50 protein-coding genes and 4 pseudogenes are annotated in these 52,279 nt (G+C 61.8%); 26 read left to right on the plus strand and 28 right to left on the minus strand.

What is annotated here, in order from left to right; all coding sequences use genetic code 11:
- The first annotated feature begins 338 nt into the window (after window positions 1–338).
- Complete coding sequence (locus GIW57_RS14665) at window positions 339–1,340, plus strand: helix-turn-helix domain-containing protein (RefSeq protein WP_236511737.1); 1,002 nt, start codon at window positions 339–341, stop codon at window positions 1,338–1,340.
- Between the two features lie 75 nt (window positions 1,341–1,415).
- Window positions 1,416–2,657 carry a hypothetical protein gene (locus tag GIW57_RS14670; RefSeq protein WP_236511739.1) on the plus strand — a complete coding sequence of 414 codons (1,242 nt, stop codon included), beginning with the start codon at window positions 1,416–1,418 and terminating at the stop codon, window positions 2,655–2,657.
- Between the two features lie 24 nt (window positions 2,658–2,681).
- Here the strand turns inward: GIW57_RS14670 and GIW57_RS14675 are convergent, their stop codons facing one another.
- The 3 genes from GIW57_RS14675 to GIW57_RS14685 all read right to left on the minus strand — a co-directional run bounded on the left by GIW57_RS14675 (window position 2,682) and on the right by GIW57_RS14685 (window position 4,934).
- Window positions 2,682–3,182, minus strand: coding sequence for a hypothetical protein (locus tag GIW57_RS14675; RefSeq protein ID WP_236511741.1), 501 nt, complete (start codon window positions 3,180–3,182; stop codon window positions 2,682–2,684).
- A gap of 90 nt (window positions 3,183–3,272) precedes the next feature.
- Window positions 3,273–3,860 (minus strand): TetR/AcrR family transcriptional regulator, encoded by a 588-nt coding sequence (locus GIW57_RS14680; protein ID WP_236511742.1) that lies wholly within the window; start codon window positions 3,858–3,860, stop codon window positions 3,273–3,275.
- Between the two features lie 120 nt (window positions 3,861–3,980).
- A complete protein-coding gene (locus GIW57_RS14685; RefSeq protein WP_236511744.1) occupies window positions 3,981–4,934 on the minus strand; it encodes an AraC family transcriptional regulator in 954 nt (317 codons plus the stop codon).
- Between the two features lie 101 nt (window positions 4,935–5,035).
- Here GIW57_RS14685 and GIW57_RS14690 point away from each other — a divergent pair, with 101 nt between their 5' ends.
- A complete protein-coding gene (locus tag GIW57_RS14690; RefSeq protein ID WP_236511746.1) occupies window positions 5,036–5,881 on the plus strand; it encodes an oxidoreductase in 846 nt (281 codons plus the stop codon).
- An 80-nt stretch (window positions 5,882–5,961) separates the two neighbouring features.
- Here the strand turns inward: GIW57_RS14690 and GIW57_RS14695 are convergent, their stop codons facing one another.
- Window positions 5,962–7,731, minus strand: a complete 1,770-nt coding sequence (locus GIW57_RS14695; RefSeq protein ID WP_236511748.1) for an oleate hydratase — start codon at window positions 7,729–7,731, stop codon at window positions 5,962–5,964.
- Between the two features lie 94 nt (window positions 7,732–7,825).
- A complete protein-coding gene (locus GIW57_RS14700) occupies window positions 7,826–8,350 on the minus strand; it encodes a GNAT family N-acetyltransferase (protein WP_236511749.1) in 525 nt (174 codons plus the stop codon).
- Between the two features lie 318 nt (window positions 8,351–8,668).
- On the opposite strand from GIW57_RS14700, the gene GIW57_RS14705 reads away from it, so the two are divergent.
- From GIW57_RS14705 to GIW57_RS14720, 4 genes are all read left to right on the plus strand, one after another.
- Window positions 8,669–9,124 carry an SRPBCC domain-containing protein gene (locus GIW57_RS14705; RefSeq protein ID WP_236511751.1) on the plus strand — a complete coding sequence of 152 codons (456 nt, stop codon included), beginning with the start codon at window positions 8,669–8,671 and terminating at the stop codon, window positions 9,122–9,124.
- 8 nt (window positions 9,125–9,132) lie between these two features.
- On the plus strand, window positions 9,133–9,447 hold the full coding sequence (locus GIW57_RS14710; RefSeq protein ID WP_236511753.1) for a metalloregulator ArsR/SmtB family transcription factor: 315 nt from the start codon (window positions 9,133–9,135) through the stop codon (window positions 9,445–9,447).
- A gap of 2 nt (window positions 9,448–9,449) precedes the next feature.
- Window positions 9,450–9,908: an SRPBCC family protein gene (locus tag GIW57_RS14715; RefSeq protein ID WP_127564747.1), complete on the plus strand. Its 459-nt coding sequence runs from the start codon at window positions 9,450–9,452 to the stop codon at window positions 9,906–9,908.
- A 174-nt stretch (window positions 9,909–10,082) separates the two neighbouring features.
- Complete coding sequence (locus GIW57_RS14720) at window positions 10,083–10,523, plus strand: chemotaxis protein CheW (RefSeq protein WP_236511755.1); 441 nt, start codon at window positions 10,083–10,085, stop codon at window positions 10,521–10,523.
- A gap of 62 nt (window positions 10,524–10,585) precedes the next feature.
- Here the strand turns inward: GIW57_RS14720 and GIW57_RS14725 are convergent, their stop codons facing one another.
- The 4 genes from GIW57_RS14725 to GIW57_RS14740 all read right to left on the minus strand — a co-directional run bounded on the left by GIW57_RS14725 (window position 10,586) and on the right by GIW57_RS14740 (window position 13,691).
- Window positions 10,586–11,368, minus strand: a complete 783-nt coding sequence (locus GIW57_RS14725) for a 3-hydroxybutyrate dehydrogenase (RefSeq protein ID WP_236511757.1) — start codon at window positions 11,366–11,368, stop codon at window positions 10,586–10,588.
- An 86-nt stretch (window positions 11,369–11,454) separates the two neighbouring features.
- Window positions 11,455–11,934, minus strand: a complete 480-nt coding sequence (locus GIW57_RS14730) for a hypothetical protein (RefSeq protein ID WP_236511759.1) — start codon at window positions 11,932–11,934, stop codon at window positions 11,455–11,457.
- Window positions 11,935–12,015: 81 nt separating this feature from the next.
- On the minus strand, window positions 12,016–12,753 hold the full coding sequence (locus tag GIW57_RS14735) for a hypothetical protein (RefSeq protein WP_236511781.1): 738 nt from the start codon (window positions 12,751–12,753) through the stop codon (window positions 12,016–12,018).
- Between the two features lie 98 nt (window positions 12,754–12,851).
- A complete protein-coding gene (locus tag GIW57_RS14740) occupies window positions 12,852–13,691 on the minus strand; it encodes a type 1 glutamine amidotransferase domain-containing protein (protein WP_236511761.1) in 840 nt (279 codons plus the stop codon).
- A 96-nt stretch (window positions 13,692–13,787) separates the two neighbouring features.
- Between GIW57_RS14740 and GIW57_RS14745 the strand changes: the two genes are divergently transcribed.
- Window positions 13,788–14,711, plus strand: coding sequence for a LysR family transcriptional regulator (locus tag GIW57_RS14745; RefSeq protein WP_236511763.1), 924 nt, complete (start codon window positions 13,788–13,790; stop codon window positions 14,709–14,711).
- A gap of 556 nt (window positions 14,712–15,267) precedes the next feature.
- The gene (locus GIW57_RS14750) at window positions 15,268–15,624 is read left to right on the plus strand and encodes a hypothetical protein (protein ID WP_236511765.1); all 357 of its coding nucleotides are present in this window, start codon (window positions 15,268–15,270) and stop codon (window positions 15,622–15,624) included.
- 141 nt (window positions 15,625–15,765) lie between these two features.
- On the opposite strand, the gene GIW57_RS14755 is transcribed toward GIW57_RS14750, so the two are convergent.
- The 17 genes and pseudogenes from GIW57_RS14755 to GIW57_RS14830 all read right to left on the minus strand — a co-directional run bounded on the left by GIW57_RS14755 (window position 15,766) and on the right by GIW57_RS14830 (window position 29,521).
- Window positions 15,766–16,434 (minus strand): 5'-nucleotidase, encoded by a 669-nt coding sequence (locus GIW57_RS14755; RefSeq protein ID WP_236511767.1) that lies wholly within the window; start codon window positions 16,432–16,434, stop codon window positions 15,766–15,768.
- Between the two features lie 25 nt (window positions 16,435–16,459).
- Window positions 16,460–16,651, minus strand: coding sequence for a 5'-nucleotidase (locus tag GIW57_RS23785; RefSeq protein WP_329605767.1), 192 nt, complete (start codon window positions 16,649–16,651; stop codon window positions 16,460–16,462).
- Window positions 16,652–16,990: 339 nt separating this feature from the next.
- Window positions 16,991–18,145, minus strand: coding sequence for a Shedu immune nuclease family protein (locus GIW57_RS14760; RefSeq protein WP_236511769.1), 1,155 nt, complete (start codon window positions 18,143–18,145; stop codon window positions 16,991–16,993).
- Between the two features lie 77 nt (window positions 18,146–18,222).
- Window positions 18,223–18,546, minus strand: a complete 324-nt coding sequence (locus GIW57_RS14765; RefSeq protein ID WP_236511770.1) for a hypothetical protein — start codon at window positions 18,544–18,546, stop codon at window positions 18,223–18,225.
- A 105-nt stretch (window positions 18,547–18,651) separates the two neighbouring features.
- Window positions 18,652–19,203 carry a hypothetical protein gene (locus tag GIW57_RS14770; RefSeq protein ID WP_236511772.1) on the minus strand — a complete coding sequence of 184 codons (552 nt, stop codon included), beginning with the start codon at window positions 19,201–19,203 and terminating at the stop codon, window positions 18,652–18,654.
- Window positions 19,204–20,449: 1,246 nt separating this feature from the next.
- The gene (locus GIW57_RS14775) at window positions 20,450–21,370 is read right to left on the minus strand and encodes a nucleotidyl transferase AbiEii/AbiGii toxin family protein (RefSeq protein ID WP_154352421.1); all 921 of its coding nucleotides are present in this window, start codon (window positions 21,368–21,370) and stop codon (window positions 20,450–20,452) included.
- Window positions 21,367–22,179, minus strand: coding sequence for a type IV toxin-antitoxin system AbiEi family antitoxin (locus GIW57_RS14780; RefSeq protein WP_229301213.1), 813 nt, complete (start codon window positions 22,177–22,179; stop codon window positions 21,367–21,369). Before GIW57_RS14780 ends, GIW57_RS14775 begins: the two co-directional genes overlap by 4 nt.
- A gap of 19 nt (window positions 22,180–22,198) precedes the next feature.
- Window positions 22,199–22,459, minus strand: a complete 261-nt coding sequence (locus tag GIW57_RS14785) for a DUF2274 domain-containing protein (RefSeq protein ID WP_154352420.1) — start codon at window positions 22,457–22,459, stop codon at window positions 22,199–22,201.
- The gene (locus tag GIW57_RS14790) at window positions 22,456–23,721 is read right to left on the minus strand and encodes a TrbI/VirB10 family protein (protein ID WP_154352419.1); all 1,266 of its coding nucleotides are present in this window, start codon (window positions 23,719–23,721) and stop codon (window positions 22,456–22,458) included. Before GIW57_RS14790 ends, GIW57_RS14785 begins: the two co-directional genes overlap by 4 nt.
- A gap of 2 nt (window positions 23,722–23,723) precedes the next feature.
- Window positions 23,724–24,386, minus strand: a pseudogene (gene trbG / locus GIW57_RS14795) (P-type conjugative transfer protein TrbG); the annotation flags it as partial.
- A pseudogene (locus GIW57_RS14800) lies at window positions 24,383–24,985 on the minus strand (conjugal transfer protein TrbE); the annotation flags it as partial. The pseudogenes trbG and GIW57_RS14800, both read right to left, overlap by 4 nt.
- A gap of 9 nt (window positions 24,986–24,994) precedes the next feature.
- A complete protein-coding gene (locus tag GIW57_RS14805; protein ID WP_154352416.1) occupies window positions 24,995–25,267 on the minus strand; it encodes a VirB3 family type IV secretion system protein in 273 nt (90 codons plus the stop codon).
- Window positions 25,264–25,647, minus strand: coding sequence for a TrbC/VirB2 family protein (locus GIW57_RS14810; protein ID WP_099605290.1), 384 nt, complete (start codon window positions 25,645–25,647; stop codon window positions 25,264–25,266). The genes GIW57_RS14805 and GIW57_RS14810 overlap by 4 nt, the downstream gene beginning before the upstream one ends.
- A pseudogene (trbB, locus tag GIW57_RS14815) lies at window positions 25,644–26,531 on the minus strand (P-type conjugative transfer ATPase TrbB); the annotation flags it as partial. The gene GIW57_RS14810 and the pseudogene trbB, both read right to left, overlap by 4 nt.
- Before the next feature lie 890 nt (window positions 26,532–27,421).
- Entirely contained in the window at window positions 27,422–28,054 is a 633-nt protein-coding gene (locus tag GIW57_RS14820) for a hypothetical protein (protein ID WP_236511773.1), read from the minus strand.
- Window positions 28,029–29,111, minus strand: a complete 1,083-nt coding sequence (locus tag GIW57_RS14825) for a site-specific integrase (RefSeq protein WP_236511776.1) — start codon at window positions 29,109–29,111, stop codon at window positions 28,029–28,031. Before GIW57_RS14825 ends, GIW57_RS14820 begins: the two co-directional genes overlap by 26 nt.
- A complete protein-coding gene (locus tag GIW57_RS14830) occupies window positions 29,108–29,521 on the minus strand; it encodes a helix-turn-helix domain-containing protein (protein ID WP_236511777.1) in 414 nt (137 codons plus the stop codon). Before GIW57_RS14830 ends, GIW57_RS14825 begins: the two co-directional genes overlap by 4 nt.
- Window positions 29,522–29,626: 105 nt before the next feature.
- On the opposite strand from GIW57_RS14830, the gene GIW57_RS14835 reads away from it, so the two are divergent.
- The 12 genes from GIW57_RS14835 to GIW57_RS14890 all read left to right on the plus strand — a co-directional run bounded on the left by GIW57_RS14835 (window position 29,627) and on the right by GIW57_RS14890 (window position 44,576).
- A complete protein-coding gene (locus GIW57_RS14835) occupies window positions 29,627–30,244 on the plus strand; it encodes a cation transporter (RefSeq protein ID WP_014159605.1) in 618 nt (205 codons plus the stop codon).
- 308 nt (window positions 30,245–30,552) lie between these two features.
- On the plus strand, window positions 30,553–30,873 hold the full coding sequence (locus GIW57_RS14840) for a hypothetical protein (RefSeq protein WP_062167471.1): 321 nt from the start codon (window positions 30,553–30,555) through the stop codon (window positions 30,871–30,873).
- Window positions 30,874–31,429: 556 nt separating this feature from the next.
- Window positions 31,430–33,145, plus strand: coding sequence for a phosphoethanolamine--lipid A transferase (locus GIW57_RS14845; RefSeq protein WP_055765228.1), 1,716 nt, complete (start codon window positions 31,430–31,432; stop codon window positions 33,143–33,145).
- A 71-nt stretch (window positions 33,146–33,216) separates the two neighbouring features.
- Entirely contained in the window at window positions 33,217–33,588 is a 372-nt protein-coding gene (locus GIW57_RS14850; RefSeq protein ID WP_027080084.1) for a diacylglycerol kinase, read from the plus strand.
- A 141-nt stretch (window positions 33,589–33,729) separates the two neighbouring features.
- Entirely contained in the window at window positions 33,730–34,041 is a 312-nt protein-coding gene (locus GIW57_RS14855; RefSeq protein ID WP_126941536.1) for a hypothetical protein, read from the plus strand.
- 56 nt (window positions 34,042–34,097) lie between these two features.
- Window positions 34,098–35,351 (plus strand): TolC family protein, encoded by a 1,254-nt coding sequence (locus GIW57_RS14860; RefSeq protein ID WP_062167469.1) that lies wholly within the window; start codon window positions 34,098–34,100, stop codon window positions 35,349–35,351.
- Complete coding sequence (locus GIW57_RS14865) at window positions 35,348–36,601, plus strand: efflux RND transporter periplasmic adaptor subunit (protein ID WP_062171269.1); 1,254 nt, start codon at window positions 35,348–35,350, stop codon at window positions 36,599–36,601. The genes GIW57_RS14860 and GIW57_RS14865 overlap by 4 nt, the downstream gene beginning before the upstream one ends.
- A 15-nt stretch (window positions 36,602–36,616) precedes the next feature.
- The gene (locus GIW57_RS14870) at window positions 36,617–39,853 is read left to right on the plus strand and encodes a CusA/CzcA family heavy metal efflux RND transporter (protein WP_027080081.1); all 3,237 of its coding nucleotides are present in this window, start codon (window positions 36,617–36,619) and stop codon (window positions 39,851–39,853) included.
- A 78-nt stretch (window positions 39,854–39,931) separates the two neighbouring features.
- A complete protein-coding gene (locus GIW57_RS14875) occupies window positions 39,932–42,391 on the plus strand; it encodes a heavy metal translocating P-type ATPase (protein ID WP_027080080.1) in 2,460 nt (819 codons plus the stop codon).
- A gap of 1 nt (window position 42,392) precedes the next feature.
- On the plus strand, window positions 42,393–43,118 hold the full coding sequence (locus tag GIW57_RS14880) for a response regulator transcription factor (protein WP_051176182.1): 726 nt from the start codon (window positions 42,393–42,395) through the stop codon (window positions 43,116–43,118).
- Window positions 43,119–43,187: 69 nt separating this feature from the next.
- Window positions 43,188–43,910, plus strand: coding sequence for a hypothetical protein (locus GIW57_RS14885; protein WP_017354992.1), 723 nt, complete (start codon window positions 43,188–43,190; stop codon window positions 43,908–43,910).
- A gap of 387 nt (window positions 43,911–44,297) precedes the next feature.
- Window positions 44,298–44,576: a hypothetical protein gene (locus tag GIW57_RS14890; protein WP_027080079.1), complete on the plus strand. Its 279-nt coding sequence runs from the start codon at window positions 44,298–44,300 to the stop codon at window positions 44,574–44,576.
- A 12-nt stretch (window positions 44,577–44,588) separates the two neighbouring features.
- Here the strand turns inward: GIW57_RS14890 and GIW57_RS14895 are convergent, their stop codons facing one another.
- Both GIW57_RS14895 and GIW57_RS14900 read right to left on the minus strand, forming a co-directional pair.
- A complete protein-coding gene (locus GIW57_RS14895) occupies window positions 44,589–45,686 on the minus strand; it encodes a UvrD-helicase domain-containing protein (protein WP_017354990.1) in 1,098 nt (365 codons plus the stop codon).
- Entirely contained in the window at window positions 45,664–47,244 is a 1,581-nt protein-coding gene (locus tag GIW57_RS14900; protein WP_236511779.1) for an AAA family ATPase, read from the minus strand. Before GIW57_RS14900 ends, GIW57_RS14895 begins: the two co-directional genes overlap by 23 nt.
- 272 nt (window positions 47,245–47,516) lie before the next feature.
- On the opposite strand from GIW57_RS14900, the gene GIW57_RS14905 reads away from it, so the two are divergent.
- The 5 genes and pseudogenes from GIW57_RS14905 to GIW57_RS14925 all read left to right on the plus strand — a co-directional run.
- Window positions 47,517–48,557 carry a DNA-binding protein gene (locus GIW57_RS14905; RefSeq protein ID WP_017354988.1) on the plus strand — a complete coding sequence of 347 codons (1,041 nt, stop codon included), beginning with the start codon at window positions 47,517–47,519 and terminating at the stop codon, window positions 48,555–48,557.
- 74 nt (window positions 48,558–48,631) lie between these two features.
- Window positions 48,632–48,982 (plus strand): helix-turn-helix transcriptional regulator, encoded by a 351-nt coding sequence (locus GIW57_RS14910; RefSeq protein WP_049404629.1) that lies wholly within the window; start codon window positions 48,632–48,634, stop codon window positions 48,980–48,982.
- A 174-nt stretch (window positions 48,983–49,156) separates the two neighbouring features.
- Window positions 49,157–49,576 (plus strand): CopL family metal-binding regulatory protein, encoded by a 420-nt coding sequence (locus GIW57_RS14915; protein ID WP_080354476.1) that lies wholly within the window; start codon window positions 49,157–49,159, stop codon window positions 49,574–49,576.
- Window positions 49,577–49,691: 115 nt separating this feature from the next.
- Complete coding sequence (locus GIW57_RS14920; protein ID WP_017354985.1) at window positions 49,692–51,563, plus strand: copper resistance system multicopper oxidase; 1,872 nt, start codon at window positions 49,692–49,694, stop codon at window positions 51,561–51,563.
- Window positions 51,560–52,279: pseudogene (locus GIW57_RS14925) on the plus strand (copper resistance protein B); the annotation flags it as partial. The gene GIW57_RS14920 and the pseudogene GIW57_RS14925, both read left to right, overlap by 4 nt.

The raw sequence follows: 52,279 nt of genomic DNA on the forward strand, positions 1-52,279 counted from the left end.
GGCTCGTGGGGGTGGGCCGGAGACACACCTCCATTCAAGGGCCCACGCCCAACGCGCAACAGCGGATATCGCGTCATGTGACCGTCACATCGCGCCAGCCACATGACTGCTGGTAATGAGGTTAGGCGGCCGCGCCGGTGCACTACTGTCTGTAGAGCCGAGCCCACGCTCGGCTGCTCTTCGCGACCGCGTCAGAATGCATCCCCCCCCTTCCGGTTTTGAGCCGAGCGTGGGCTCGGCTCTACAAGAAGGGAGCGACCGCTCCATATACCCCGCGGGCATCACCTCATGCCCGCGCGCCACTCAGCGGCACGCGGCTGCGTCGGTAGCATCAAGCCATGCCCACCCTGCCTGCCGAACCGAACGCGCCCACCGTCGCCATCGTGGCCTGCCACGGCCAGGGCCTGTTCGAATTCGGCTGCGCGGTCGGTCTGTTCGCGCCCATCCGCTCCGAACTGGGCGTGGCCTGGTACCGCACCCAGCTCTGCGCTGGCGAGCCCGGTGCGCTGCGCATGCTCGGCAGTGCACAGGTGCAGCTGCCCTACGATCTGAGTGCGGTCGACGACGCCGACATCATCGTCATTCCCGGCTGGCGCGAACCCAGCGAGCGCCCACCGCAGGCGCTGCTCGATGCCCTCACCCGTGCCCACGCGCGCGGCGCACGCATCACCTCCATCTGCTCCGGTGCATTCGTGCTTGCGTGGGCCGGCCTGCTCGATGGCTGCCAGGCCACCACCCACTGGCGGCTCACCGAAACGCTGGCCCGCGAATTCCCACGCATCCACGTACGCGACGACGTGCTGTATGTGGACGCCGGCAGCATCATCACCTCGGCCGGGTCGGCCACCGGCATGGACATGATGCTGCACATGGTGCGCAAGGATTACGGCGCGCGCGTAGCCAACCTGGTCGCCGAACGACTGGTGCTGGCGCCGTGGCGCGATGCCGAACGCAGCCAGCGCGTCAGCCGCGCGATCCCGCTGGGCGAGCCCACGCGGCTGGCCAAACTGATGGAATGGATGCGGCGCAATCTGCGCGAACCGCATTCGCTGGGCAGCCTCGCCGAACAGGCCGCGCTGAGCCAGCGCACCCTGCAGCGCCAGTTCCTCGAAGCCACCGGCCTGTCGCCCATCGACTGGCTGATCCGCGAGCGCGTGGCCTACGCACGCGAACTGCTGGAAACCACCGACCGCCCACTGCAATGGGTGGCCGAACAGGCGGGCTTTGGTTCGCAGGAATCGTTCCGTCGGCACTTCCGCAGCATGGTCGACGCCAGCCCCATCGAATACCGCAACCAGCATCGCAGTGGCATCAGCGCCGACCGGCTGGTGGGCTGCTGACAGCAGCCCGGTCTTTCCACGCAGCCATCCACCCGGCAAGATGCAGGCACGCCCCGGCCTGCCGATGGAACGGTGATGACTGCTACCCCGTACAGGAACTACCGCTTCGGTATCGGCGTTTCGCTGGTACTGGCCAGTTTCCTCGCAGCGCTCGGCCTGATCGCAGTCTGCACCCCGAATCTCGGCTGGGGCGTAGTGGCGTTGGTCACCCTCGCGCTGTGGGTTGGCGTGCCGCTGCTGCTGGTGCTCCTGCTGGCCTGGATCCGTTACATGGTGCGCGAGCGCGGACACGTGCCGGGCGGCGTGCATGCCCTGATGTTCCTGCCCACTGTCCTCGCCCTGCTCATCGTTCCGCTGGGGCACGCGCTGCACAGTACCGTGGACACCACCACCGGCGGCTCACGCGCAGCCATCGCCGAAACGCACATCAACCTCAGTGGCAATGCACTGTGGCTGGACACCTCACCCTATGCCTCCACCTACTCCGGTGCCGGGCCCGACCTGCCGATGCAAGGCGATAGTCCCGAGCGCTTCGTTGCCTTCCACCGCTACCCGAACGCACAGTCCGATGCAGACAGCGCCTTCCCCTACGACAACGCACGACTGAAACCAGGCATCGAGCACTACCATTACGGCGCCCCGCCCGGGGGCACCGGCACCCGCCTGCCCCTGCGTCGCCAGTCCTATCCGGATACCAAAGCGCTCACCCCCGTGTGGGGCACATCGGGGGGGCCGGACATCGTGCACATCTACTACCACTATGCCGACCACGTCGAGGTTGCCCCCGCGCTGGCGCGTCTGGCCGGCGCTACCGAATACGAGCTCGAGCGCAGCCGCGTGGAAGGGCTGGTGCAGTTCAGGACGCACAACTACGGCGCCGCGCCGATCGTGCGCCTGGAAATCAACGGCGCGACGCTGGACATCGGCGACGACGCCATCGCGCCCATTGCTGCGCCCCCCGCTGCGTGCACGGCGTCCAACCACGCCACCGGTGTCGCGCTGTTGAATCTCGACCAGCCGCTGCAGGTTCGCTGGCAGACTGCCGCCGCACCGCAGGAATGGCACAGCGCGCGCGTGCAGGTTCCCGCATTCCGCCAGCCGCAGCCATTGGACGGCCAATCCACCCTGCAGCGCGTGCTGCTTTACGTTCTGCCCGACGACACGCTGGCAGCAGAGCGCTACGTGGAAGTGTCCAACGGCGATTCGCGGCGTGCCATCAAGGCGACCGGCCTGCCTGCCAACGCAGCGGCGTACGCGACCTGCGGCAGCGCCAACGCCACTTACGGCGAAGATGCACCAGCACCGCTGGCAGACTGATCACCTGGACTGTCCCGCGCAGCGTCAGCCGCGTGCGCGTGCGTTGCGCGCATGTATCCGCCAGCACTGCGCCACGAAGCCGATCGCAAACAGCGCCGCACACCCCAGCAACGTCTGCAGGATCACCGGCGCCAGCGGCGCAGCCGCAATCGGATGCGCCACCGGCAACCGCGTCAGCGTTTCATTCACGCCCGGCACCAACGACAGCAGGAAGCTGAAAGACAGCGCGAACGTGGACAGATAGGGCGCCAACCGGCCAAGGAACCGCAGCCGCGCCGCCAGCACCCCACCGAATGCAATCAGCAGGATCACCACGCCAAACGCATGGCCTGGATTGAGGCCCCCGGTGCTGGAGACGGTGAACGACGTCACCACCGACAGCACCAATCCCAGCAAATAAAGCTTGCCCGCGCGCGTAGCCGGATCAATGGCGCGGTAGCGGATGAATCCGTAAACGCCGGCGACGATGGGAATCAGGCTGATCGCGGTGTGTACGACGCCCAAGGGAGAAAGCGGATGACTCATGGCAACCTCTGCTGGAGTTATGAACCTACTAGTAGGTAGGTGCAATGGACAAAAAGAAGACCCGCTTCGCGCAGGCCTTCCCGGAATCACTCAGACCGCCGCGCTCACCCGGGCAATCGACAACCGTGCCAGCGCCGCGAACGTCGCTGCATCACCAAAACCGCGCGCCGCCAGCATCGCGCCATGCACCGACGCCATGAAGGCCTTCGCCTCGTCGGCAGGCGTGCCCTGCAGGCGCAGCTGGCCGCAGGCCACGCCCTTCTCCAGCGTCACGGTCAGCCAGCTGGTCAGATCCTCGAAGTGCCCGCGCACTTCGTCGGCAACTTCCACCGGAATCATCGGCATCTCGGCAGCCAGCATCGCGCAGATGCAGAACGACGCCGTGCCACCGGCAATGCAGGTCGACCAGTAGTCCACGTAGGCATTGAGCTCCTGCAAAGGGTCGCCCAATTGCCGATCCAGCAGTGCCAGGCCCTCGCGTGCCTCCGCCCGGTACAGCTCCATCACGGTGCGCACCAGGTCGGCCTTGCTGGGGAAATGGTGGTGGATGCTGGCCTTGCTGATGTTCACCCGCGCGGACACATCGGCATAGCTGAAACCGTTGTAGCCACCAGCCTCAAGCAGCGAACGGGCCTGGGCCAGGATCTCGTGGGCCTTGGGGGAGAGTGACTCTTTCATGGATGCAAACCTACTAGTAGGTAGACTCCCTGTCAACCGCCTCGTTCGCCGGGCATGGCCCGGCGCTACCTGACACGGGCTTCCCTGGTAGCGCCGGGCCATGCCCGGCGAGCGTAGCGGTCAATGCGAAGACACATACACCGCATCGGCCGGCGCCGGCGGCAACGCAAAACTTCGCCGCATGCGCGCCACCTCGGCCGCCGGCGGCAACCCGAACAGGCGCTTGAACTCCCGATTGAACTGCGACGGGCTGGCGTACCCCACCGCCAACGATGCCGCCTCAGCCGTCATGCCCTGCCGCAGCATCAGCAGCCGCGCCTGGTGCAGCCGCGTGGACTTCACGTACTGCATCGGCGAGGTGCCGGTAATGCTGCGGAAGTGATCATGGAACGTGGCCACGCTCATCTCCGCCTGCGCGGCCAGTGCATCAACATCCAGCGCCGTCGAATAGGCCGCATGGATATGCCGCAGCACTTTGCCGATGCGGCCGAAGCGCCCGCGCATGGCCAGCGCCTCGCGCATCGCCCCACCCTGTGCGCCGGTCAGCACCCGGAAATACAGCTCGCGCACCAGCGAGGGGCCCAACACGTCTGCCTCCAACGGATCGGCCAGCGCTTCCAGCAAGCGCAGCACGGTGGCCTGCATCGCGCCCTGCATCGGGCTGGACATCATGCTCTGTGCGGGCACTTCAGTGCTGGCGGCGCGCTCGCCCAGTTCAATCAGCAGATCCGCCGCCAGTTGCAGGTCCAGATGCAGGTAGATCGCCAGCAGCGGTGCCTCCGCCGTGGCCTCGGTTTCCATGGTGAACGGCACCGGCACCGACACCGCCAAGTAGTGCTGCGCGTCGTACTGGTAGACCTGCCCGCCCAGATACCCGCGCTTCACGCCCTGGCAGACGATCACGATGCCCGGGTCGTACAGCACCGGCGTGCGCGCCAGTGGCCGGTTCGAGCGCAGCAGCCGCACACCGGGCACTGCCGTCAGCGTGTAGCCCTCGTCCACGGCCAGCGCCTGCAACAGGCCGACCATGCGCGCCTGTGCGGGATGCTGCAGCGGATCATCGGTCAATCGCATCGGGCGCCCCATAGAAATAGGCAAGAACGACCGAATCTTAGGCCTGGGCTGCCCCGCACTCAACCACTAACGTGCAAGACCCCAGCCACGAGCCCTCAGCCATGACCGTATCCCGCCTCCTCCTCGTCACCGGCGTCAGCAGCGGCTTCGGCCGCGCCCTGGCCCAGCAGGCCCTGCTGGCCGGCCATCGTGTGGTCGGCACCGTGCGCAGCGAAACCGCCCGTCAGGATTTCGAAGCCCTCGCGCCGGGTCACGCCTTCGGCCGCCTGTTGGACGTCACCGACGCCGCCGCCATCGATGCATTGGTGGCCAGCGTCGAAGCCGACATCGGCGCCATCGACGTGCTGGTCAACAACGCCGGCTACGGCCACGAAGGCATCCTCGAAGAATCAACGCTGGACGAACTGCGCCATCAGTTCGAAGTGAACGTGTTCGGTCCTGCCGCGCTGATCAAGGCCGTGCTGCCGCACATGCGCGCGCGCCGTCGCGGCCACATCCTCAACATCACCTCCATGGGCGGCTTCATCACCCTGCCCGGCATCGCCTGGTACTGCGGCAGCAAGTTCGCGCTGGAAGGCATCAGCGAGGTGCTGGGCAAGGAAGTCGCGCCGTTCGGCATCCACGTGACCGCTGTCGCGCCGGGTTCGTTCCGCACCGATTGGGCCGGTCGTTCGATGGTGCGGGCCTCGCGCAGCATCGGCGACTACGACGCGCTGTTCGACCCGATCCGCCGCGCACGCGAGGAAAAGAGTGGCCATCAGCTGGGCGACCCGATCAAGGCCGCGCAGGCCATGCTGCAGGTGATCGACAACCCCAACCCACCGACGCACCTGCTGTTGGGCAGCGATGCCCTGCAACTGGTACGCGGCAAGCTGGCATCGATGGCTGACAGCATCGATACCTGGGAATACCTCAGCCGCTCAACCGATGGCGCAGCGTTGCGGTAGCGCCGGGCCATGCCCGGCGAGCGAAGCGGTGCCGAAAGAAGCCGCCGGGCATGGCCCGGCGCCACCTACGGCCCGCTCGCTCAGTCGTCCTGCACCAGCTTGAACTCACGCAGCAGCCCACCGATCTGGGTCTTGTCCAGCTTGTTCATCAGCAGGTTGCGCAGGAACGCCGGCCCTGGAATGTCCAGCTCCTTGCCATCGCGCAGGCGGCCGGTCGCCGCCAGCAGCGTGCGCACGTCGTAGGTGGAATTGAACACCTCCGGCACGCCGCGCTCGATGCCCAGCAGCGTGTACACCGCTTCCATCGGCGTACGCACCGAATACTCGGTGGTGAAGATGCAGTCGCGCTGCTTCGATTCGGCAAACTGGCCGATGAAGGCGAAATTCACCGCGCCCTCCGGCACCACGTCCGGGCGGTCACCGGCCTGGCGCGGCATGAAGAACGCGGTGATGTACGGCATCATCACCGGCACCGTCTTCGCCCCGGTCGCCGCCAGCTCGTCGATCTCTTCCACCGGCACACCCAGGTGGTACAGCCACTCGCGGGTGATCTCCTCGCCCGTGCAGTCCTGCATCGGCTTGTTCACGTAATCGCCCGGCGTATCCACGAACAGCGAGTACACCCAGACCACGATCTGGTCCTTCGGCTGGTTCTTGAAGTGCGGCTGGCGGTTCACCGTCCAGCTCATCAGCCAGCGCGAATCGCGCACGCTCACGATGCCGCCGGTCACCACCCTGCCACTGAACGGATCGCGCTTGGCGATCTTTTCGATGTACGCTGGAATGCGCGCGTCCAGCGTGGTCACCGTTGCCGATTCCCACTTGGTTTCCGGTATATGCGCGCCGAATACATCCGGACGTCCGAACGCCGCATCCTTGGCCGCGATGCGTCGCCACAGGTCCCACGCCGGTGCCGGGCCTTCATTCAAGCGCGCAGCAGTGTGGTGGTCGCCGTTGTCGGAATTCTCGGTGAGCGAGCCGATCGTCATGAACAGCAGATCGTCCGCGCCCAGGTCCATGCCGCCGGCCTGGCCATCCCGCGTCCAGTGGATGCGCGTGGCCTGCTTGCGCCCTTCCTGCCGCACGAAGTCCACATCGGTCACTTCAGTGCCGTACTGGAACCGCACGCCGTGCTCCTGCAGCCACTTCACCAGCGGCAGCACCAGCGATTCGTACTGGTTGTACTTGGTGAACTTCAGCGCAGAGAAGTCCGGCAGCCCACCGATATGGTGGATGAAGCGATGCAGGTAGAGCTTCATCTCCAGCGCCGAGTGCCATTCCTCGAACGCGAACATCGTGCGCCAGTACAGCCAGAAATTGCTGTCCAGGAAATCGCGGCCCAGCACCTCGTTGATGCGCTTGTTCTCCATCTCCTGCCGGGTAGCCAGGAACAGCGCGATGATGTCCTTCTGCGCCTGCTCGCTCAGGGTGAACAGGCCATCGGTATGCGCATCCTCGCCCCGGTTGACGGTGGCACGCTGCAGCGAATAGTTCGGGTCGTCCTTGTTCAGCCAATAGAACTCGTCCAGCACGCTGGCATCGTCTATTTCCAGCGACGGAATCGAGCGGAACAGATCCCACAGGCACTCGAAATGGTCTTCCATCTCGCGGCCGCCGCGGATCACGAAACCCTTCTCCGGCACCTTCAGGCCATCCAGCGCGCCACCGGCAATCTGCTGCTGCTCCAGAATGGTGATGCGCTCGCCTGGCATGCGCCCATCGCGCACCAGGAACGCCGCACCGGCCAGCGAAGCCAGGCCCGAGCCGACGAACCACGCCGTCTTGTTGTCCACGCCGGCCGGCTTGCGCGGGCGTGCGAAGGCCTCGTAATTGCCACTGCTGTAATACATGCGCGTCTCCTTCCTGGATGGGGTATGCCCACTCTAGCGCTGAACCGATGTACCGCATCCTGCAGAGAGACTGCGACGCAGTGACGCAGCTACCTCACAGGCGGCGACCCAACACCTGTCCCGGCCAGCCATCCACGTTGAAGGTCGACAAACGTTCGTAGCCGCACGATTCGTAGAAGCGCACCAGCTCACCACTGCCGCCGCCATAGCAATCCACCCGCAGGTAATCCAAGCCCGCCGCGCGTGCCTGCTCGTCGGCGAACGCCATCAAGCGACGGCCGATACCACGCACCCGCGCATCGCGCGAAGCAATCAGCACGCGCACGTACAACTCGGGTTCGGTCGCCGCAGGCACATACGGCATGGCCTCGCCCAACGCCAGGAACGCACGCACCTCGCCCTGCGCGGTTTCCGCCACCCACGCACCGGGCAGCGCGCAGGCATCGGTCACCTGGGTGATACGGCGCGGAATGGACGACCAGGCCTCGGTGCCCCACTGCTGCGGATTGCCGATGGCGACGAACCACGCAATCACCTCATCGAACAAGCCCAGCACCGCAGCCGCATCGGCCACACTGGCGCGACGGATCGTCAGCGCATCTCTTCCTGTATCAGTCACGCGTAGTGCTCCTTTCATTCAACGAATCCGAACGACTGCAATCACCCAGCTCCGCCCAGAATGCCGCCGCGCAGCCGTCGCCACCACGGCCAAAAGTCCATTGCGCGCCGCTAACCGGTAGTGCCGGCCGCTGGCCGGCAACTGAAATCACCCACCTTCCCCTGGTTGCCGGCCAGCGGCCGGCACTACCACAGCGAATATCCATGGCGCCGCATCCACCGGCCCAGACTCCACGGCGGTGGAGTTGACATGCAGGCATCTACCTGCCTATTGTGATCCCACGGACGGCATCCTGCCGCCCACCGTGGAGCCGCAGTCATGGTGGATATCGCGCACAGAGTCGGCATCAACGCCCCATCGGCCCAGGTCTACCAGGCCCTGGCCAGCCCCGAAGGCATCGCCGCCTGGTGGGCCGAAGACACCACCGGCGACCGCCACGTCGGCGGCACCGTCACCGCCCGCTTCACCGCCAACGGCGTGCAGATCGGCGCCATGAAGATGGAGCTTCTGCAACTGCAGCCAAGCGAGCTGGTGCTGTGGGAATTCATCGACGGCCCACCGGAATGGATCGGCACCACCGCGCGTTTTGCCCTGCACCAGGACGGCGACTACAGCATCGTGCTGTTCACTCACGAAGGCTGGCAGGAACCTGTGGAGTTCATGCACCACTGCAGCACCAAATGGGCCATCTTCCTGATGAGCCTGAAATCCCTCCTGGAAACCGGCCACGGCCAGCCCAGCCCGCACGACATCAAGATCGACAACTGGAACTGAAGGCGCCCATGGATGCAGACAAGGTGTTCAAGGCACTGGCCGACCCCACGCGCCGCACGCTGCTGGACCTGCTGTGCGAGTGCAACGGACAGTCGCTGGGGCAGCTGTGCGAGCACCTGCAGATGGCCCGGCAATCGGTTACCCAGCACCTGGGCCTGCTGGAAGACGCCAACCTGATCAGCACCGTCAGGCGCGGCCGCGAGAAGCTGCACTTCATCAACCCCGTGCCACTGCACGACGTCTATACGCGCTGGGTACGCAAGTTCGAGCAGCAGCGCCTGAGCCTGCTGCATGACCTCAAACAGGAACTGGAAGGAGAATGACGATGAGCGCTGAATCCACCCGTTTCATCCACGTGATCTATATCGCCTCCACGCCGCAGAAGGTGTTCGAGGCCATCACCCGGCCGGAGATTGCCCGCACCTACTGGGGCCATGAAAACGTCTCGGACTGGACACCCGGTTCGCGCTGGCAGCACGTGCGCGCCAACGACGAACGCAAGGTCGAGCTGGTCGGCGAAGTGGTGGAAAACACCCCACCCTCGCGGCTGGTGATCACCTGGGCGGCCGCTTCGCAGGCGGACAACCCGAAGGCCTACAGCCGCGTGACGTTCGAGATCGTGCCCTATGAGGACATGGTCAAGCTGACGGTGACCCATGACGAGCTGGAACCGGGCAGCGGCATGGATACCGGCATCCGCCAGGGCTGGCCGATCGTGTTGTCGAGCCTGAAGTCGTTGCTGGAAACCGGCAAAGGCCTGGACGTCTTCGCCAAACCCCAGTAGTGCCAGCCCATGTCTGGCAATCCGCCCACGGCCCAAGCCAACCCGTGAAGGCGCCTTGATTCCGCTGAACGACGCATGCAACGCGTGTTGGCCGCTCACCCGTCAAGCACGCGTTACACCACGTCAACACGGCATCATTGCGACGCAGTCTAAATACCCTTCCACAGGTCCCTCTTGCAGCCCTCCTCCCCTTCGGCCGGTGAACCGGCCCCGTCGTCGCCGGCCTTCATTGAAGTTGTTGTTGTGCGGGCCGGTACCCACCTGTTTGCCATCGATGTCGACGCCGCGATTGAAATCCGTGGCCCGGAAGCCTTTGATCGCCCCGGCAGTGGCACGCGCCCGCACCTCACCGTGCGCGGCCACGCCCTGCCGGTGGTCGACCTGCGCCAGGCCATCGGCTTGACCGCGTTCGGCCACGGTTGCCCAGCCATGCTGCTGGTGCAGGCCGGCGCGGAGACCTTCGCTCTGGCCGTCGACGAGGTGCGGGAAATCGAAAGCGTGCCACGCCACAAGGTGCGGCCCGCCTCGGATATCCCGTTCGGGTTCTGCAGCCATCACATCACGCTAGGCGCGCTCGGCGAGATTCCCCTGATCGATCCAACGCGGCTTCGATAACACCGAACCACCGCGCCAACCTCACGGTAGCGCCGGGCCATGCCCGGCGAGCGGCCAGCCAGCTACCGCGCCGTCCAGCCACCATCCACCGGCAGCGCCGTGCCCGTAATCTGAGCCGCAGCATCCGAGGCCAGGAACACCACCATCTCCCCCAGCTGCTCAGGCGTCACGAACTGCAACGAAGGCTGCTTCTCGGCCAGCAGCGCGCGCGCCGCGGATTCCTGATCCTTGCCGTCCTTCTCGGCCAATGCCGTGATCTGCTGCTCGACCAGCGCCGTTCGCACCCACCCCGGGCAGATGGCATTGGCAGTGATGCCAGTGCCCGCATTCTCCAGCGCGGTCACCTTGGTGAGCCCCACAACGCCATGCTTGGCCGCCACATAGGCCGACTTGTTCACCGAGCCCACCAGCCCGTGCACCGACGCGATGTTGATGATGCGGCCGGCACCCTGCTGCTTCATGTAAGGCAAGGCCGCCGCCGTTGAGTGGAACACCGCCGACAGATTCAGCGCGAGGATCGCATCCCACTTCGCTACGGGAAATTCCTCGATCGACGCGGTGTGCTGGATGCCCGCGTTGTTCACCAGAATGTCGATGCGCCCCATCTTCGCAACAGCGTGGGTGATCATGCCCCGCACCGCCTCACCACGGGAAAGGTCGGCGCCATCATGCGCTACCCGCACACCGAACTCGGCTTCCAGGCTGGACCGTATGCGTTCGATCTCCGCCGCATCGCCAAATCCATTCAACACGATGTCGGCGCCCTGTCGCGCCAGTGCGGTGGCAATGCCAAGACCGATACCGCTGGTGGAGCCGGTGACTACCGCAACCTTTCCGTTGAACATGGGCGAGCTTCCATCGGGCGTATGTGGCCAGTGTAGCCTCACGGGCCCGCCCCCTTGAATGGCGCTACCCATGTCGCGGACCACGGTTAGAAGAGGACGCCCGCTCGCTCAACGGTCGCCAGGGGATTGGCTTTCCGCACCGCCTCCAGGAAGAGCAGAAAATCGCGGTTGAACAGCGTCAGGTTGTTGGTGAACGTTACGCTCTTTCTTCCCGATGCTTTACTGAAGCACACCTGCCAGACATAGCGCCCGTAGATGACATCGGAGGTTCGGGTGACGGAGGTGATCTGCGACAGCGGAACAACCGTGGGCATCGGCCCCCGCCGCATGTAAAAAGATTCCGCATCAAAGAAGTAGTGCTCCCGATCCTCCTTTCCATCCACCATCACCAAGGTCATGGACGTGCCGGAAATCCGGCGAGGGGGATTCAAACGCAACCCTGATCCCAACGCGGAACGCGCGGTCGCTGACATTCGCCGAAGGATGAACCAAAGGCTCACCAACGGAAGCGCCGCAAGGACAATGAAGCCCACGGTCTTCAAAACACCTTCCAATGTGCTTGCCACACAGATCTCCACGATAAACTTTCAGGCATTGGCGACGCCCAGTAGATCCACGCCATGCGTGGATGCTTTGGCTTCAACCCATCACTTCCAATGATCCGGCCCCAAAAACGGCAGGCTCAACACAAACACCGGCACTGCCACAGGCACCAACGCCGCGCCCAGCACCTTCCCGGCCGTCGTCCCAACCCCCGGCTTGTCCGTATCGTCTGGCCGAATCCGCTCAGCCCGCGCGGTAATCGACGGCGTCAGCTTCGCCTTCGCTGCCAGCGCAGCAGCGTCCGGCAAGTTCACCCGCTCGCCATCACTCTCGAACAGCGCGCTGTAGTAGCTGCCGCCCTGCTTGGAAAGATTGCAGTCCGGGTTGGCCGCCAGCTCGTAACGGGTCCGGGCTTCGAGGATGTACGGCCGGCGCGTCAACCCATCGATGGCCTTGGCCACCCGCGGGCTGATCTCCAATCGCTCCAGCTTGAACTGCGCGGCCTGTTCCGGCGTCACCTGCTCCGGCCGCAGCAGCAGCGCGTAGCTGCCATGCACCTTGGTCCTGTCGGCCGGCACGCGCCAGTCCTCACGGAAATACAGCTGCGCGCAGACCACGGCCTCGCGCAGCGGGCTGTCCATCAGCGCACGGTAATCACGGAACGGCGCCGCGTCGAAGCGCATCGGCTCGTCATAGACCGGCAGCAGGTACAGCTTGCCGTCGTCGGCCACGAACGCGCCGGTAATCTCGCGATTGGAATGGTGGTAGTCCGGCCCACTGGCACAACCAGATAGCAGGGTCAGGCACAGCGCGGAGAGAATGAAGCGGATGGACGTTTGCATGTCGTAGTGATTGGCTTCCCTGGAAAACCGACCTCGCCCCAAAGGACGAAGCCGGTCCGCCATGGTGCCACGGCGCAGCATGCGATGAAGAAACCGACTTACTTCAACCGCTCCACCAACCGCTGCCCCACCTCCAGCGCCGAAGCCGGGTTCTGCCCGGTAATCAGCTCGCGGTCCACCACCACATGCCCGGTCCACGGCGTGGCATTGCTGCTGAACCGCGCACCCGCCCGCTGCAACGCGGTCTGCGGGTAGAACTTCATCTCACCGCCGCCCAGCAGCGGCTTGGCCTGCTCTTCTTCCTGGTTGCTGATCACCGTCATCTGGTAGCCGCTGTAAATCCACTTCGGCGTAGCCGGCGTCGCACCCGCTTCCAGCTTCGCCACGAAGCCCTCAGCATCCGGCAGCGTGGACAGCAGCGCGATCGGCCCATGGCAGACCAGGGCGGTGGTCTTGCTGCGCTGGTGGAAGTCGGCCAGCAACCGGCCCAGCGCCGGGTTCTTCAGCAGGTCCTGCATCGGTGCGTGGCCACCGGGAATGTAGACCGCATCGAAACGCGCGTAGCCCTGCTGCTCGACGCGCGCCAGGCTGACCACCGGCGAGGCGGTCGGCGAGGTCAGCGCCAGTTTCTCCAGCAGGTCCTTGTGCAGCGTCAGCTGCGCGGTGTCGTTGCCGAAGTACGCCGCCGTCACCGAGGACACATCCACCGTCGGCGCCCGCCCCTGCGGCGTGGCGAAGGTCACCTCATGGCCGGCGTCCAGCAGCAGCTTGACCGGCTGCATCAACTCGTTGAGATAGAAGCCGGTGGACAGCACCTTGCCGTCCTTCAGGTCCAGGTGGTTTTCGTCGGACAGCACCACCAGCACGTTGGCGGCATGCGCGCCGGTCGTGGCAAGGGTCAGGGCCAGCGCGGCGGCCAGCCGGGTCATCAGGTTCATGGGGAGCTCCTATCGGGGAATGGTCGCTACTTTATTCATCGCCCCAGCGGCGATAAATTGGCCCCATCGCAAAACATCTGTTCCCCGGAGAGCCAAATGAGCCGCAAGTTCGACTACCTGGGCGATGTGGAGGTGTTCCTAGCGGTGGTCGAGCACGGCTCGTTCACCGCCGGCGCGGTGGCGCTCTCCACCACGCCCTCGGTGCTGAGCCGCGCGGTCACCCGCCTGGAAGCGCGGCTGGGCCGGCAGCTGCTGCAGCGGACCACCCGCCGCGTGGGCCTGACCGACGCCGGGCGGCTCTACCAGGAACAGGTGCGCACCGCCTTCGGCCTGCTGGACGACGCCGAGCGCGACGTACTGGCCCAGGACGGTGCGCTGGCCGGCCGCGTGCGCCTGAGCGTGCCCACCACCTATGGCCACTACCGGCTGCCGCCCGTGCTGGCGCGCTTTGCGCAGCAGTACCCGCAGGTGCAGGTGGAACTGAACATCACCAACCGCAACGTGGACCTGGTGGCCGAAGGCTTCGACCTGGCCATCCGCTTGGGCCAGCTGCCGGACAGCGGGCTGGTGGGGCGCAAGCTGGAAGACGCCCCACTGCTGCTGGTGGCCGCGCCGGACTACCTTCAGCGCCACGGCACGCCGCAGACGCTGGACGACCTGCAGCAGCACCTGTGCCTGCCCTTCGTGATGCCGCGCACCGGACGGCTGGCGCCGTGGATATTCCGCGACGACGGGCGCGACGTGGACTGGTTGCCGCGTTCGTCCATCGAGACCTCCGACGATGTGCTGGGCGTGGTGTCGCTGGCCGAACAGAGCATCGGCATCTGCCAGAGCTATGCGTTCATCGTTCGCGAGCGGTTGCAGCGTGGGCAGCTGGTGGAGGTGTTGCCGCAGCTGCGGGGTAGATCGCGGCCGTTCTCGGTGATCTATGCGCCGCATCGGCGGCAGTCGGCGGCGGCGCGGGCGATGATTGAGCTGTTGGTAGGGAATGCGTCAGCCGTTGAGGAAGGCGTCGGCTAAGGAAGCGATGCCTACTTGCGGTGTCGGGTTTGAACCGATTTTCGGACCACGCGGCAGATCAGGCGGGGTGGCCACCCAGTGCGGACTAAGAACTGTTGCAAAGAAAGCCATCGCACTATTCGTTTGCGGCACGGGCGATTGCGCCACTTTGATTCGCAATAAGCAGAGCATCTGCACGAATGCGTCTTGTGGCGTCGCGTGCTGCACGAATGGCGCGTGCAACAATAGTTCTTCGCTCTCGAATCACGCGATTTCTTCGCGAATTTCCATTTGCATTCGATGCGACCGCGTAAACACCATGGCGCGCCACCGACAACGGGTGGCAACGGGTCTGCAAACCCGCGATGAGAAAAGCACCAGTTGTTTGCGCTTGCCCGTCGGCACCGTCCTTAACCGGTGCCGGCGGGCAATCCGTCGGCCTTTATGGCGGGCGGTGCGTGGGGGTCTTCGGGCCCACCGGTCTATGGTGCTATCTCATCCCGGTTTGCAGCCACGCATCGTCCGCCACCCCGCCTACGCGGTGGCGCTGTTAAGCACAGCCAAGGAAACCGACGCCATGAGCGAATCCGAGACCTTCTCTTCGTACGCCGCAGTTGAGCCCATCAACGACGACACCCCACTGCCGAACCTGAGCACCTTCTTGGGCATTCTCAAGCGCATGCGCGGATGCGAGGGGGCTGATGGGCTGCCTTGGCCGGAGAACGATGTGTCACCCGGCCGTCGTGTGAGCCTGGCGAGGACCGAGCGCACACTCGTGGGGCTGCTGACGGTGCTGGAAGTGTTGCATTCGGCGGACCGCTGCCGGGTGGCAGCGGACCCGGAGCGGCATCTCGATGAGGGAACTGTTGATGGGCTGTTTCTGGCTTGCCGGGGGTTGGCTGAGTGGGCTTGTCGGGAGGTTAGGCCTGAGTGACCTGCTCGATCGGAGCACACGTACGGTAGGGTTGGTCGAGCGTCACTTCGACCAGCGCCCGCTCCGCGCCAGTAGCTAACCTTCAACGCCTGAACTAATTCGCGCCGTGATGCGGCGTCGGCCTGAAACATCCGCTAGCAATCACTCATCTCGTTTATTGGTGATGCCGAACGGAATATGTACCGATGGAGCCACCTCGCTGGCCGTTACAAGGTGCCCCGATTGATCATCAAAGAAGATGTGTGGCTGCAGAACGTTCAAGACAAGCTTTTTTTCAACCCCGCCAAGAAAGAATGCATCGTTCGCCATCACTCCCCAACTCTTCAACGTGTTGATAGCCCTCTCATGGGAGGGCGCGTTCCTTGCCGTGACAATAGATACTCGAAGCCGATTTCTATAGGCTGAATCCTCTTTTCGCCTCTCTTCCTCTACCTTTTGAATCTTTGAAATCTTTAGCAAGAAGGTCTTGAGCGGACCACCACCGAGCGGCTCCATAACGTTGGCAGTCTCATGATCGTGGAATTTTAAAACATCCTTGGTGTTCTGCATAACTGTCTCAGCAGTGTCATCAGCAAGTACACCATCAAAGTCAAAGGCGATCCGCAAGGTTTTATCCTGAGGATCATCTATTTTTTTTGAATCCATTACGTAGCCAGCCGGAAATCCCTTGGCAATGGCCTCAACAACATCGCTCTGGTTGGATGAAAGAAATAATGAAATATTCAAAGCTGGAATGTAATCGTATGGAGACAAACCTTGCTGGAAGATCGCACGAGTGATCCCCAAGGCGTGATGCTCGATAGACTTCATCACGCGAAGTCCTGTATCCGGATCATTACGAGACAGCAGAACGACCTCTATCAATGGCCCCCGCGGGACTCAGATCATTCAGTGACAGCAGACGTTTGATGAATGAAAAAGCAACCCCCTCACTCAACGGATCATTCTTATGAGCTTCCTGGTACTGCCGATAATTTTCCTCGCCCTGAGTCCTGAAAATTCGGTCTGATTCGGTCAAATCAAACATGGCACTCGATGCGACACCAACCACCAGCCTGTCTTTCAACTCATATGCCACGATATTCCCCTGTGCGCGCGAAATAACCAATAGACGAACTCACCAATCCGGTTACAAGACTCATCCACAAAGCATCGCACGCCCTCCGCTTTACAATTCAAATTCAGAGGGGGCAAGTCCGGCAAACAGGCCTACGAACAGCCACTCCCCTAAACAATCTAAATACAAGGCCTCAGACCGAATTCACATGAAAGCTCGCGTTGGATCTGGCGCCCTATGATCAGGGGTAGCCGCGTGTAACGACTGAGTAAGGCCGAGTCTCAAAGCGGCGTCAACTTAGACGAACTGCTAGCTTTCACTGGTACCTACAATGTGGCGGGCGCGCTCATAGAGCTCATCAAAAGTAATCACCTCTGGCTGATGCAGGTTGCGACGATAAAGCTCGAAGGACCTTAGCTGCCCCTCATTCACACCGTGCTCTCCGGAAAACTGCCCAAGCGTGCCAACAACAACAAAGGATCTCGGTGAGAAATTAAAAGCCTCTTCTGCCGTGGGAAAGCCCTTCTTGTCCGCGAGGCAGAGTCTTCCAAAAATAGTTTCCCCCGCGTATGACACGGTGCCTTGCACCTGCGCCACTGCGCCAGATAGATGCTCTGATGGTGCCCAGCAGCCCCTGCGATAATCCGAGGAGGCAAGTAGAGGTGTCCTATGGGTCTTGATTTCCACGAAGCACAGGGTTGAGGCTAGCGCCCGTGTCTTTAGAAGCGCATCTACACGCTTCCCAGGCTGATCGATCTGGTAACCTCGAACCACTTGCTCAAGATTTTTGTCATCAAGCCCCGACGAATAAATGTAACTGAGCCCATATCCAAATATCCACTGGTTGGCCTCGAAAAACTGCTGCCACAGCGCCTCATCCTTGCATTTCTTTCTTTTCTTTAGGTCATTGAAGTAGCTTTCGCTCTCTAGAAGTTTGCCAAAGACCTCAAGTTGTCTCTTACGGTATCCAAGCGCCACTAAGTCTCTCTTTGTAACGGAGTGCCGCAGAACTTCCGCGATGAGCTCCTCGTTATCCACCACCAGCTCTTTCGCTTGACGTGACGTAAGTGCGATTTTGCGCAACTCAGCATCTGAGATGTTAACCGAGCTTCCATTTTCCAAGCTAACAGCATGAATATTGGCGAGAAATTCACAAAAGCGCCCGATCTCCTCGCCCACGAATGAGAAGCCAGCACCATAGGGCATGCCAGTGTCCGCAGAGAACTTCTGAATAGTGAGAACGAAGACACCCTTAGTGTCTTCGAGAAATTTCGCCCTGATGTAGGTGGCCGCATCGGGCTTCTGCCGCACGACAACTTCATCCCGCTCTTTGACGTACTCGTATCCATCCTTAGATGCCAGAACTTTCGACGCTATGCGGACTCGACGAGTCTTGTCCCCAAAAGCCGGAAGCGCTGGACTTATGTATGTCTTCCCGGGCTTAGGATGCTGATAGTTGTCCATGATCACCAGAAGATGGGGCGTGAAAGCCGACTCTGAATTCGACCCCACTGCCAAGCGGGCCAGACTCGAATGGATTACTACGCGGTGGTCGAGAAGAACTCACTTATGCGCACCAGGTCGCTTCGATCTGAAGCATGATTCTGAAGAATCTGCTGCAGCATTTTTGACCCTGATGCCAGCCACTCCTCTACAAGCCGGTCAAATGCCGGCGTGCGCTCAATGTCCGGAGCCAACCGACGGATATAAGCGTCTGAAATGGTCTGACACTCAACTCCTCGTTGTTTAGCGATTTGATGCACCACCTGAATCCTCACCCTTCGAATTGCGCCTGGCTTATCGGGCTGGTAGCCACCGCGGATTCCTGCGAGAACCCGAAGAACGTCCTCGATTTTCTGACTCATTACCACACCCCTAGCAAACCACCTAATGTTGGATTTGACTGGAACGCAGAGCCATTGCGCACGGCGAATAATACCAACTCGCACACACGCCGAACGACATATTAGTTATAGCACATTGTGCATCTCCACTCGCTGAGCCCCCCAATCTGCGCAGACTCGCTTTAAGAGTGACACGTATTCCTCCACATCCTGGCGATCGACCGCCACAGGATGAAAGTGCTCCGGGGGCGAATGCGACAAAAGGTTCCGAAGGTTCGCCCACGCCAGCAGCTCGGCAACATCGGCTTCGGGAGTCCGATATTCTTCAGCTGCCATGGCCTCCAGCTTGGCCTTCAATCCGAAGAGCCGCTTTCCCGGCTTTTTGGAAAGGTAGCGCACAACCAAGACTGCCTCGAACATCCCCTGCAGCCGCCACAACGCGAACGACCAGAGAAGATCTTTCTCGAGATGGTTGTAGTAGCGAAGATCAGATGACACCTCTACGTGCGCATCGGCGAACTCAGGAGGGACATCAGCGCCTGAGATCATTTGCTCTACACAGGCATCAGCATAGTCCGAGTATTTCTGAATGAGCCCTATAACTTCATCGAACTCATGGACATTCGGTCCATATAGCCAGTAGTCGTCCTCGGTCAGAACACGAAGGGCATCTCTCATACGCTCTATCCACCTAATAGACGGACCTGTTGACCCGGTTACACGACTCACCTACAAATCACCGCATAGCGGGTTTTCCCCTTGATACCTCTCGTTTTTGGGCCGACCAAGTCAAGCTAACCGGCCAGCAGTGTAGACCGTCACAGCCGCAAGCTCAGCGATCACTGCAAGCAGGTCAGCCCCCACAAAAAAGCTATCTAGCCTGCGGAGCACCCGCAAGAGCCAGCAACATCTTCCGCGTTTCCTTATCAGGGCGGAGCGTCGTTGTCCCGCCATTGGACGTGTAGACATGCACACGCCATGTGAATACCGCCCACCGCGTAATTTGGAATTTGGATGCCAAATCTCTCAACCAGCGATTGTCTGGCCCGAGCGGGACGCTCCAACTCCCAGTCTCTCCATCAGCCAATGGCTTCGGAATGCCGTGACCGAACTGATCTTGCACAAGCGCAATGATGCCGTGCCTCTTCCAACGCCAAGCTCCAAAGGTAAATCCAATATTAGTTACCACTGTTGGACGCTGCGAAATATTAGTGACTGAAACTGAAAAGACTTCTACCCGCGGCTGGCCTGGACCGATGATCAAGCGATGTCCAGCGTAGCCGCGAAGCTTTATCTTCTGGGAAGAATGAGCTACGTGCAAGGCAACTACTGCTGCCGCCAACGAGCCGATGCCTGATACCCAATCAGCGATAGATCCCCATTCGACTGCCACCATCATCTCCTCCGAGATTTAAAGCCAAGTCACACCGGCTGGGCGACTAGTTGGGCTTGCATGCTCAGCGCGGGCTCTAGCCTCCCACGCCATCAATGATTCATCCTGATCGGGAGCCCTTCGACGCTCGCTTCCAACCGTACATGGGCAACCAACAATGAATGGTCAGGGGACTCAAAGAGAAGGCTCGCCCTGAATCATCCCCGCCAGACAGCTGACCTGTCTACAACCCCCTCAATGCCTGCCCCTCTTGGGGGCCACGGATTCTGGACATGGTGCCAGTCCAGCACGACGCGCCAGATGACTCGCAACGGGGCCCCATAAGCAAACCCCTCAAACAACAAGGGCGCCTCTCGGCGCCCTCGTTCTTTCAACTCACTCCCACTCGATCATCAACAGCTCACGCAAGTCCGCGTGGTTAAAGGGATTTGCTTTGATCGACATAGGCCGTTACCGTCGCTTTTACCGTCAGAAAAACAGGTCCTTTGCTGGTGCGGGTTTACGCGGCATCGGCTCATCATCAATCAGCGCTTAGGATACCGCAGCAAGTCGCGTGGCGAGCAAGTCGGCCTGCTCGGCAAACTTCTTCGCATCGGTCTTCTGCAACTGCGCCAGGTTGTGCAGCTTCCAGCGGATGCCCGGCAGTTGTTCGAGGTGTGCGATGTCCAGCAATGACCACTCCGGCGTGCCAGCGGCCAGCGACATCAGAAAGCGCCGCTCATCGCTATCCAAACCCTGCTGGATTTCGCGCACCATGCGCTCGCGCACGGCGAGCAGCGCATCGAGCGACACCGGCTCGGTCGTCATGCCCTGGAAGTTGTGCTCGTAGTCGTGCCGGATGTCCCGCAGCGGCGTGAACAACACTTCATGGATCGGCCGATTGCTGCTGGCCAGATAGACCACGAAGGCGCGCCGGATACCGGGCGTGATGCCCTCGTGCGCAAAGAGCTGCATCACGTCGAACAGGTCACGCGGGTGCTGCCGATCGAGCGCCGCCACCAGCTTGCCGCCGTACACATCTTCCAGCGACACCACCGGAATCTCCAGATCAGCCATCAACACGTCACGGGCCATCGGCGTCAGCGAAGCGCGGTGCACCTGATGCACCGTGCCGCGCATGACGAAGTTGACTTCGACCTTGACCTGAGTCGAGCCGCGACGCACCAGCAGCTTGGTCTCCCCTGCCGCCGCCGCTGGCGCGTGTGTCTGGAATCCCCGCTTCTTCAACCGCTCGGCAGCTCGCCGGATCGCCTCGTTGATGCGCGCCAGTGCCTCGTCGCGCGGCAAGGTGTGGTCGGGAAAGACCAAATCCAAATCCACCGACAAGCGCGGCATCTCACGCACGAACAGATTGATCGCCGTACCGCCCTTCAATGCAAAGGTGTCGTCCGCGAACACCAATGGCGCCACCTGCGTCAGTAGCCGCGCGGTATCGAGATAGGTCTGGTTCATGGCTTGAGCACCAGCAGGCCATCGGCCGAGCGGGACACCCAGGGCCGGTCGCTGCCGGTCGGCAGTGTGGCCGGGTCGAGCTTGGCCGCCCAAGGCAGCGACGCCTCGCGGCCGAGTTGCAGGCACAGCCGCACGGTCTTGACGTTCGTGCAGCGTTGCAACAGCTCGCGCAGCACATCCGCGCGCAGGCTATAGGCGCTCTCCACCAGTTCACGGGCTTCCTGCAAAGGCTGGCGCACGCCGACCTCACTCAACAGTTCCAGCAAGGCGCGCTCCGGTGCCGACACCTGCGGTGCCCCGCTGCGCTGCTCGAACTGGCCGACGTGCAGCAAGGCGGCCGGCTGCTCGTCGAACAGCCGTTTGCGGTGGTATTCGGCCGGGAAGCGTTCGGTGAACCATTCCGGCAGACGTGCGGCCTTCCAACCATACAGATGCAGCACCGGCTGCTGCGACACGTACTGGCGCACGCCATACCAGTCCAGCGCCGACTTGCCGCCGACGTGCAGCCCCTCGAATTGGCGCTGCAACAGCAGCAGACTGGGATGGAGCGCCGGGGGATCGTTCGGACGGCAGAACACCCCACGCGCCAAGCGCGTAAGCCACCCTGCCCGGACGTAGTGAACAGCCAAGTCGGCAGAGATGCCCAGCGTCGCCAAATCCTCCGAGGTCAGCGGCGTTCCCGGCGCCAACCGGGTGTAGAGCACATTTAGCTTGCTTGAATTAGTCGTAGCCATGCTACGATATATACATCTTTTCCAATCGATCGTCAATTTGATATGGAGGAACCAATCGTAGACTGGATACGACAATGTAATCTTATCCAAATAATCACCCTTTCGGCATAGCCGTGCGGGAAGAAGGTCGGGTGTCATCTCCCCTGCCCCGCCGGAATCCTCGATCCCCAGCGATAAACGCCTCCAGCATGTGCGGGATCAGCGTCATGGCATCGACCGTCTCGCCATACGCCTGCGCGTGCAGCGAGGCGTAGCGGTCGAGGTCGGCTTTCAGGCTAGCCGGGCAGGCGAAGGTCAGCTTGATGCTCTCGGTCTTGGGCAGCGGCCCGAGCCGCAGCTTCTTGGTTGTGCTCATTGCATCGCCCCCCGTTGGAAGAACATCGGCTGATAAGGTCGGAACACCAAATCGCGGTTGACGATGATGCGCACCGGCAAGCCCGGCCGGGCGGTCAGCGTCGGCTGGATATTCATGTTGCGCCGGGTGATTTCCTGCCCAACTTGATTGATGCTGTCCTGGGCGCTGTCGCGCCCCGCGATGACGATGCGGTTGCCGTCCTGCCGGTTCTCCGGCGCGGCCAGCTCGGCGCCCACACCCAGCAGCGTCGTCAGCACCGCGCCCGCGACGATGCGATTCCAGTGCCAGTTCACGTCATCCTCCAGGCCGGCGTAGCCGGCCGGATCGGTGCCCACTAGGTTGTCGAGCGTCAGCGAAGACGTGTCGGGCAAGATGATCCGGTTCCACACTACTTGCACGCGGCTCTGCCCGTAGCTGACCTGGCTGTTGTAGCGCCCAAGGATGCGCGCCCCCTGCGGAATCAGCAGGAACTTGCCCGTGGCTGTGTCAAAGACCGGCTCTGTCACCGTGGCGATCACGTCGCCCGGCAAGTCCGACTTGATGCCTGTCACCAGCGCGCCCGCGATCACGGTTCCAGCCATCACCTGATAGGGCGACGCCGGCAGCGCCAGATTGCCGGAATTGCGGGTTTCCGTAGAACCGGCTTTCAGGAACGCCTCTTTCTGGTCTTGCCGGTTCTGCACGGCGGTCGGGTCGGCGGGCTGGGCCGCCGTCGAGGCAGGCCCGGCAGCGAGAGGATCGAAGGCCGCGAGCGTGCTTGCAGCACCCGGCGCTGCCTGCGCGACCGTGGCGGCGGTCTGACCTTGGCCGCCCGAGCGGAAGAACACCGACGAGGCCGCCGCCGCGTCCGCCTCCTTGCGCAAGGCATCCTCGGGATCATGGCCTGGCGGCGCATAGGCCGGCGTCACCGGCTGCTGCGAAGCGACGATGGCAGGGCCAAGGTCGCCTGGTAACGGCGGCCCTAATTCCGGCACTTTTGGCGGTAGCTTCGAGTAGTCCGAAGGCAGGCCATCCAACCCTTCGGACTTCGACACACGATCGACGTTGTAAAGCTCGGTCTGTTCATTGGCCCCGCGCCGCTGCGGTTGCAATGACCAGATCGTGGCCCCGAGCACGGCGACCGACAGGCCGCCAACGAGGACGGCCAGCACGCGCCGGTTCAGGCGCATGACGGGGCGTGGCTGGGCGCGCAGCGGCACCGCCTCGGGCGCAACCTTGCCCGCCTGCGGCGTGGCGAGGTCGGTAGTGTCGTCTTGGCTCATGGTCAATTCCTCCGCGCAACGCCGTCCGTGCGCTCGATCCGTACCACGTCGCCCTTGTCACCACCCAGGCGCAGTTCGGCCGCGCCGAACAGCCGATCCACGATGTAGTACGGCGAGCGGAAGCGGTAGTTCACCAGTTGCCCATCACCTTGTGGCCCAATGACGAACAGCGGCGGCAGCTCGCCTTGCGCGATATCAGGCGGGAACTGGATATAGACCTTCTCGCCGTCATCGAAAGCGCGCAGTGGCTTCCACGGCGGATTGCTACCCGAGACGGTGTAGCGGAAACGGATCTTCTCCAGCGACAGCCCGCTATCGACCGGCGCGGCGGCACTGGCCGCCTGCGCCTGGCGCTGCAAGGCCAGCATCTTGTCCTTCGGGTACTCCCAGGACACCGACGCCATCCACGTCTTCTCGGTCGAGGTCAACTCGATCAGGTAGGTGCGTCGGCTGGTCGTGATGACCAGATTGGTCTTCAACCCCGAGCGAATCGGCTTGACCATTACGTTCACGCGCAACGCATCACCGCTGCCGCTCGATGTGTCGCCCACGATCCAACGCACGGTATCGCCGGCGGCGACCGTCACCAGCTCCTCACCCGGCTGGAGCGCGATTACGGTCACGCGACCCACGGCCGCATAGACCTGATACAGCGCACCATCGGTACCGCCAGCGAATAGCGCCGCGTCGAGACGGTCGAATGGAGGTAGGTCAGCGTCTGGCTGTCATCGAGCCAGGTGATTTCCGGCATCACGCCATCGAGCAGGTCGAAGACGCGATCCGTCTCCGCGCTGAAGGCTTGCAGCCGCTCGCGCCAGTCCACGCCATTCGTCGGCGTGTTCTCGTAGAGCATCTTGGCTGCGCGGGCGCGCGACTCCTCCGGCGGCAGATACACCAGCGTCAGGTGGTAACCGCTCTCGAAGTGGTGGCCCGATTCCTCAAAGGCGGCCCGGCGCTCTTCCTCCACCATCCACGAAAGCGGCTCGGGGAACTCCGAGCGCGGGTAATCGGCGGCGGGACGGCGCTCGGCTTCGATGAAAAGTGCCCAGCCCGATCCCATGCGGCGCAGCGCGTTGTTCAACCGCGCCGACGTGGCGACCAGCTCGCCTTGTGTCGCGCTGTCCAGATCAGGCCCGCGAAAGCATGCCGTGCGCTGGAATGAGCCATCCTTGTTCAGCACGACGCCCGGCGCGACCAGTCCGGCCCACGGAAGCCAGTCGGCGAGCAGCGCGGGCCGCTGGCGGTATTCGACGAGGTTCAGCATGGCATCACCTCACACGTCCAGCAGCGATCGGTGCTTGATGTGCCGCGCGAACACGGCTATGAACTGCGGATCGACGCGCGCGCCCCACACCGCCAGCGAATGGCCAACGATCCAGAGCACCACGCCGGGAATCCACAGTTGCAGGCCCAGCCCGACAGCAGCGGCCAGCGTGCCGTTGGCGATCGCCACGGTGCGCGGCGCGCCGCCCAGCAGAAGCGGCTCGGTCAGCGAGCGATGCAGCGGCACCTCGAAGCCGTCTGCGAAGGTGTCTGGGGCGCTCATACGACAGCCCCGCCAGAGAAGCTGAAGAAACTCAGGAAGAAGCTCGAAGCCGCGAACGCGATGGACAGGCCGAACACGATCTGGATCAGCTTGCGGAAGCCGCCCGACGTGTCACCGAAGGCAAGCGCGAGGCCGGTGGCGATGATGATGATGACCGCAACGATGCGCGCCACCGGCCCTTGAATCGACTCCAGGATCGACTGCAAGGGGCCTTCCCACGGCATCGAGGAACCGGCGGCCTGTGCGGTTCCAGCCAGGAGCAGCAGCAGCGCGGCCAGCAGCAGCCCTTGCCCCGCAGGGCGAGCAAGGCTGCGCAGTCGCGCAAGGCGCAAAGCCGGATTCGGAAAAAAACGGAAAGCAGGAACGATCATCTGCGTCATGGCAGTTCTCCAAGTGAGTCAGGGGATGGGGAGGTCGCCGCAGCGGGTGCGGCATCGGAAAGTGGCGACAGCTCGGAAAGCGGCGTTTTCAGCGCGTCCGCCCCCCAATCCACCAGCCGGTAGCCCATACCGTCAAAGCCGACGACACGGGCGATGCTCTCGATGCGGCGCTTGCGCCCGCGTCCGGCGATATGGATCACCACGTTGACCGCCTCGGCGATCAACGCACGGGGCGGGTTCACCGCCACTTCGAGGATCAGTTGCTCCAGGCGCAGCAGTGCCCCGAGCGCGGAGCCCGCGTGGATCGTGGCGATACCACCGGGGTGGCCCGTGCCCCACACCTTGATGAGATCCAGCGCCTCGGGGCCACGCACCTCGCCAACGACGACACGATCCGGGCGCAGGCGCATTGACGAACGCACCAGCTCGGTCATCGACACGACGCCATGCCGCGTGCGTAGCGGAACTTGGTCGCGCGCCGCGCATTGCAGCTCCACCGTGTCTTCGAGCACCAGCACACGGTCGCCGGTGGCGGCGACCTCGGCGAGCAAAGCATTGGCGAGCGTGGTCTTGCCGCTGCTGGTGGCGCCGGCGATCAGCACGTTCTGCCGCTCGCGCACGGCGCGAAAGAGAAAGCCCGCCTGTGCGCTGGTCATCATCCCGTCGATGACGTACCGCTCCAGCGGGATCACGCCGATGGCGCGCTTGCGCAGCGCGAAGGCCGGCCCCGGCGCGGCCGGTGGCAGTATGCCCTCGAAGCGTTCGCCCGTTTCGGGCAGCTCGGCGGACAGTAGCGGCTGGCCGCGATGGACTTCCGCGCCGACGTGGGCGGCCACCAGGCGGATGATTCGCTCACCGTCCGCCTCGGACATCTCCACGCCCATACGCTCCCCTGCGTGATGAAGCGGGCAAGCCTTACAGCGGTCGTTTCTTCGCAGCCTTCGATGTAGGGCATGCGAAGCAATACGATGCGAGCCTTTCTGAATGGGAAGCGCGCAAGAATGACGATCTAAAGGCCTATTGGCCACAATCCGATATACCACCAAGCCTGCGTGCCATGGTCAAAGATTTGATCGCCAACGGGCACGGATACAAGCAGTGGGCAGACATGTTCAACCCCCGCCAGCTTTTGGTGCACGCACAGCTGTTGAAGGCAATTGTCAATGTTGGGAACTATGACTGGTCGGTGCGCGAGTATGTGTTGGGGGCTTTCCAGCAATATTTGCGTAATCAATGTTTGTTTAGTTTTTGGAATCCACAGCGAGACACCCCAGAGCCGATGTTCTCGAACAGCAACTATCATCCGAAATTAACGGTAGTTGAAAACTGCGTATTTCCTGCCTTGGGTCGTGGTAATTGGGCATCCAGCACAGAGGGCATTCTCGAAGGTCGAGAATGGGCTATCCACCCTTGGGAAGTTGTCAGTATCGAAAGTCTGAGTCGTCGTGATCTTGTTCTAGCCGAAAAACTGAGTGGAAAAAGTGAAAAGGTCCAACCGGGCGACCCGGTGTTGGATGTGGCAGTGCATCAGGGCTCTTCCACCGATTTGATCCAGCTTGAAACTGGCAGCCTAGATTTAGTCATCACTGATCCGCCATTCGGCGACCTTTTGCAGTATTCCGAACTGGCTGACTTTTTCTATGTCTGGCTGCGACTGGCGCTTAAGAGTAAGTACCCGGAGATTTTTAGTGCGGAATACACGCCTAAGTCGTTGGAGGCCGTTGCCAATAGCTTTCGCGAGCCAGAAGACTCCAATGGCTTCTATCAAAGGCTGCTAACGCAGTGCTGGCGCGAGGCGCATCGCCTTTTGAAGCCGAGTGGCATCCTGGCTTTCACCTTCCACCACAGCGAGGACGAACCGTGGGTAGCGGTGCTTGAGTCGTTGTTCGACGCAGGCTACTACCTCGAAGCGACCTACCCAATTCGCTCCGATGAAACCAAGGGCGATAACGCTGAGTTCGGTGCACAAAAAATCGAATACGACATCATCCACGTCTGCCGCAAGCGCACCGAGGAACCCAAGCCGGTGAGCTGGGGCCGGATGCGTCGGGAAGTGATGGCCGATGTGCGCCAGTTGCAGGCCATGCTGGAGAACCACGCCAAGGAAGGTCTGCCCGCCGCCGACATCCAGGTGATCCGGCGCGGCAAGGCGCTGGAATACTTTTCGCGCCACTACGGCAAGGTGTATGTGGATGAAGGCCGCACCATCTCCGTGCGCGATGCGCTGGTGGGTATCAACCAGCTCATCGACGAAGACGCCGACAAGGGCAAGGAAGCGCCGCCGGTCAACGCCGAGCCGATGACGCGCCAATTTTTGCGCACCTTCGGCACAGCCACCGAGATGAAGCGTGACCAGCTGCAGAAGTTTCTGCGCGGCACCATCACCACGCCGGATGACTTTGAGCAACGTGGTTGGCCGCGCCGCGGCCCGTGCGGGCAAACGGGGTCAGCACCATGCGCAGGCGCAGCTGCAAGGCCGGTTTGCCCTCGGGCGCCGGCAGTGCCATCGCCGGTACCGGCGCGGTTGGACTGGGCAGGCTTGCTTCAATGCGGTCACGGGCAAAGGGGTCACGCCCGTCCAGATAGCGCATGGCCGACTGCACATCGCGCCAGCCCACGTACTCCATCAGCGCCTTCATGTCCCAGCCTTGGTCGTTGGCCCAGCTGGCAAAGCCGCGGCGCAACGAATGGCTGCTGTGGAGCCCCGCATCGGCAAAGCCGGCACTGGTCAGCAACTCGCGTAGCAGGCGCACCAAGCTGTTGGGATGCAGGCCCTCGGCGCTCACCTGGCCCCATTGGTTAACCGCCCGAAACACCGGCCCTTCGTGCAGGTCGGCCGCCTGCAGCCACACCTGGGTCGCCTCCACCGGGCACAACCGCGACAACGCCGGTACCTTGTAGGTGACGCCGGCGGCCTGGCGGTCGCCCTTGCTGCGCGGCAGGAAACAGGTCATCCCCTGTCCCGGCACCAGCGTGAGATGGGCCACGTCCAGACGCAGCAGTTCATCGCCACGGAAGCCCCGCCAGAATCCGAGCAGCACCAACGCTCGGTCGCGTTGATGGCGCAGCGCCGCCGCTCCGTCGCCCCGGGCATGCGCCGCCGCGATCGCGGCAGCCAACCAGTCATCGAGCTCGACCAGCCGCCGAATCTGCAGCGGCGCGGCTTGCTTGACCTGGCCCGGGTGCAGGGTCTGGATGCCTTTGAGCACCTTGCGCACCAGCGGCGACCGGGTCGGGTCGACAAAGCCGTGGTCGCGGTGCCAAGAGGCAATGGCGGCCAGCCGGTGGCGAAGCGTGCTGGCGGCTAGGGTCTGCGCATACGCGGCCAGGTACCGCGCCACGCTGTCCGGTGTCGCTGGGAGGTGGCCTTGCCATTCAACCTCGAAGTGCCGCAGCGCCGACGCATAGCTGCGCACCGTGTTCTGGCGCGTGGCTGCATCGAGGTAGCGGTCCAGTTCGGTCACTGACGCGTGGCCTCCACAGCGACCGGCTGCCGCAGGGTCGACAGGATGGTGCATTCAGCCCGCTGCCCACCGTGGCAACTGGCAATCACCCGTTCCAACTCGGTGGCCATGCGCTCCAGGTCGGCCATGCGCGCCCGCACGTCGGTCAGATGGCTGCGTGCCAGCCGGTCCACGTCCCCGCACGAAGGCTCCTCATCGCCGGCCAGCTGCAGCAGGCTGCGGACCTCCTCCAGGCTGAAGCCTAGGTCCCGGCCGCGCGCAATGAAGCGCAGCCGCTCGATGTCGGCCGGGCCATAGACCCGGTAGCCATTGCCCGAGCGCCCCGGGCGCGGCAACAGGCCGATCCGCTCGTAATAGCGGATCGTCTCCAGGTGGCATCCACTGGCGTCGGCAGCCTCACTGATTTTCATTCGTAGTACGCTTGACTCCGTAGTAGCTACGGACTTTACACTCACCTGCTGTGTCATGCCAGCGACCCGCCCGGGCCCGGCTTCCCTGCGACTGGAGATGTTCCGATGAGTGATTGCGGCTGCCACCACGAGGCCAAGAATGCGCAGGAGCGGCGCGTCCTCTGGATCGCCCTAGCGTTGAACGCGGCGATGGCCGTGATCGGCGGCATCGCCGGCTGGATTGCCCATTCCACTGGCCTGCTGGCCGACGCTCTGGACATGCTGTCCGATGCCACCGCCTATGCCATTGGCCTGGTCGCTATCGGGCGCACGGCGCGCTTCAAGGCCAATGCCGCTTGGGTCAGCGGCAGCGTGCTGCTTGTGCTGGGTGTGGGCGTGTTGGTTGAGGTGGGCCGCCGGGTGATGTACGGCGCCGAGCCGGTCAGCGGCTGGATGATTGGCACCGCCCTGCTGTCGCTGGCGGTCAATATGGCGGTGCTGCGCATGCTGGCACCGCTAAAGTCCGGCGAAGTGCATCTGCGAGCGACGTGGCTGTTCACGCGGGCCGATGTGGTCGCCAATGTTGGGGTGATCCTGGCCGGTCTGTTGGTGTGGTGGCTGGCCAGCCCGTACCCGGATTTCGTGATCGGCGCCCTGATCGGCCTGTATGTGATCAAGGAAGCCTTCGAGATTTTAGGTGATGCCCGCCGGGCAGGTGCCGACGCGCGCAAGACGGCTGCATGACCAGGCTTGGCCGACTGAGCTCGGACTCTGGCGGCTGCGCTTGAACCCGGCACTGTCACGTGGCGCAGCTGGCCCCCGACCTAATCCGTCGCAGCTCAATCTGCGTGACCGTGCGGAAGCTCAGGCAAAACGTTAACTTTCTGTTCTTCGGATGCCGGATTCCGTCAATTTCCCGCGCCAGCTTTTGCCTGGCCACCTGACTCGCAGAGGCCACTCGAGCCCGCGAGATTGATGAATAAGCGTCAGCTTGCTGATGAGCGGGACCCAAGGTATCTTTCCGGCCTCAAATGTATCAGTCCTAGCCACACGTGCCTTCCATTGTCATCCATGCCAAGCGCTACGCTCTGGCACTGCTGCTCGCAGTGATGATCATCGTGCCTGTCGTTGATGCTTCGGTCTGCTTCTCTGAGGAGCAGTCACACCAGGAAGTGGCAGGGCCAGGCGATGGCCACCCCGATAAGGCGCATGCCGCTTGTGGTCACGGTCACTGCCACCACAGCAGCACTTTTGTGGCGTCCAACGGTTTCACCAGTGCCGAAGCCGCAAGAAATGAAGGCGGGCACACGTTCTACGAACAGCCCATGACGTCCCACATCCCGGACACGCTGATTAGACCTCCCAGGCTTTGATCGCATAACAGGCGCAACGCGCCTGTCAGTCCTTCTGCGATCACCTTTGTGTAGGTCTTTCCATGAACACATCTTGTTGCTGGGCGCTCCGTGCGCTCGGCCGACGCGTGGCTGCACGTGCAGTCGCCGGCCAGTACTGCGCCGCCTTGAAGAAGGCGACCTGAATGCCCTTCTCAACATCTACCAATCTCCGAACTGCACGCGATCGAGCGGCACTACTGATGGCAACCTCCGTGCTTGCCATCGGCGCATCTCTTGGTGTGCGCGATTTTGGGCCTGTCGACGAACCGAGATTTGCCTTGGTTGCCACCCAAATGGTGGCAACCGGAAGCTCGCTGTTCCCGCGTCGGGGAGCGGAGCTGCACCCAGACAAGCGTCTCTTCATGTGGATCTCGGCTGCACTGCTGTCACTGACCCAAAACCTGCGGACCGCGGTCCTGGCCCCTTCGCTGGTGTCAGGCGTTGCATATGTGTGGATGGCTTTCCATCTAGGAACGCGCAATGGCGGCCGTGTGCGCTAGGGGCGCGCGCGGTGGTCAATAAAAAGGAATCACCAATGCATTACGTGAAAACAGAATTCAACCGAGGCAGTTCGCGCGGGGGCCTAGGCTCAGATCCACTGGGCCGTCTTGGCAAGCCCATCTGCGGCCCGCAGCTGGGCGTCAACACGTTGATTATCATCGTGGCGATGTACTTCACGTTCTTTCTCAACAGCGCGTTCTTCGCAGAAGTAATTGCGAAGAGTGGTGCGGACGGAGCAGCTCGTGCGCTACTTGTTATCTCTACGGGAGCGATCCTCACTGCCTTGAATGTGCTCATTCTCGGATTGCTATGCGTTCGATGGACGGTGAAGCCGGTTCTTGCATTGCTTCTCGTCGTGTCCGCTACTGCTGCCTACTATTCAGACAATTACAGCGTCTACTTCGACGCCAGCATGGTACGAAATGTGCTGAAGACCGACGGCGCTGAAGCCGGAGAGTTGCTGACCTGGGGCTTCTTTCTTGCGGTACTAATTAAAGGCGTCGTGCCAGCTATCGCGGTATGCATGGTAAGGCTCCAACGTTCTTCCAATGTGACGCGGGCGATACTTGCAAGAGTGCTTCTACTTGGCATGGCGGTTGTTGTAATCGTTGGCGCGGCAATTGCGTCATTCGACGACCTCTCATCACTCATACGCAATCACAAGCAAGTCAGATACCTTGCAAACCCTGGAAACTACATCGCTTCCATTGCGAAGGTTGTGCGAGAAGACACCCGTGCGGAGCGCGGTCCGATCCAAGTGGTTGGCCCCGATGCCATGATGACGCCTCATCCGCCAGGCGCGAAGCCCCACTTCTTGGTCATCGTTGTAGGTGAGACGGTTCGTGCGCAGAACTGGGGTTTGAATGGATACGGCAGACAGACAACGCCACAGTTGGCAGCGTTGGACGTCGTCAATTTCTCAGACGTGACCGCCTGCGGGTCAAACACCGAAGTGTCGGTGCCCTGTATGTTCTCTGCGTACGGGAGGCGAGACTACGATCGAGACAAGATCAAAGGTTCGGAGTCGCTTCTGCATGTTTTGGAGCGTGCCGGGGTCAGGACCCTATGGCGTGACAACCAGACTGGATGCAAGGGCGTCTGCTCTGATCTGGCATTTGAATCCTATCGCGTGCCGGTCAAGGATGTTCTGTGCGACGACCAAGCATGCCGTGACGAGATTATGCTGCAAGGTCTGCATGACTCGATCGAGGACAACCCTGGTGATGTCGTTGTCGTTCTACATCAGCTGGGGAACCACGGACCCAGCTACTTCAAGCGATACCCGGAAGATCTGACGAAATTTACTCCCGACTGCCGAAACGCAGACTTGGGCAAGTGCACACGCGGTGAAATCGTCAATGCGTATGACAACGCGGTCCTTGCGACAGATGACTTCCTTGCAAAGACAATTCGCATGCTTGAACAGGACAAGAGTCACGATACCGGGCTGATCTATGTCTCCGACCACGGCGAGTCATTAGGGGAGGCGAACGTCTATCTTCACGGGCTCCCCTACGCTATCGCCCCTGATACTCAGATCAAGGTGCCGATGGTGATGTGGATGTCTGATGGTATGAAGAGCAGCAACAACCTGGACCTTCAATGTGTCCGGGACCGATCAAAGCAGCCGTCCAGCCACGACAACCTCTTCCATTCTGTGCTTGGCCTGATGCAGGTTAGGACGACGGTGCTAGACGAGAGCCTAAATCTGTTCTCAGGCTGTACCAGCAACGCCGGTCACAGCCTATAGCCGACCACGGCGAGTATCGCTGTTGGAAGACCCGTGAGCGTCTCTTGGGCCCAAAAGAAGGAAACATCGAAGTGGCAGATATGTACGGTCATCGTCCGCGGAGCATTGCGCGCGTCTTTGAGGCGCTTCGCTGGTCTCTCCAGGGGCTGAGATCAGCTTGGCTGCATGAATCGTCGTTTCGGTTGGAAGTTGTTATGGCCGCGGTGGCATTACCTACAGCTATCTTTTTCGGCAACTCAGGGGTAGAGCGAGTGCTTCTCATGGGGAGCGTACTGTTCGTTTTGGCATTCGAGCTGCTGAACTCCGCTATCGAGGCAGTGATCGAACGGTATGGCCCAGAAATCCATGAGCTGGCTGGTCGTGCGAAGGACATGGGGTCGGCTGCGGTGTTCGTGGCTCTTTGCAATGTCGCCCTCACATGGGCCGTTATCCTTGTGGGTTGATTCCCTGGGTCCCGACCTGAACGGGGCTAGGGTGCGTTCAAGCACAGCCACCGTAGTGTTTTTATGTAATTGTATCCGTCCAAAAGAGGTTGCTAACCTTTCCCAATGCGTCGCTCTCTGCCTGCTATTCGTATATACCTGATGCTGCTGCTTTTGGCGGCGTTCGTGGTCGTGCCTGTGGCCGAGGCATTGGCGTGCGCGCAAGAAGCGACGGTCAGCGTGGGCGATGTGCACGCCTTGCAAAGTGATTCAGACTCCGAGTCGAGCAAGAGCAAGGATTCGTCCAGTGCCGATGCCTGTGGCCATGGGCATTGCCACCATTCAACGGCAAGCCTCCCAGCTGCCGGTCACGACGATCTGTTCGCCGATGGCCGGATTTCGCTGCACAGTACCGAGCACGGGGACGTCTACGCCCTCCGACTCGACGGACCCATGCGCCCCCCCCGTATCTGATCTGGCTCTGCCCCGCATTTGCGGGTAGTTCGCTCAGATAATTTACGGGAGTTTTTATGTCGATTTTGACGGGTCGGTCGCTTTCAGCGACCGGGTTGGCTGTCGCTGTTCTGCTGGCGTTGGTGCCAACCGGGCATGTAGCTGCTCAAACTGCACCATCTTACGAATCGTTGCTTTCTCGCTTGAACCAGATGCCTGCGACGGTCCAAGGCGTCGCGCTGGCTGAGGCAGCCGAGGCGCGGGTACAACAGGCTCGGGCACTGCCCAATCCGACGGTCTCCATCGAAGCGGAGAACGCCTACGGCACTGGTCCCTACAAAGGTTTCTCAAACGCTGACAGCATTGTCACCCTCTCCCAGCCGCTGGAGATTTGGGGTCAACGAGGGGCCCGAGTGCGCGCCGCGCGTGCGGAGGCTGGGGCTGCAGGCTTGCGGGGTGATCTGATGCGCAGTGACGCAGCGGGTCGCCTGGCTGCGACATACGCCGAAGCAGAGGCTGCGCTGCGCCGATATGAGTTGGCCAGCGAGGCATTGGCCTTGATTGAACAGGACGCCAAGGCGGTAGCTGCGATGGTCAGCGAGGGACGTGAGCCCAACCTGCGCGGTGTGCAGGCACGGAGCGAGGTCGCCAATGCAAAGGCCAGCCTAGATGAGGCCGAGGCCTACCGGGATGCGGCGCTTGCTCGCCTAGCCGGGGTGTCCTTAGTGGACAGCCCGCTGACCGACATCGGCGAAAGCCTGCTTGACCGAGTGCCCTCTCACCCAATTGACAATGAGGCCGCCCCGCTTGCCGTTCGTATCGCCCAAGCCGAAGCGGACGCCTCCGGCCGCCTTATCGATGTTGAGCGCAAGCGTGCGTTGCCACAACTGAGTGCATCCGTGGCTCAGACGCGCTTCCGCCAAGCGGGCGACCAAGCTTACAACGTGGGCATCAGCCTTTCGATCCCCCTATTCGATCGTAACCGCGGTGCGATCCAGGCGGCCTATGCGGAACAACGTGCTGCCGAAGCGGTTCTGGAGGCTCAGAGGCGTGACAGTGAGGCGGCCCGTTTGGGAGCGGTAGCGAGTCTCAAGGCATCCAACAGCCGCGCACGAGCAGCGGATGAAAGCGTACAGGCCGCAGATGAAGCCTATCGGCTGGCCCGCATCGGATTTGAGGCAGGTCGTATATCGCAATTGGAGCTGCGCAGCACGCGATCAACCCTGATCGCTGCGCGTGGCAGTGCTGTGGATGCCCGTCTTAGCCGGGTGGCAGCAGAAATCGACCTCGCCCGCCTTGAAGGGCGCGCACCGTTTGTGGAGGCAAAATGAACAAGTACGGAAACAAGACGCTCATCGGAGCGACGCTGCTGGCTACCTTGATGATGACCGGCGCGCTGACCTCATGCAGTGGCGGGGCGCAGGAGGATGCCAAATCCACCGGTACGGAGGCAGAAAAGCCGGCTGGAAAGGATGATGGTCACGACGATCACGCAGCTGACGCAAAGCCGGGCTCCGCCGAGGCGCACAGTGAAGGTGATGGTGATGGCGAACATGGCGAAGAGGAGTCCGAGGAAGGTGTAGTCAAGCTGACGCCTGACCAGATCAAGGCATCTGGCATCGGCGTGGTGGCTGTCGGCCGCGGCGGTGGCGCATCGACCCGCCTTGCAGGTCGCGTCGAGCCGGCCATCGGGGGGCGTGCTGCCATCGCCTCAACGGTCACCGGCCGCGTTGAGCGCGTGCTTGTTGCGCCGGGTACAGCCGTCAAGAGCAACCAGCCCCTGGTGATCATTGTCAGTGGAGAAGCTGCGACCTTCAAAGCCGCCGCCACTGCCGCTGCGGCGGAGGCCGAAGCCATTCGCCTGGCCTACGGCCGCGACAAGTCTCTTGTCGAGCAGGGCGTAGTGGCTCGCCAGGAGCTGGAGGCCTCGCGCGCGCGCTCTTTGGCCGCTGATGCCGCCGCTAGTGCTGCACGTGCACAGGTAGCGGCCAGTGGATCTCCGGACAGTTCCGGCCGGGTGACAATCTCCAGTCCTGTCGCTGGCGTGGTTGGCAACGTCCAAGTGACGCCCGGTGGTGTCGTCTCAGCTGGAACGCTTGTTGCGGAGGTTTCCAATCCGGACATGAATGAACTCGTATTCACTGCACCGCCAGCACTGGCCACTCTCGCGGTGCCCGGAATGAAGCTGGAAGTGACTGGCCCGGGCGGAAGCTTCGAAGCTGAGGTGATTGCCGCCGCTGCGAATGTGATGCAGCAGGGAGGCACCGCGACCATTCGCGCCAAACCAATTTCGGAGAAGTTGCCACCGGCCGGCTCCCCCGTTTCGGCCGTCATCATCGCCGATAGTGCCGCTGAAGGTATGAGTGTGCCGGCGGATGCGGTCCAAAGCGTTGATGGCAGAAGTGTTGTCTTCGTTGCCGTCCAGGGTGGTTTCCAGGCTACGCCGGTACTCGCTGGTCGTCGTGCAGGTAATCGAATCGAAATCCTTAACGGCCTGACAGGTAGTGAGCGCCTCGTAGGCGCCAATGCCTTCCTGCTCAAAGCCGAACTGGCCAAGGGCGAAGCCGAGCACGGCCACTAAGGGAACTCATACACCATGTTCAAGATCATCATTGAAGCAGCGGTCAAGTTCCGTTGGCTCGTGGTGTTTCTGGCTGCTTCGATTGCCTGCTTTGGCTTGTTCCAACTGAGCAAGCTGCCAGTCGATGCTGTACCAGATATCACCAACCGCCAGGTTCAGATCAATACCATCGCACCTGCCCTTACTCCGGAGCAGATTGAACGCCAGGTCACCTATCCTCTGGAGACGGCCTTGGCCGGCATCCCAGGTCTGAACACCACTCGCTCCCTATCACGCAATGGCTTCTCTCAGGTCACCGCGATCTTCACTGATCAGACCGACATCTATTTCGCCCGCCAGCAGGTGGCAGAGCGGATGCGGGAGGCTGCCGGAGATCTGCCCGAGGGCGTGTCCCCCATGCTCTCCCCGGTTACAACCGGGCTGGGCGAGGTTCTCATGTGGACGGTGGACTTCAAGCCATTCGACCCCAAGAAGCTGGCCAAGCCCGGCCAGGCTGGCTGGCAAGAGGGTGAGGTCTACCTGACACCAGAGGGCGATCGTCTTGGAACCGCCCAGGAGCGCGCAACGTACCTGCGTACTGTCCAGGACTGGATCATCGCACCACAGATGCGCTCCAGCCCCGGCCTGGCCGGTGTTGATACGGTGGGTGGGTACGTCAAGGAATACGGCATCTACCCCGACAGCGCTCGACTGGCGGCATACAACTTGGGTCTGGCCGATCTGGTCCAAGCACTGGAACGCTCCAACGTCCAGGCTGGCGCGGGTTTCGTCCAGCGTGCGGGCGAAGGCCTGGTCGTTAGGGCAGACGGCCTTGCCCTGACGACCGACGACTTGGCTCAGTCGCCGGTGGCCACCAAGGACGGTGTGGTCATCCGGGTGGCCGATGTTGCCGAGGTCGGTATGGGGCGCGCCCCACGGCTTGGTGCAGCTAGCCGAAATGGTCATGAGGCGGTACTGGGCACGGCACTGATGATCGCCGGCGGCAACAGCCGCACCGTCGCTCAAGCTGCAGCTGAGCGCCTGGCACAGGTCAATGAATCTCTGCCCGCCGATATCTTCGCAGAGCCAGTGCTGGACCGTAGTGTGCTGGTTAACTCCACTGTCAAGACTGTCGCCAAGAACCTGACCGAAGGTGCCCTGCTGGTCGTAGTTGTGCTGTTCCTGCTCCTGGGCAACCTGCGTGCGGCAGCCATCACCGCATTGGTCATTCCGCTGTCGTTCCTGTTCGCTGTTATCGGCATGAACAAGTTCGGCATCAGCGGCAACCTCATGAGTTTGGGTGCGCTGGACTTCGGCATCCTTGTGGATGGCGCGGTAATTGTGATCGAGTCCACCCTGCTGATGCTTGGCAAGCGGCGTGCGGAACTCGGCCGACCCCTCAATGCCATGGAGCGACTGCGTGTGGCCGCCGACTCGGCGAGGAAAATGGCGCGCCCTGCAGCCTTCGGCCAGGTGATCATCCTGTTGGTGTTCGCACCGATCCTTACGCTGGAAGGTGTGGAGGGCAAGACGTTCCAACCGATGGCCGCCACCTTCATGCTCGCCCTCGTTGGCGCGTTTATCTTCTCGTTCACCTTTGTACCGGCGATGGCTGCCCTGTTGGTCAGGGAGCCCAAGCTCCACGCGAACAAGGAGGGGCACGAGAGCGACCAAGACGAAGAACATGAGACTGCCATCATCCGCGTCCTGCGCGGCCGTATTGAACCGGCGATCCAAGCGGCGATTCGTAGGCCCAAGGCAGTGTTCGCTGGCGCCATTTTGATGCTCGCGATGGGCGTGGTCGGCTTTACGATGCTGGGTCGAGAGTTCATGCCAACGCTTGATGAGGGAAATCTCGCTATGCAAGCGTTGCGTGTGCCATCGACGTCGCTTGAGCAATCGTTGGCTATGCAATTGGCGCTGGAGAAGGCCATTGCTGCTGAACCAGAGGTTGTGACGGTCTTCTCGCGGACCGGTACTGCAGAAGCAGCTATCGACCCCATGCCGACCAACATCTCCGACAGTGTGATCGTACTTAAACCGAGAAAGGAGTGGCCAGACTCTTCCCTGAGCAAGGAGGATCTGATTGCAAGGTTTGAGAAGATCGCCGCCTCGCAGATAGGCAACAGCTTTGAATTCAGCCAGCCCATCGAGCTGCGCTTCAATGAGCTGATCTCAGGCGTGCGTACGGACCTGGCCGTCATGATCTACGGCGACAACTTCGAGCAACTGCAAGCTGTTGCCGATCAGGTCGCGCTGAAGCTGAGGAATGTCCAGGGCTCAGCGGATGTCCGTGTTGAACAGATTTCCGGCCTGCCCACGCTCAATGTGGCAATCGATCATCTTGCAGCTGCGCAGTATGGCCTCACGGCAGCGGACGTGAGCGACGCGCTTTCAACCGGTATTGGCGGCGCTGCGGCAGGCAAGATCTTCGAGGGCGACCGCCGGTTCGATGTTGTTGTGCGCCTCGGCGACGATGCACGCAATGACCCCGATCAGCTCGCGTCACTGCCGATTGCAACTCCAACTGGGGGCATCGTGCCGCTCTCCTCTGTCGCACGCATTGAGATCAGCGAGGGGCCGAACCAGATCAGTCGAAACAATGGAAGCCGTCGTGTGGTGGTGCAGGCAAATGTTCGCGGTCGTGACTTGGGCGGGTTTGTTGGAGAGGCCCAGGCGGCGGTGAAGGACGTACAGCTTCCGCCGGGCGCCCACATGACGTGGGGAGGTCAGTTCGAGAACTTGCAGCGGGCTGAAAAGCGACTCATGACAGTTGTTCCGATTGTCTTCCTATTGATCGGCAGCCTGCTGTTCATGGCATTGGGCAGCGCAAAGGAGGCGGGCCTGGTGTTCACCTGCGTCCCACTGGCCCTGGTTGGCGGAATTCTCGCGTTGCTGGTGCGTGGTATGCCGTTCTCGGTATCTGCCGCCGTCGGATTCATCGCGGTATCGGGTGTTGCGACCCTGAATGGATTGGTGCTCATGCAAGCCATCAGAGAGAGGCTTGATGCAGGTGACAGTCCATTGATCGCTGCAATGAACGGTGCCGGCAGCCGAATTCGCGCGGTGGTGACCACCGCGCTGGTGGCGATCGTTGGCTTCATTCCAATGGCTATTGCGAGTGGATCTGGTGCTGAGGTGCAGAAGCCTCTCGCCACGGTGGTCATTGGCGGCCTGTTGACCGCAACAGTGCTAACACTTCTTGTGCTGCCGACATTTGCGGGACGCTTGGCCAAGGCAGGCCCGAAAGGGCAACCGGAAACTGTCCACTGAATGATGGAGTGTTTGGGCCCGGCAGAGCATCTGCCTGCCGGACTTCCCGTTCCATTTTTATGACGTTGGAGGGAACAAATGAACCTGACCACAGAACTCGAACTGCCAGTAATACTCCCAGGTGTCTCTCGGGACGACAGCTGCGTCCAGAGGCTGGTCGCTGGTCTTCAGGACATGGAGGGAGTATCGCGCGTGCACATTCGCGAGGGTAGCGACGAAGCTCTCGGAACGCTCTGCATTCATTACGACCCCGAGATCGTCTCGCTTCAGCGAGTGCGAGAGGTGGCGGCATCCGTGGGCATTGAGTTGGGTGATCGGTATGGCCACCTTTTCTTGGAGCTTGGTTCGGCCGTTCACGCACGAAAGGCAAGGACAATTGCGGCGCAAGTGCAGGCCGTACCAGGCGTCATTGAAGCCACCACCAGCCCAGCTGGTGGCATAAGCATCGAGTACGAGAGAGCCAAGACAGGCGAGGCGGAGCTGAGAGCGAAGCTTGAGGCGCTGGGTGTAGCGCAAGAGCCACCGAGTCCGAGGGGAGATTTGAAGGATCAGCACGAAGGACACGATCACAAGGACCGACAGGACCCCGGTCATTCCCACGGGGGCACGCTAGGTGGCAATAGTGAGCTGATCTTCTCACTTGCTTGCGGCCTGCTCCTGATCGTGGGATTTGCGATTGAAAAGCTTGGGTTGACCCAAACGCCCTGGATCCCCACAGCGTTTTACGTAGCAGCCTACGTCTTTGGCGGCTGGTTCACGCTTGGCGAGGCGATCGGGAACATCAAGCTGAAGCGCTTTGAGATCGATACGCTGATGCTGGTTGCAGCGGCAGGCGCAGCCGCGCTCGGCGCATGGGCCGAAGGCGCCTTGCTTCTGTTCCTCTTCAGTCTCGGTCACGCCCTTGAACACTACGCGATGGGCCGGGCTAAACGTGCGATAGAAGCTCTCGCCAAGCTTGCCCCAGAAACTGCCAGGGTGCTGAGGAATGGGCAGGTCGTGGAAGTCCAGGTTGAATCGTTGATACCTGGAGATGTGGTGGTCGTACGTCCCAATGACCGGATGCCGGCGGACGGATTCGTTATCAAAGGGGCTAGCAGCGTTGACCAAGCCCCTGTCACCGGGGAAAGCATCCCGGTTGATAAGCTGGCAGTCAATGACGCTGCTCTAGCACGGGATCGACCTGATTCGGTGGTAATGGAGTCACGTGTTTTCGCCGGCACTATCAATGGCTCCGGCGCCCTGGAGGTTGAAGTCACGCGTCGATCAGGCGAATCGGCACTGGCCCGCGTCGTCAAGATGGTGAGCGAAGCCGAAACCAGGAAATCGCCAACGCAGCGCTTCACAGACAAGTTTGAGAGGGTATTCGTTCCCGCTGTTCTGATCTTGGCCGTGCTGTTACTTTTCTCATGGATCGTGATCGATGAGCCATTCCGCGACAGCTTCTATCGAGCGATGGCGGTACTTGTAGCGGCAAGCCCTTGCGCACTGGCAATCGCGACTCCAAGCGCGGTTCTAGCGGGAATTGCGCGAGCTGCGCGAGGTGGCGTACTCATCAAGGGTGGCGCACCACTGGAGGAGCTGGGCATGGTCCGTGCCATCGCGTTCGACAAGACTGGAACGCTCACTGAAGGCAAGCCGCGAATTACCGACATCAAAGTGATGCAGGGAACGACAGAGCAGGAACTGCTTCACGTTGCCGTCGCCGTCGAGGCTTTAAGTGACCACCCTTTGGCCGCAGCTATCGTTCGAGATGGTAATACTCGCCTGGGCGATGGACCGGTCATGGTAGCGACAGACCTCGCTAACTTCGCTGGAAGAGGCGTTCAGGCGAAGGTGAACGGCATTGACGTGTGGATAGGAAAGGCAGAAATGTTCGGTAACGACGGCATTGGCGCTCTATCCGCGGGTGCGGAGTCTGCCATTGAGGAGCTCCGTAACGCCGGCAGAACCACGATGGCCGTTCGCCTAGGTGATCGCGACCTAGGTGTCATCGGCCTTATGGATACGCCCCGGCCAGAGGCGCGTGAAGCCCTGGACAAGCTAAGGCGCTTGGGCATCCAACGAATGATCATGATCTCTGGCGACCACCAGACTGTAGCTCAAGCCGTGGCAACGGACGTGGGTCTAAACGAGGCATGGGGAAATCTCATGCCTGACGACAAGGTGAAGGCAATACGTCAGTTGAAGGAGACGGAGCGAGTGGCAATGGTCGGCGACGGTGTGAATGACGCACCCGCAATGGCTAGTGCCAGCGTCGGAATTGCAATGGGTGCCGCCTCTTCGGACGTAGCGCTGGAGACTGCCGACGTCGCGCTTATGTCTGAGGATTTGAGACAGGTTGCATTCTCTGTAGCGCTTAGTCGACGCACGAAACGGGTGATCCGTCAGAACGTGTATGTGAGCCTGGGCGTCGTAGCGTTGTTGGTTCCTGCGACCATCCTAGGTCTTGGCATTGGACCGGCTGTGGCAGTGCATGAAGGTTCAACCTTGTTGGTTGTATTCAATGCGCTGAGGCTCCTTGGCTTCCGTCAGTCGTGACATGCGAATTCTAGTGATTGAGCGCGATCGAGAAGTCGCTTTGAAGATTCTGGCCTACTTCGAGGCCCGAGGGCATCAGCTTGATACCATCGGGGACGGCATCGCCGGCCTTCACTTTGCGGCGTCCAATGGTTACGACGCAGTCATTCTTGATTGGATGCTTCCTCGCATGGAAGGCCCGGAGGTTCTGAGAAGGCTGCGGTTGAATCACGGTGTTTCAGTTCCTGTTGTGATGTTGGCTGCAAAGGTTGCGCTCTCGGACAAAATCATCGCTTTCCGCTCCGGTGCAGATGACTATGTGACCAAGCCTTTTGAGCTCCCGGAGCTCGAAGTTCGCCTAGAGGCGTTGGTTTCCCGTACGGAGGGACGCGTAACAAGGAGGCGGCTGCTGATCGGAGAGCTCACGTTGGACCTGAGTACGTTGGAGGCCACACGGGCTGGAAAACGACTGCATCTGTACCCAGCTTGCAGGAAGCTCCTTGAAGCGCTGATGCGGGCAAGTCCTGCCGCTGTGACCAGGCGGCAGCTTGAGCACACTCTCTGGGGTGACGACCTGCCCGACGGGGATCTTCTGCGATCACAGATGTCCAGCCTGCGGCGAAGCATTGATGGTCCGTTTGAGGAAAAGATGATCCAGACGCTGCCGCGGGTTGGGTATCGACTGATACCGCCATCAAGGCCTATGCCCCCCCCCGGGGAAGGGAGGCCCTATGACGGTGAGGCGTAGACATGGCTGCAGAGCCGTCAGTGCAGACCTTGAGCGCCTGACTATTTGGCCACGTATTCTGATCAGAGTATGACCATGTGGAAGCCAGCCGCACTCCCAATTGGCGCGTTCTTGGCCGCAGCGATTTGGGGCGCAGCGGCCATGGTGCCCTTCGCGCCGGCATCAGAAGAGATGATGTTTTGGATACCGGTGTCGATTGCGCTAACGAGTGCGGCTGCTGCATTGGTAGTTGCGATGATGCAAGACATCATTCTGGTCGCGGTAAAGAGATGGCCACTGTTCGTGAAATTCTATCCAACCCTCTGCTTGGAGCCACTCCCCTTTGCATTCCTTCCAATCGTGCTGTCACTCGCCGGAATTGCGGAGTTCGGTCCAGCGATGCTGAGTGCAGCTCTATTGCTGATCGGCTTCTCGTTTGCGGAGACTCTCTTCGCCGCCGCCCTCCACAGAGCCCGGGCGACGCCGACCGCGGTTGTGATCTCGATGCAGTGCGCTGCTCTGGTGTTTGCAGTTTACATGTACAAGAAAGGCATCCAAGCGAACGTCAGTGACATCAGTTGGCCGTGGTTCGCATCGTCTGTCACTGCCATGAGTCTATTCTCCTTCCTAGTCGGAAGGTATTGGGCCAACCTGCTTCGTGATGCTGAGGTGGGGTTCTCTCCCTTACTGAAGTGGGTTCTGGTCACCTTCATAGCTGAAGGATCTACTAGTGAATGGAGCCGGTGGAGATTGAAGCAACCTATTAAGCAACGCAGACCACCGGGGCTTCGGTCCAAGCCTCGCAGGAAATAGGATCCGATCAACCAATCCAAATCATGGAGGCTAATTCTTGACAACTGCGAGCGCGACAAATATGACGCAAGGGCGGATGGGACCACCCGTCGTCAGTCTCGCTCTGTGAGAGGTGGCGCATCGAGATCACGTTTGTGGAGGTCTTCTACCGGCCGGAAGCAATACCCCGAGGTAGGTCCGTGGTGGCGACTTCTGGTTTCAATGCGCCCGAAGCCCACCGGAGCCTCAAAGATGCGCGCTCAGGGTTGCAGCGGTCGCTGGCGACAGTCGTCATCGGCCGGAGCCTGTCCCCCGCCTACCAACCTTGCTGGCAAGGCCGGTGTTTTTTGATTGCAAGATTCAGACCTATCCCGCCTGACAATCACATTCCCTGGAGTCACCGCCAACATGAATGAAGCCGAGCTGGAACAAGTGCGTACGGCGATGTTTACCGACCCCGGCGTGAAAGCGGTGGATGACCTGCGCCTAGTCCCCGCCAAAGAGCGCGGTCGTGCGATCGCGGCCACCATCACCGTCGCTGCGCCCTCGGTCGACCTGGACCTGGTGCATGCGGTGATCGCCCGCGTGCTGGCCGATCAATTTGACATCGATCAGGTCATGCTGTGCTTCAACGACCCGGGTCCGGTGCCACCACAGCCCACAGCGGCGCCCTTGAAGAAAATGTGATCGCCCGTGGCTCTATGCGTCTGCGTTGGCGGGCGCATAGAGCTGATAACCCGGCAACGCGCACGCGCCGGCATACACAAAGGCCACGCTTTGCCGCGCCCGGGTGAAGGCCACGTAGTACTTTGGTGGGGCGGTGATACGCGCTGCATCTGCCGTGCGCAGGTACTGTGTCAGCGGGCCGTTCGGAAAGATGAGGACCCGGCTGTAGGTGCGGCCCTTGCACTGCCCAAAGTTCACGGCCGGTAGTCCGTCGCACGCTTGCCGCCGGTCATGCCGGAGCACGGTGGGCGCAAACTCCTGCATGTACGCTTCAACATCCGCTGGAGCGACGAGGTAGATGCCATCGTGCCCGGTGACCTCGCCATTGCCTGATTGGGTTCGCGGCATCTGCGGATAGAGCGTGTCCGCCATATCGCACAGGGCCTGGACGCAGCGAAGGCTGATGAGGCGGTGATCCAGCTGGCATAAGCCGTCCGCCTCCCAAATCTGAAACAGCGCTGCCAGATTGGGTCCACGATACTGGCTGTGCCTTTGAGCATAGTTGGTGGCATACGTCGCCTGCCGCGTATCACCCACCAACGTGATGGCAATGCCGCTCTTCAACAGCCGCTCGACCAGATCCAGATCAAAGCCGGCGAGGTCCTGAACTTCGTCGATGTAGAGCTCGTCGTACATGGCCGCCAGGCGTGCCATGACCTGACCTTGGGTGAGCTCATCGCAGCGCACAGCGAAATCGGCCGCCCGGTCCGAATACATCCGGTTGCCTGCCAAGTAGTGGCGCGCCACCTGGGTGCGTGGGGCCCTGTTATTGGTGACACCTTCTACGAACAGGATGGTCTCGATGCGAGGCTCAGGGCAAAGCGCTGCCTGGTACGGGCGGATGCACTGGCACAGCAGGAAGCCATACCAGCTGTGCAAAGTGACATGCACGGGGACCGCACCGGCGTGGACCTCAAACGAGCGCCGGATCTCTTCTAGATTCTCCAGCGTGTAGGTGACAATCGCGATGCGACGCCCAGGCCGCTCCAGGGCCTGCCGGACCAGCAAGGTGGTCTTGCCCGAGCCGGCCGCCGAAAGCAGGACCCGGTTAGGTGATGGCGCGCTGGACATAGTCGGGGAACCTGATCGAGTGCGGGCTGTTGAAGATCGCCAGGGCCGTATCGGTCTTATGGCCCTTCATGTACTTGAGCAGCGCCACCTCATCGGCAAACGTCTTGCCCAGCACGGTATTGAGTTCGGCCAGCGAGTTGGCTTTGATCAGCTGCTCTTCCAGCGATGGGGCGCTTTCGTCGGAATCGTAATAGATCGCGTTGATGTGTTCGGCATAGCGCTCCTGCACAACGGCGATATCGCCATCATTGTCGGTGATCACCTTGGCCTGGATTTTCAGCCGATCTGCAATCTGCAAGAAGCGCTTGAATGCCAGCGACTTGACCGAAATGATGTCTACGCCGCGAGCCATCGGCGCCACGCCATGGTGGTCGCTGTAGGCGCGCTGCACGATCAGCTCGTCGGAAGGGCCTTCCACCAGGATCGCCTGCTTGGCCAGGATCAATCGCAGCGTGTCGTGGCCCGGCAGCTTCATGAAATAGTCATGGGTATCGCTCGGCAGCTGGTCCAGCTTCATCTGGCCCTGCGCGCTGAACAGGATCACGTTGTCCACGCCCAGCTTATTCAACACGAAGCTGCTGTGGGTGGCGATGATCACCTGCTGGGCGGTGGAGAGGGCCGCAATCTTGTCGATCAGCTGGGTCATGCTGGAATAGGACAGATGGTTCTCCGGCTCCTCGATCATCAGCACGTGGGCAGCGCCGGCCGCGTGCATCGCCAGCTTCATCTTCACCGCGCTTTGCTCACCCTTGCCGGCCTGGGTGAACGGGAGCTCATCCAGGTAAGGTGACAAGCTGGTTTCCCATGTTGAGCGCGGCGATGTGTCCACACCCACCGTCAGCGCCCGGTGGCTGATGTCCCCGGTGTGCTCGGTCAGGTACGCATTGATGGCCGCCACGTCCGCCTCTTCGGAAAAACTCTGCCGCATGCGGCGGAAGCTCAACGACAGCGAGACGCGCTGCGCAGGCGTCAGTGCCTGATCGATGATGCCGGCGATATAGCGATCGGCACCGGACAAGGTCTTGATGCCGTGAGTGTCGATGATGGTCGAATCGAACGGAATGCTGCGAGCGGTGACGCCATTGTTGGCGAAGGAATACCAGCGCACCGTGTAGTACTCCACCGGCAGGCTGACCGCACCCTGGTGCTGCTGCAGGTAGGCGTTGAACTCCTCGCGGTAGTCGTCGTTGAGCTCGACCAGCAGCCGGATGCCGGCGGTATCCAAGCGCAGGGAGTTGTTGGTGCCGCGCAACGACGCCAGCGCGACATCTGCGCCCAGATAGGCTTCGATGGAGATCCGTGGCGGCGAAGCCGGCGTGCCTGCAGCAAGGGTCGCCAGATATTCCTGCACCGCGGGCTGGTGGAACAGGTAGGGCGTGAGCTCGTAGGCGAGATTGCGCCCATGCAGTTGCCCGGTGACCACCACGTGGATGGCCTCCAGCAGGGCGGACTTACCGACCTCGTTGTCGCCCACCACCAGGTTCATGTGGGCGTTGAGGGGCAGGTCCAGATGGCGAAACGACTTGAAATTGTCGATGACGATACGTTCGATCGGCATGCACAGTCCTTTGATGGCCAACGAGTTCGGTGGCGGCGCCTGCTTGCACCCCGGCTGGCCTCCTTTCCGCTCTGGGCCAAACTACCCAGGGATCGCCAGCCTTGGGCGGTTTCGTACTGTTTTGACGACTTGAAATGGCCGAAACGCTGGTTACGCGGGATAATTCAATATTATCCCGCCTTTAGATACGACCCGTACTCGGCGAGTAGTGTAACTTGATTGGTATGTAATTACGTGGTATGTAATACATTACGAAATAGTCGGAGAGTGCGATGGCACGCGGCGGCTTGTACAAGAGCGACATCCAGAAGGCCCGCGATGCGCTGCGGGCACAGGGCAAACACCCGTCGGTGGACGCGGTGCGGGTGGCGCTGGGCAACACCGGCTCCAAGACAACCATTCACCGCTACCTGAAGGAGCTGGAAGAAGATGAAGGGCAAGGCCTTGGCGCCAAGGTCGCGGTCAGCGACGCGCTACAGGACCTGGTCGGTCGGCTTGCCGGTCGCCTACACGAGGAGGCCGAGGCTGTAATCGCCGAGGCCCGGCAGCGCTTCGAAGCGCACTTGCAGGAGCGTAGCGAGGCGCTGGAACGCACCCAGCAGGAGGCGTCCACGCTGAGCGCGCAGCTTCAGCGCATTGAAACTGCCTTACGCGAAGAAAAGACGACCCACGCCGCAGCCCAGCAGGCCTTGGCCGAACGGGTCACCGAGGTCGCGCAGCTCGGCGAACGGATCGCGGGACTGACCGCGCGGCTGGCGGAGCACGAGGCGCATGCCCAGTCGCTGGAGCAGAAGCACCAGCATGCTCGCGAGGCGTTGGAGCACTACCGCACCTCGGTCAAGGACCAACGCGAACAGGAACAGCGCCGCCACGAGCACCAGGTGCAGGAACTGCAGGTCGCGCTGCGCCAGGCCAACGAGGCGCTGACCGCCAAGAACCACGAACTGGTTCAGCTCAACCGCGACAACGGGCAGTGGCTGGAACGCCACAGCCGCCTAGAGAGGGAACTGGCGCAGGTGCGGCAAGCTGCGGACGACCAGCGGAAGGAGCTGGACGCGCTGCGGCTTACGGCTGCGGAGTACCAGGCCTTGCTGGCACGCTGGACCCAGGACGCCCAAGCGTTGGAGAGCGCACGGGTCAAGCTGGCCAATGCTCACGCCGACTTGGCCAAGGAGCGAGAACGGCGTGAACAAGCCGAGGCCGAAGCGTTGCGTGCCGGTGTGCGCCAGGACACCTTGGAGCAGTTGCTGGCGCAGTTGCGGCCCGATCGCGCCGACAGTTCAGGTACCAACAAAAATCCGGCAACCAAATGATTTCACGGAAGAAAAAAAAATTCTGGGGGGCATTTTTGCACGTATCTCGGCTTAACCCCACATCCGCCATCCTTATGGGGTTTCCATGGGGGGTGCGCGTGACTTTGTCCGTCGACTCAACACCGACCTTCGCTCGACGCCTCCAACAAGCCCGCCTGCACACGGGTTTGTCGCAGAAGGAGTTGGGCATCCGGGCCGGTCTGGATCCTTACGTGGCCAGCCCCCGAGTCAACCAGTACGAACGTGGCAAGCACGAGCCCAAGCTGGAGACTGCTGAGCGGTTGGCCCAAGCGTTGGGGATCCCCGCCGCCTTCCTTTACACCGACGATGATCTGCTGGCCAAGTTGCTCCTGCGCTGGGGCTCGCTAAGCAAGCAGCAGAAGCGGGAGTTGGTGAAGCTGATCGAGGCCACACCCGAGAAGTAAACCGAACAAGCGCTAGCCCTATGGGCAACCCTTCGCCTCAACCCGCCCATTGGGCGCTCCTGGAGGGAGCTGCAGTGGCCGTGACTAGTGCGACTGACAAGTGGCGGCATCTCAGGCCTACTTGAGATTTTGTTCACGACCGATACACACGCGCCTTGTCTAAAGTGATTTACAATGTCGCCCGTGTCAGCCTCCTCACTTCTACTGCGACTGCTCCTGATCGTCATGCTCGTGCTTAACGGCGCGTGGTCGGCATTTGCGTCGATCAGTATGAACCCGGCCATGGAAGCGCAGGCCAGCGAAGTGGCTGCCGCGGTGCAAGGCGACGAAGACTGCGTCGCCCATCACAGTGCTGAGAATCATCCCGATGCCACCTCGATTGAAAGGGCTGGCACTGGGCATGGCGACCATGCCGGTCCCGACTGTTGCAAGTCTTCTGCGTGCCGGTGCGCCTGCGTACACGCGTGCGCGAGCGCACTTCCGGCGCGCCTGCATGTTTCGGTGCAACTGGCCTTGGGCCTGGATGTCATGCCGCTGCCCCTAGGGCATGCGGCACCTGCCTTGCCTCATCTGATCCGACCACCGATCGGCTAAGCGTCCCTAAGCGCCGCAATGGCGCCGTTGGTGTGGCTTGCATGCCTATTTATAGGCCAGCCGCCCGCTCTGTACCACCGCCCGCCGGTGGCAACACGACGCTTGGAGCATTTTCATGTCGCATGATGATTTTCGTGGTCCACACGGTGGACCGCCGCTGCTACCTTCGCGGCGGCGATTTGTCCAGGGCTTGGCCTTGGGAGGCGCAGTCGCAGGATTAGGTTTCTGGCCCAAAGCCAGTTGGGCGCTCAAGGGCCCGGGACAACCCAACGTACTATCGGGCACCGAGTTTGACCTAACCATCGGCGAGACGCCGATGAACTTCACCGGCAAGACCCGCACCGCGATCACCGTCAATGGGTCCGTTCCGGCGCCGTTGCTGCGTTGGCGGGAAGGCACCACGGTCAACCTGCGTGTCTCCAATGCATTGCCCGCTAACTCCCTCCATGGCGCGGACACCTCCATCCATTGGCACGGCATCATTTTGCCGGCCAACATGGACGGCGTGCCGGGCCTGAGCTTTGACGGTATCGGACGTGGTGAGACCTACCACTACCGGTTCACCCTGCATCAGGGCGGCACCTACTGGTACCACAGCCACTCGGGGTTCCAGGAACAAGCCGGGCTCTATGGCCCGATCATCATCGACCCATTGGAGCCGGAGCCCTTCAGCTTCGATCGCGACTACGTCGTGATGCTGAGCGATTGGACAGACCTGGACCCGACGGCCCTGTTCGATCGTTTGAAGAAGATGCCGGGCCATGACAATTACTACAAGCGCACGGTCGGCGATTTTGCGCGCGATGTGAAGCGCAACGGCCTGTCGGCCACGTTGGAAGATCGCAAGATGTGGGGCGTGATGCGGATGACGCCCACGGATCTGTCCGACGTCAACGCCAACACCTACACCTACCTGATGAACGGCACGACCTCGCTGGGCAACTGGACCGGTTTGTTCCGCAGTGGCGAGAAGGTGCGCCTGCGTTTCATCAATGGCTCTGCCATGACGTACTTCGATGTGCGTATTCCGGGGCTAAAGATGACCGTGGTGGCAGCAGATGGCTTGTATGTCCATCCGGTTTCCGTCGACGAGTTCCGCATCGCGGTAGCAGAAACCTTCGATGTGATCGTGGAGCCCTCCGGGCAGGACGCATTCACCATCTTTGCCCAAGACTCCGGTCGCACCGGCTACGTCAGCGGCACGCTCGCCGTGCGCGAAGGATTACGCGCGCCCGTTCCGTCTGTGGATCCCCGGCCGCTGCTGACGATGGCAGACATGGGCATGGATCATGGATCGATGGATATGTCTGGCGGCAGCAAGGGCATGGAAGGCGGCTGTGGTGCGGCCATGGGCATGCCTGGCATGACCCCACCTGCCAGCGGTAACGCGACCTCGGCCCATGCAGGCCATGCGATGCCCGCCGCCGGCGATGGTGCCATGGCAGGCATGCAGCACGGGGGCATGCAATCACACCCTGCCAGCGAGACCAACAATCCCCTGTTGGACAACCAGGCCATGAGCGTGAGTTCGCGCTTGGATGATCCGGGTAATGGCCTGCGCGATAACGGCCGTCATGTACTGACGTATTCCATGCTCAAGAGCACCTTTGAAGACCCTGACGGACGCGACCCCGGTCGCGAGATCGAGCTGCATCTGACCGGACATATGGAGAAATTCTCCTGGGGCTTCAACGGTCAGAAGTTCTCCGATGTCAAGCCGCTGCGGCTGAACTACGGCGAGCGTATGCGCATCGTATTGGTTAACGACACGATGATGACCCATCCCATCCATTTGCACGGCATGTGGAGTGACGTGGAGGACGACAACGGCAACTTCATGGTGCGCAAGCACACGGTGGATATGCCGCCGGGTAGCCGACGCACGTATCGCGTGCGTGCCGATGCGTTGGGCAGCTGGGCGTTCCATTGCCACCTGCTTTATCACATGGAAGCCGGAATGATGCGCACGGTGAGGGTCGACGAATGAACATCAATAGACGCGATACCACCCTGACTGCGCTGACGCTGGCTATCTCGCTGGCCCTGGCCAATGCGGCCAGCGCCCAATCCATGCAGCACGGCTCCATGCCGATGGAGCAGGGCGCGCAGACCCAGACTCAGGATCACTCTGCACAACAGGCGCCGACATCAAAACCTGCGCCAGCCCAAAAGCCTGCAACACCGGCCAAGCCGAGCGAAGCGACGATCGATCATGCGACGATGGGCCACGCCGCGCCGCAGGCTAAAGCAGCCGAGCCTGCCATGCAGGGCATGGACCATTCGCAAATGGGGCACGTCTCGCCCGCGAGCACACCTGCGGCGCCCACAGCACAGGCGCAGTCGATGCAGGGCATGGATCACAGTCAGATGGCACAGCCCGCTGCAGCCGACACCTCTAGTACGGCCACGCCTGCGATGCAGGGGATGGACCATTCCAAGATGGGGCACGGCGCGCCTCCGAGCACGCCCGCAACGCCCAAAGCGCAGACACAGTCGATGCAGGGCATGGACCACAGTCAGATGGGACACGGGCCTGCAGTGCCAACGCAGCCGCGCACCCCGATACCCGCGGTGACGGACGCGGATCGCAAGGCGGCCATCGCGCCGGAACACGCGCATCCGGTGCATGACAACTCGATCAAGAGCTACGTGCTGCTCAATCGCCTGGAAGCCTGGGATGCCGATCCGGGCACCGGGCTGGGC

Origin of the sequence: Stenotrophomonas sp. PA-6-5C, from assembly GCF_021605635.1 — a bacterium.
Taxonomy (GTDB): Bacteria; Pseudomonadota; Gammaproteobacteria; order Xanthomonadales; family Xanthomonadaceae; genus Stenotrophomonas; species Stenotrophomonas lactitubi.

What these genes read in the sequence shown, in the direction of transcription:
- GIW57_RS14665 (WP_236511737.1), top strand. Translation starts at nt 339, where the DNA reads ATGCCCACCCTGCCTGCCGAACCGAACGCGCCCACCGTCGCCATCGTG.
- GIW57_RS14670 (WP_236511739.1), top strand. Translation starts at nt 1,416, where the DNA reads ATGACTGCTACCCCGTACAGGAACTACCGCTTCGGTATCGGCGTTTCG.
- GIW57_RS14675 (WP_236511741.1), bottom strand. Translation starts at nt 3,182, where the DNA reads ATGAGTCATCCGCTTTCTCCCTTGGGCGTCGTACACACCGCGATCAGC.
- GIW57_RS14680 (WP_236511742.1), bottom strand. Translation starts at nt 3,860, where the DNA reads ATGAAAGAGTCACTCTCCCCCAAGGCCCACGAGATCCTGGCCCAGGCC.
- GIW57_RS14685 (WP_236511744.1), bottom strand. Translation starts at nt 4,934, where the DNA reads ATGCGATTGACCGATGATCCGCTGCAGCATCCCGCACAGGCGCGCATG.
- GIW57_RS14690 (WP_236511746.1), top strand. Translation starts at nt 5,036, where the DNA reads ATGACCGTATCCCGCCTCCTCCTCGTCACCGGCGTCAGCAGCGGCTTC.
- GIW57_RS14695 (WP_236511748.1), bottom strand. Translation starts at nt 7,731, where the DNA reads ATGTATTACAGCAGTGGCAATTACGAGGCCTTCGCACGCCCGCGCAAG.
- GIW57_RS14705 (WP_236511751.1), top strand. Translation starts at nt 8,669, where the DNA reads ATGGTGGATATCGCGCACAGAGTCGGCATCAACGCCCCATCGGCCCAG.
- GIW57_RS14710 (WP_236511753.1), top strand. Translation starts at nt 9,133, where the DNA reads ATGGATGCAGACAAGGTGTTCAAGGCACTGGCCGACCCCACGCGCCGC.
- GIW57_RS14715 (WP_127564747.1), top strand. Translation starts at nt 9,450, where the DNA reads ATGAGCGCTGAATCCACCCGTTTCATCCACGTGATCTATATCGCCTCC.
- GIW57_RS14725 (WP_236511757.1), bottom strand. Translation starts at nt 11,368, where the DNA reads ATGTTCAACGGAAAGGTTGCGGTAGTCACCGGCTCCACCAGCGGTATC.
- GIW57_RS14735 (WP_236511781.1), bottom strand. Translation starts at nt 12,753, where the DNA reads ATGCAAACGTCCATCCGCTTCATTCTCTCCGCGCTGTGCCTGACCCTG.
- GIW57_RS14740 (WP_236511761.1), bottom strand. Translation starts at nt 13,691, where the DNA reads ATGAACCTGATGACCCGGCTGGCCGCCGCGCTGGCCCTGACCCTTGCC.
- GIW57_RS14745 (WP_236511763.1), top strand. Translation starts at nt 13,788, where the DNA reads ATGAGCCGCAAGTTCGACTACCTGGGCGATGTGGAGGTGTTCCTAGCG.
- GIW57_RS14750 (WP_236511765.1), top strand. Translation starts at nt 15,268, where the DNA reads ATGAGCGAATCCGAGACCTTCTCTTCGTACGCCGCAGTTGAGCCCATC.
- GIW57_RS14755 (WP_236511767.1), bottom strand. Translation starts at nt 16,434, where the DNA reads ATGAAGTCTATCGAGCATCACGCCTTGGGGATCACTCGTGCGATCTTC.
- GIW57_RS23785 (WP_329605767.1), bottom strand. Translation starts at nt 16,651, where the DNA reads ATGTTTGATTTGACCGAATCAGACCGAATTTTCAGGACTCAGGGCGAG.
- GIW57_RS14760 (WP_236511769.1), bottom strand. Translation starts at nt 18,145, where the DNA reads ATGGACAACTATCAGCATCCTAAGCCCGGGAAGACATACATAAGTCCA.
- GIW57_RS14765 (WP_236511770.1), bottom strand. Translation starts at nt 18,546, where the DNA reads ATGAGTCAGAAAATCGAGGACGTTCTTCGGGTTCTCGCAGGAATCCGC.
- GIW57_RS14770 (WP_236511772.1), bottom strand. Translation starts at nt 19,203, where the DNA reads ATGAGAGATGCCCTTCGTGTTCTGACCGAGGACGACTACTGGCTATAT.
- GIW57_RS14775 (WP_154352421.1), bottom strand. Translation starts at nt 21,370, where the DNA reads ATGAACCAGACCTATCTCGATACCGCGCGGCTACTGACGCAGGTGGCG.
- GIW57_RS14785 (WP_154352420.1), bottom strand. Translation starts at nt 22,459, where the DNA reads ATGAGCACAACCAAGAAGCTGCGGCTCGGGCCGCTGCCCAAGACCGAG.
- GIW57_RS14790 (WP_154352419.1), bottom strand. Translation starts at nt 23,721, where the DNA reads ATGAGCCAAGACGACACTACCGACCTCGCCACGCCGCAGGCGGGCAAG.
- GIW57_RS14805 (WP_154352416.1), bottom strand. Translation starts at nt 25,267, where the DNA reads ATGAGCGCCCCAGACACCTTCGCAGACGGCTTCGAGGTGCCGCTGCAT.
- GIW57_RS14810 (WP_099605290.1), bottom strand. Translation starts at nt 25,647, where the DNA reads ATGACGCAGATGATCGTTCCTGCTTTCCGTTTTTTTCCGAATCCGGCT.
- GIW57_RS14830 (WP_236511777.1), bottom strand. Translation starts at nt 29,521, where the DNA reads ATGAAAATCAGTGAGGCTGCCGACGCCAGTGGATGCCACCTGGAGACG.
- GIW57_RS14835 (WP_014159605.1), top strand. Translation starts at nt 29,627, where the DNA reads ATGAGTGATTGCGGCTGCCACCACGAGGCCAAGAATGCGCAGGAGCGG.
- GIW57_RS14845 (WP_055765228.1), top strand. Translation starts at nt 31,430, where the DNA reads ATGCATTACGTGAAAACAGAATTCAACCGAGGCAGTTCGCGCGGGGGC.
- GIW57_RS14855 (WP_126941536.1), top strand. Translation starts at nt 33,730, where the DNA reads ATGCTGCTGCTTTTGGCGGCGTTCGTGGTCGTGCCTGTGGCCGAGGCA.
- GIW57_RS14860 (WP_062167469.1), top strand. Translation starts at nt 34,098, where the DNA reads ATGTCGATTTTGACGGGTCGGTCGCTTTCAGCGACCGGGTTGGCTGTC.
- GIW57_RS14865 (WP_062171269.1), top strand. Translation starts at nt 35,348, where the DNA reads ATGAACAAGTACGGAAACAAGACGCTCATCGGAGCGACGCTGCTGGCT.
- GIW57_RS14870 (WP_027080081.1), top strand. Translation starts at nt 36,617, where the DNA reads ATGTTCAAGATCATCATTGAAGCAGCGGTCAAGTTCCGTTGGCTCGTG.
- GIW57_RS14875 (WP_027080080.1), top strand. Translation starts at nt 39,932, where the DNA reads ATGAACCTGACCACAGAACTCGAACTGCCAGTAATACTCCCAGGTGTC.
- GIW57_RS14880 (WP_051176182.1), top strand. Translation starts at nt 42,393, where the DNA reads ATGCGAATTCTAGTGATTGAGCGCGATCGAGAAGTCGCTTTGAAGATT.
- GIW57_RS14885 (WP_017354992.1), top strand. Translation starts at nt 43,188, where the DNA reads ATGACCATGTGGAAGCCAGCCGCACTCCCAATTGGCGCGTTCTTGGCC.
- GIW57_RS14890 (WP_027080079.1), top strand. Translation starts at nt 44,298, where the DNA reads ATGAATGAAGCCGAGCTGGAACAAGTGCGTACGGCGATGTTTACCGAC.
- GIW57_RS14895 (WP_017354990.1), bottom strand. Translation starts at nt 45,686, where the DNA reads ATGTCCAGCGCGCCATCACCTAACCGGGTCCTGCTTTCGGCGGCCGGC.
- GIW57_RS14900 (WP_236511779.1), bottom strand. Translation starts at nt 47,244, where the DNA reads ATGCCGATCGAACGTATCGTCATCGACAATTTCAAGTCGTTTCGCCAT.
- GIW57_RS14905 (WP_017354988.1), top strand. Translation starts at nt 47,517, where the DNA reads ATGGCACGCGGCGGCTTGTACAAGAGCGACATCCAGAAGGCCCGCGAT.
- GIW57_RS14910 (WP_049404629.1), top strand. Translation starts at nt 48,632, where the DNA reads ATGGGGTTTCCATGGGGGGTGCGCGTGACTTTGTCCGTCGACTCAACA.
- GIW57_RS14915 (WP_080354476.1), top strand. Translation starts at nt 49,157, where the DNA reads ATGTCGCCCGTGTCAGCCTCCTCACTTCTACTGCGACTGCTCCTGATC.
- GIW57_RS14920 (WP_017354985.1), top strand. Translation starts at nt 49,692, where the DNA reads ATGTCGCATGATGATTTTCGTGGTCCACACGGTGGACCGCCGCTGCTA.